Source organism: Pseudomonas sp. GW821-FHT07G10, assembly GCF_059418545.1.
This window is the reverse complement of the sequence record NZ_JBWKQB010000010.1, coordinates 111,686-167,734: the sequence shown is the minus strand read 5'-3', so window position 1 is coordinate 167,734 and position 56,049 is coordinate 111,686. Positions and strand designations below refer to the sequence as shown.

Annotated in this window: 59 protein-coding genes and 2 pseudogenes (2 of these 61 only partly in view); 49 read left to right on the top strand and 12 right to left on the bottom strand. The window is 56.5% G+C overall.

The window, feature by feature from the left end; genetic code table 11:
* The 41 genes from nusG to bfr form a co-directional block, all read left to right on the top strand.
* Positions 1-375: the 3' portion of a transcription termination/antitermination protein NusG gene (nusG, locus tag AC07O1_RS14185; protein WP_123573478.1), read on the top strand. 159 nt of this gene lie to the left of the window's left edge; the window shows 375 of its 534 coding nt (coding positions 160-534); its start codon lies beyond the left edge, outside the window; it ends in the stop codon at positions 373-375.
* Positions 376-494: 119 nt separating this feature from the next.
* On the top strand, positions 495-926 hold the full coding sequence (gene rplK / locus AC07O1_RS14180) for a 50S ribosomal protein L11 (RefSeq protein WP_007933726.1): 432 nt from the start codon (positions 495-497) through the stop codon (positions 924-926).
* A complete protein-coding gene (gene rplA, locus AC07O1_RS14175) occupies positions 926-1,621 on the top strand; it encodes a 50S ribosomal protein L1 (RefSeq protein WP_003232403.1) in 696 nt (231 codons plus the stop codon). Before rplK ends, rplA begins: the two co-directional genes overlap by 1 nt.
* A gap of 198 nt (positions 1,622-1,819) precedes the next feature.
* The gene (rplJ, locus tag AC07O1_RS14170) at positions 1,820-2,320 is read left to right on the top strand and encodes a 50S ribosomal protein L10 (RefSeq protein ID WP_095147408.1); all 501 of its coding nucleotides are present in this window, start codon (positions 1,820-1,822) and stop codon (positions 2,318-2,320) included.
* Positions 2,321-2,397: 77 nt separating this feature from the next.
* On the top strand, positions 2,398-2,763 hold the full coding sequence (gene rplL / locus AC07O1_RS14165; RefSeq protein WP_494994965.1) for a 50S ribosomal protein L7/L12: 366 nt from the start codon (positions 2,398-2,400) through the stop codon (positions 2,761-2,763).
* 220 nt (positions 2,764-2,983) lie between these two features.
* On the top strand, positions 2,984-7,057 hold the full coding sequence (rpoB, locus tag AC07O1_RS14160; protein ID WP_495089116.1) for a DNA-directed RNA polymerase subunit beta: 4,074 nt from the start codon (positions 2,984-2,986) through the stop codon (positions 7,055-7,057).
* A 63-nt stretch (positions 7,058-7,120) separates the two neighbouring features.
* Positions 7,121-11,320 carry a DNA-directed RNA polymerase subunit beta' gene (gene rpoC, locus AC07O1_RS14155; protein WP_494994967.1) on the top strand — a complete coding sequence of 1,400 codons (4,200 nt, stop codon included), beginning with the start codon at positions 7,121-7,123 and terminating at the stop codon, positions 11,318-11,320.
* 216 nt (positions 11,321-11,536) lie between these two features.
* Positions 11,537-11,908: a 30S ribosomal protein S12 gene (rpsL, locus tag AC07O1_RS14150; RefSeq protein WP_002555494.1), complete on the top strand. Its 372-nt coding sequence runs from the start codon at positions 11,537-11,539 to the stop codon at positions 11,906-11,908.
* Between the two features lie 119 nt (positions 11,909-12,027).
* Positions 12,028-12,498: a 30S ribosomal protein S7 gene (rpsG, locus tag AC07O1_RS14145; RefSeq protein ID WP_002555493.1), complete on the top strand. Its 471-nt coding sequence runs from the start codon at positions 12,028-12,030 to the stop codon at positions 12,496-12,498.
* Between the two features lie 30 nt (positions 12,499-12,528).
* Positions 12,529-14,631 (top strand): elongation factor G, encoded by a 2,103-nt coding sequence (gene fusA / locus AC07O1_RS14140; RefSeq protein ID WP_494994968.1) that lies wholly within the window; start codon positions 12,529-12,531, stop codon positions 14,629-14,631.
* 30 nt (positions 14,632-14,661) lie between these two features.
* A complete protein-coding gene (tuf, locus tag AC07O1_RS14135) occupies positions 14,662-15,855 on the top strand; it encodes an elongation factor Tu (protein WP_495089115.1) in 1,194 nt (397 codons plus the stop codon).
* A 142-nt stretch (positions 15,856-15,997) separates the two neighbouring features.
* Positions 15,998-16,309 carry a 30S ribosomal protein S10 gene (gene rpsJ / locus AC07O1_RS14130; RefSeq protein WP_003186070.1) on the top strand — a complete coding sequence of 104 codons (312 nt, stop codon included), beginning with the start codon at positions 15,998-16,000 and terminating at the stop codon, positions 16,307-16,309.
* A gap of 80 nt (positions 16,310-16,389) precedes the next feature.
* A complete protein-coding gene (gene rplC, locus AC07O1_RS14125; RefSeq protein WP_003186059.1) occupies positions 16,390-17,025 on the top strand; it encodes a 50S ribosomal protein L3 in 636 nt (211 codons plus the stop codon).
* Between the two features lie 12 nt (positions 17,026-17,037).
* Positions 17,038-17,640, top strand: a complete 603-nt coding sequence (gene rplD / locus AC07O1_RS14120) for a 50S ribosomal protein L4 (protein WP_495089114.1) — start codon at positions 17,038-17,040, stop codon at positions 17,638-17,640.
* The gene (gene rplW / locus AC07O1_RS14115) at positions 17,637-17,936 is read left to right on the top strand and encodes a 50S ribosomal protein L23 (RefSeq protein WP_002555488.1); all 300 of its coding nucleotides are present in this window, start codon (positions 17,637-17,639) and stop codon (positions 17,934-17,936) included. The genes rplD and rplW overlap by 4 nt, the downstream gene beginning before the upstream one ends.
* 14 nt (positions 17,937-17,950) lie before the next feature.
* A complete protein-coding gene (gene rplB, locus AC07O1_RS14110) occupies positions 17,951-18,775 on the top strand; it encodes a 50S ribosomal protein L2 (RefSeq protein WP_003186055.1) in 825 nt (274 codons plus the stop codon).
* A 16-nt stretch (positions 18,776-18,791) separates the two neighbouring features.
* Positions 18,792-19,067 (top strand): 30S ribosomal protein S19, encoded by a 276-nt coding sequence (rpsS, locus tag AC07O1_RS14105; protein ID WP_002555486.1) that lies wholly within the window; start codon positions 18,792-18,794, stop codon positions 19,065-19,067.
* A 13-nt stretch (positions 19,068-19,080) separates the two neighbouring features.
* On the top strand, positions 19,081-19,413 hold the full coding sequence (gene rplV / locus AC07O1_RS14100) for a 50S ribosomal protein L22 (protein ID WP_419116571.1): 333 nt from the start codon (positions 19,081-19,083) through the stop codon (positions 19,411-19,413).
* A gap of 13 nt (positions 19,414-19,426) precedes the next feature.
* Positions 19,427-20,113 (top strand): 30S ribosomal protein S3, encoded by a 687-nt coding sequence (gene rpsC, locus AC07O1_RS14095; RefSeq protein ID WP_003176422.1) that lies wholly within the window; start codon positions 19,427-19,429, stop codon positions 20,111-20,113.
* Positions 20,114-20,125: 12 nt separating this feature from the next.
* The gene (gene rplP, locus AC07O1_RS14090; RefSeq protein WP_095080428.1) at positions 20,126-20,539 is read left to right on the top strand and encodes a 50S ribosomal protein L16; all 414 of its coding nucleotides are present in this window, start codon (positions 20,126-20,128) and stop codon (positions 20,537-20,539) included.
* The gene (gene rpmC, locus AC07O1_RS14085) at positions 20,539-20,730 is read left to right on the top strand and encodes a 50S ribosomal protein L29 (RefSeq protein WP_002555481.1); all 192 of its coding nucleotides are present in this window, start codon (positions 20,539-20,541) and stop codon (positions 20,728-20,730) included. Before rplP ends, rpmC begins: the two co-directional genes overlap by 1 nt.
* 2 nt (positions 20,731-20,732) lie before the next feature.
* The gene (rpsQ, locus tag AC07O1_RS14080) at positions 20,733-20,999 is read left to right on the top strand and encodes a 30S ribosomal protein S17 (protein ID WP_096514759.1); all 267 of its coding nucleotides are present in this window, start codon (positions 20,733-20,735) and stop codon (positions 20,997-20,999) included.
* A 23-nt stretch (positions 21,000-21,022) separates the two neighbouring features.
* Positions 21,023-21,391 carry a 50S ribosomal protein L14 gene (gene rplN, locus AC07O1_RS14075; RefSeq protein WP_002555479.1) on the top strand — a complete coding sequence of 123 codons (369 nt, stop codon included), beginning with the start codon at positions 21,023-21,025 and terminating at the stop codon, positions 21,389-21,391.
* Between the two features lie 11 nt (positions 21,392-21,402).
* Positions 21,403-21,717, top strand: coding sequence for a 50S ribosomal protein L24 (rplX, locus tag AC07O1_RS14070; RefSeq protein WP_007896770.1), 315 nt, complete (start codon positions 21,403-21,405; stop codon positions 21,715-21,717).
* 20 nt (positions 21,718-21,737) lie between these two features.
* Positions 21,738-22,277: a 50S ribosomal protein L5 gene (rplE, locus tag AC07O1_RS14065; protein WP_003210069.1), complete on the top strand. Its 540-nt coding sequence runs from the start codon at positions 21,738-21,740 to the stop codon at positions 22,275-22,277.
* A 13-nt stretch (positions 22,278-22,290) separates the two neighbouring features.
* On the top strand, positions 22,291-22,596 hold the full coding sequence (gene rpsN / locus AC07O1_RS14060; RefSeq protein ID WP_003176414.1) for a 30S ribosomal protein S14: 306 nt from the start codon (positions 22,291-22,293) through the stop codon (positions 22,594-22,596).
* Positions 22,597-22,805: 209 nt separating this feature from the next.
* On the top strand, positions 22,806-23,198 hold the full coding sequence (gene rpsH, locus AC07O1_RS14055; protein WP_017848802.1) for a 30S ribosomal protein S8: 393 nt from the start codon (positions 22,806-22,808) through the stop codon (positions 23,196-23,198).
* A 12-nt stretch (positions 23,199-23,210) separates the two neighbouring features.
* Positions 23,211-23,744 (top strand): 50S ribosomal protein L6, encoded by a 534-nt coding sequence (gene rplF / locus AC07O1_RS14050; protein ID WP_007896774.1) that lies wholly within the window; start codon positions 23,211-23,213, stop codon positions 23,742-23,744.
* 10 nt (positions 23,745-23,754) lie between these two features.
* On the top strand, positions 23,755-24,105 hold the full coding sequence (gene rplR, locus AC07O1_RS14045) for a 50S ribosomal protein L18 (RefSeq protein WP_003186037.1): 351 nt from the start codon (positions 23,755-23,757) through the stop codon (positions 24,103-24,105).
* Between the two features lie 3 nt (positions 24,106-24,108).
* Positions 24,109-24,609, top strand: coding sequence for a 30S ribosomal protein S5 (gene rpsE / locus AC07O1_RS14040; RefSeq protein WP_003186035.1), 501 nt, complete (start codon positions 24,109-24,111; stop codon positions 24,607-24,609).
* 2 nt (positions 24,610-24,611) lie between these two features.
* The gene (gene rpmD, locus AC07O1_RS14035; protein ID WP_003186033.1) at positions 24,612-24,788 is read left to right on the top strand and encodes a 50S ribosomal protein L30; all 177 of its coding nucleotides are present in this window, start codon (positions 24,612-24,614) and stop codon (positions 24,786-24,788) included.
* A 3-nt stretch (positions 24,789-24,791) separates the two neighbouring features.
* The gene (rplO, locus tag AC07O1_RS14030) at positions 24,792-25,226 is read left to right on the top strand and encodes a 50S ribosomal protein L15 (RefSeq protein ID WP_002555470.1); all 435 of its coding nucleotides are present in this window, start codon (positions 24,792-24,794) and stop codon (positions 25,224-25,226) included.
* Complete coding sequence (gene secY / locus AC07O1_RS14025; protein ID WP_495089113.1) at positions 25,227-26,555, top strand: preprotein translocase subunit SecY; 1,329 nt, start codon at positions 25,227-25,229, stop codon at positions 26,553-26,555. It abuts the gene before it with no gap.
* Positions 26,556-26,582: 27 nt separating this feature from the next.
* Positions 26,583-26,699, top strand: coding sequence for a 50S ribosomal protein L36 (rpmJ, locus tag AC07O1_RS14020; RefSeq protein ID WP_002555468.1), 117 nt, complete (start codon positions 26,583-26,585; stop codon positions 26,697-26,699).
* A 129-nt stretch (positions 26,700-26,828) separates the two neighbouring features.
* Positions 26,829-27,185: a 30S ribosomal protein S13 gene (gene rpsM / locus AC07O1_RS14015; RefSeq protein ID WP_003186020.1), complete on the top strand. Its 357-nt coding sequence runs from the start codon at positions 26,829-26,831 to the stop codon at positions 27,183-27,185.
* A gap of 30 nt (positions 27,186-27,215) precedes the next feature.
* On the top strand, positions 27,216-27,605 hold the full coding sequence (gene rpsK / locus AC07O1_RS14010; protein ID WP_002555466.1) for a 30S ribosomal protein S11: 390 nt from the start codon (positions 27,216-27,218) through the stop codon (positions 27,603-27,605).
* Between the two features lie 18 nt (positions 27,606-27,623).
* On the top strand, positions 27,624-28,244 hold the full coding sequence (gene rpsD, locus AC07O1_RS14005) for a 30S ribosomal protein S4 (RefSeq protein WP_003210056.1): 621 nt from the start codon (positions 27,624-27,626) through the stop codon (positions 28,242-28,244).
* 22 nt (positions 28,245-28,266) lie between these two features.
* Complete coding sequence (locus tag AC07O1_RS14000) at positions 28,267-29,268, top strand: DNA-directed RNA polymerase subunit alpha (RefSeq protein WP_017129886.1); 1,002 nt, start codon at positions 28,267-28,269, stop codon at positions 29,266-29,268.
* A gap of 41 nt (positions 29,269-29,309) precedes the next feature.
* Positions 29,310-29,696: a 50S ribosomal protein L17 gene (rplQ, locus tag AC07O1_RS13995; protein WP_007924175.1), complete on the top strand. Its 387-nt coding sequence runs from the start codon at positions 29,310-29,312 to the stop codon at positions 29,694-29,696.
* A gap of 174 nt (positions 29,697-29,870) precedes the next feature.
* Positions 29,871-31,319, top strand: coding sequence for a catalase (locus AC07O1_RS13990; RefSeq protein WP_495089112.1), 1,449 nt, complete (start codon positions 29,871-29,873; stop codon positions 31,317-31,319).
* A gap of 155 nt (positions 31,320-31,474) precedes the next feature.
* Complete coding sequence (gene bfr, locus AC07O1_RS13985; RefSeq protein WP_494994973.1) at positions 31,475-31,939, top strand: bacterioferritin; 465 nt, start codon at positions 31,475-31,477, stop codon at positions 31,937-31,939.
* A gap of 90 nt (positions 31,940-32,029) precedes the next feature.
* Here the strand turns inward: bfr and uvrA are convergent, their stop codons facing one another.
* Positions 32,030-34,864, bottom strand: coding sequence for an excinuclease ABC subunit UvrA (uvrA, locus tag AC07O1_RS13980; protein WP_495089111.1), 2,835 nt, complete (start codon positions 34,862-34,864; stop codon positions 32,030-32,032).
* 203 nt (positions 34,865-35,067) lie between these two features.
* Here uvrA and AC07O1_RS13975 point away from each other — a divergent pair, with 203 nt between their 5' ends.
* Both AC07O1_RS13975 and AC07O1_RS13970 read left to right on the top strand, forming a co-directional pair.
* Complete coding sequence (locus AC07O1_RS13975) at positions 35,068-36,465, top strand: MFS transporter (protein WP_495089110.1); 1,398 nt, start codon at positions 35,068-35,070, stop codon at positions 36,463-36,465.
* Positions 36,466-36,474: 9 nt separating this feature from the next.
* The gene (locus AC07O1_RS13970; protein WP_419116578.1) at positions 36,475-36,999 is read left to right on the top strand and encodes a single-stranded DNA-binding protein; all 525 of its coding nucleotides are present in this window, start codon (positions 36,475-36,477) and stop codon (positions 36,997-36,999) included.
* A 147-nt stretch (positions 37,000-37,146) separates the two neighbouring features.
* Here the strand turns inward: AC07O1_RS13970 and AC07O1_RS13965 are convergent, their stop codons facing one another.
* Positions 37,147-38,070, bottom strand: coding sequence for a LysR family transcriptional regulator (locus AC07O1_RS13965; protein WP_495089109.1), 924 nt, complete (start codon positions 38,068-38,070; stop codon positions 37,147-37,149).
* A gap of 125 nt (positions 38,071-38,195) precedes the next feature.
* Here AC07O1_RS13965 and AC07O1_RS13960 point away from each other — a divergent pair, with 125 nt between their 5' ends.
* From AC07O1_RS13960 to AC07O1_RS13950, 3 genes are all read left to right on the top strand, one after another.
* Positions 38,196-39,320, top strand: a complete 1,125-nt coding sequence (locus AC07O1_RS13960; RefSeq protein WP_495089108.1) for a M20 family metallopeptidase — start codon at positions 38,196-38,198, stop codon at positions 39,318-39,320.
* Between the two features lie 30 nt (positions 39,321-39,350).
* Complete coding sequence (locus tag AC07O1_RS13955) at positions 39,351-40,757, top strand: YfcC family protein (RefSeq protein ID WP_495089107.1); 1,407 nt, start codon at positions 39,351-39,353, stop codon at positions 40,755-40,757.
* A 94-nt stretch (positions 40,758-40,851) separates the two neighbouring features.
* On the top strand, positions 40,852-42,159 hold the full coding sequence (locus AC07O1_RS13950) for an OprD family porin (RefSeq protein WP_495089106.1): 1,308 nt from the start codon (positions 40,852-40,854) through the stop codon (positions 42,157-42,159).
* Positions 42,160-42,180: 21 nt separating this feature from the next.
* Here AC07O1_RS13950 and AC07O1_RS13945 read toward each other — a convergent pair.
* From AC07O1_RS13945 to AC07O1_RS13935, 3 genes and pseudogenes are all read right to left on the bottom strand, one after another.
* Positions 42,181-42,375 (bottom strand): annotated as a pseudogene (locus AC07O1_RS13945) (hypothetical protein); the annotation flags it as partial.
* Positions 42,376-42,383: 8 nt separating this feature from the next.
* Positions 42,384-42,572 (bottom strand): annotated as a pseudogene (locus AC07O1_RS13940) (alpha/beta fold hydrolase); the annotation flags it as partial.
* A 36-nt stretch (positions 42,573-42,608) separates the two neighbouring features.
* A complete protein-coding gene (locus AC07O1_RS13935) occupies positions 42,609-43,163 on the bottom strand; it encodes a cysteine hydrolase family protein (protein WP_495089105.1) in 555 nt (184 codons plus the stop codon).
* 98 nt (positions 43,164-43,261) lie between these two features.
* Here AC07O1_RS13935 and AC07O1_RS13930 point away from each other — a divergent pair, with 98 nt between their 5' ends.
* Positions 43,262-44,251 carry a GlxA family transcriptional regulator gene (locus AC07O1_RS13930; RefSeq protein ID WP_495089104.1) on the top strand — a complete coding sequence of 330 codons (990 nt, stop codon included), beginning with the start codon at positions 43,262-43,264 and terminating at the stop codon, positions 44,249-44,251.
* Between the two features lie 41 nt (positions 44,252-44,292).
* On the opposite strand, the gene AC07O1_RS13925 is transcribed toward AC07O1_RS13930, so the two are convergent.
* Both AC07O1_RS13925 and AC07O1_RS13920 read right to left on the bottom strand, forming a co-directional pair.
* Positions 44,293-45,504: an MFS transporter gene (locus AC07O1_RS13925; RefSeq protein ID WP_495089103.1), complete on the bottom strand. Its 1,212-nt coding sequence runs from the start codon at positions 45,502-45,504 to the stop codon at positions 44,293-44,295.
* A gap of 236 nt (positions 45,505-45,740) precedes the next feature.
* The gene (locus AC07O1_RS13920; protein ID WP_495089102.1) at positions 45,741-50,063 is read right to left on the bottom strand and encodes a DEAD/DEAH box helicase; all 4,323 of its coding nucleotides are present in this window, start codon (positions 50,061-50,063) and stop codon (positions 45,741-45,743) included.
* A 211-nt stretch (positions 50,064-50,274) separates the two neighbouring features.
* Here AC07O1_RS13920 and AC07O1_RS13915 point away from each other — a divergent pair, with 211 nt between their 5' ends.
* Both AC07O1_RS13915 and AC07O1_RS13910 read left to right on the top strand, forming a co-directional pair.
* Positions 50,275-51,159, top strand: coding sequence for a sugar nucleotide-binding protein (locus AC07O1_RS13915; protein WP_494994980.1), 885 nt, complete (start codon positions 50,275-50,277; stop codon positions 51,157-51,159).
* Positions 51,152-52,081 carry an NAD-dependent epimerase/dehydratase family protein gene (locus AC07O1_RS13910; RefSeq protein WP_495089101.1) on the top strand — a complete coding sequence of 310 codons (930 nt, stop codon included), beginning with the start codon at positions 51,152-51,154 and terminating at the stop codon, positions 52,079-52,081. The genes AC07O1_RS13915 and AC07O1_RS13910 overlap by 8 nt, the downstream gene beginning before the upstream one ends.
* Positions 52,082-52,239: 158 nt before the next feature.
* Here AC07O1_RS13910 and AC07O1_RS13905 read toward each other — a convergent pair whose 3' ends face one another.
* From AC07O1_RS13905 to AC07O1_RS13885, 5 genes are all read right to left on the bottom strand, one after another.
* Complete coding sequence (locus AC07O1_RS13905) at positions 52,240-52,923, bottom strand: OmpW/AlkL family protein (RefSeq protein ID WP_495089100.1); 684 nt, start codon at positions 52,921-52,923, stop codon at positions 52,240-52,242.
* Between the two features lie 169 nt (positions 52,924-53,092).
* Positions 53,093-53,611 (bottom strand): DUF3299 domain-containing protein, encoded by a 519-nt coding sequence (locus AC07O1_RS13900; RefSeq protein ID WP_495089099.1) that lies wholly within the window; start codon positions 53,609-53,611, stop codon positions 53,093-53,095.
* Between the two features lie 41 nt (positions 53,612-53,652).
* Positions 53,653-54,918, bottom strand: coding sequence for an ABC transporter permease (locus AC07O1_RS13895; protein ID WP_495089098.1), 1,266 nt, complete (start codon positions 54,916-54,918; stop codon positions 53,653-53,655).
* Position 54,919: 1 nt separating this feature from the next.
* A complete protein-coding gene (locus AC07O1_RS13890; RefSeq protein ID WP_494994985.1) occupies positions 54,920-55,630 on the bottom strand; it encodes an ABC transporter ATP-binding protein in 711 nt (236 codons plus the stop codon).
* A gap of 131 nt (positions 55,631-55,761) precedes the next feature.
* On the bottom strand, positions 55,762-56,049 hold the final stretch of the coding sequence (locus tag AC07O1_RS13885; RefSeq protein WP_495089097.1) for a DUF2796 domain-containing protein. It continues 318 nt past the right edge of the window; 288 of the gene's 606 nt are visible here — the last part of the coding sequence; its start codon lies off the right edge, out of view; it ends in the stop codon at positions 55,762-55,764.

The window sequence follows — 56,049 nt, the reverse complement described above, 5'->3', positions numbered from 1 at the left end:
CGCAAAAGCGAGCGCAAGTTCTTTCCAGGCTATGTGCTGGTTCAGATGGATATGAATGAGGGTACTTGGCACTTGGTCAAGGATACTCCTCGTGTGATGGGTTTCATCGGCGGAACCGCCGACAAGCCCGCGCCGATCACCGACAAAGAGGCTGAAGCCATTCTGCGTCGTGTCGCTGATGGTAGCGACAAGCCGAAGCCGAAGACGTTGTTCGAGCCGGGTGAAGTGGTGCGCGTCACAGATGGTCCGTTTGCTGATTTCAACGGTACTGTCGAAGAAGTTAACTACGAAAAGAGCCGGATCCAAGTCGCAGTGCTCATTTTCGGTCGCTCTACTCCGGTAGAGTTAGAGTTCAGTCAGGTCGAAAAGGCATAACTGAACAAGCATCCCATACCCCCGCAGCCCTAGGCTGTGGGGTTTTGTCGTCACTGGGATAAACGCGCAAGTAACCGGGGAGCCTTTTCAGGCGTTTGAACCCGTAATTGGAGTGCCTCATGGCTAAGAAGATTACTGCTTACATCAAGCTGCAAGTGAAGGCCGCACAGGCCAACCCAAGTCCACCCGTCGGCCCGGCTCTGGGTCAGCACGGCGTGAACATCATGGAATTCTGCAAGGCATTCAACGCCCGTACTCAGGGTCTTGAGCCAGGTCTGCCGACTCCTGTGATCATCACTGTTTACAGTGACCGCAGCTTCACTTTCGAAACTAAAAGCACCCCAGCTTCGGTTCTGCTGAAGAAGGCTGCTGGTCTGACTAGCGGTTCCGCTCGTCCGAACACCGTTAAGGTTGGCACCGTGACTCGTGCTCAGCTGGAAGAAATCGCGAAAACCAAAAACGCGGATCTGACTGCAGCTGATATGGAAGCAGCCGTGCGTACTATCGCCGGTTCTGCTCGTAGCATGGGCCTTAACGTGGAGGGTGTGTAATGGCTAAGTTGACCAAGCGTCAAAAGGCTATCGCCGGCAAAATCGAAGCAGGCAAGGCCTACAACTTTGTAGATGCCGCTGCTCTGTTGACCGAGCTGTCGACTGTCAAGTTCAGCGAGTCGGTTGACGTCGCTGTAAACCTGGGTGTTGACCCGCGTAAATCCGACCAGGTTGTTCGTAGCGCTACTGTGCTGCCGCACGGCACTGGCAAGACCGTTCGCGTTGCTGTTTTCACCCAGGGCCCAGCCGCTGAAGCTGCTCTGGCTGCCGGCGCTGATCGTGTAGGTATGGACGATCTGGCTGCTGAAATGAAGGGTGGCGACCTGAACTATGACGTCGTTATTGCTTCCCCGGATGCAATGCGCGTTGTTGGTCAGCTGGGTCAGATCCTCGGTCCACGTGGCCTGATGCCTAACCCTAAAGTCGGTACTGTTACTCCAGACGTCGCTACCGCGGTTAAAAACGCCAAGGCTGGTCAGGTTCGTTATCGCACCGACAAAAACGGCATCATTCACACTTCCGTTGGCAAGGTCGGTTTCGACGCCGTCAAGCTGAAGGAAAACGTTGAAGCCCTGATCGCTGATCTGAAGCGTATCAAGCCGGCCTCCTCGAAAGGCATCTACGTCAAGCGCGTTACCCTGAGCACCACTATGGGCCCAGGTCTGGTCATCGACCAAGGTTCGCTGGACGTATAAGACACAAATTGGCGTGAGAGATCGCGCCAATTGAAAGATTGGGGTCCCTGCCTGGCGGGGGCTATCCAAGACCGTAGGCGACGCAAGTCTTAAACCTCAAGCCTACGCAGATGGTGCTCCCGGTTCCTTACCGAATCAGACACCAAAACGACATCCGGTCTCGACTGGATGAAACGGTAACAAGCAGGAGTTAAACCCGTGGCAATTAAACTCGAAGACAAGAAGGCCATCGTCGCTGAAGTCAACGAGGCTGCCAAAGTCGCTCTGTCCGCTGTCGTGGCTGATGCCCGTGGCGTAACAGTAGGCGCGATGACCGGACTCCGTAAAGAGGCTCGTGAAGCTGGCGTTTACGTACGTGTTGTACGTAACACCCTGCTCAAGCGCGCTGTTGCTGACACTGAATACAGTGTTCTCAACGACGTGTTCACTGGCCCGACCTTGATCGCGTTCTCCAACCAACATCCTGGCGCTGCTGCCCGTTTGTTCAAGGAATTCGCCAAAGGTCAGGACAAGTTCGAGATCAAGGCAGCTGCGTTCGAGGGCAAGTTCCTCGCAGCTAATCAGATCGACGTACTGGCAACTCTGCCGACCCGTGACGAAGCAATTTCCCAGCTGATGAGCGTGATTCAAGGCGCTACCAGCAAGTTGGCTCGTACTCTGGCGGCTATTCGCGACCAAAAAGAAGCTGTTGCAGCCTAAGGCTGAGCACTTCCTTTCGCGCTTTTTTGTTTATTTCGATGGTCGCGTAGGCCGTCCCCAAATCAGGAATTAGAGTCATGTCTATCTCTCAAGACGATATCCTCAACGCCGTAGCTGAAATGTCCGTTATTCAGGTTGTTGAGCTGATCAAAGCTTTCGAAGAAAAATTCGGCGTTACCGCTGCTGCTGCTTCCGCTGGCCCAGCTGTTGCTGCTGCCGTTGCTGAAGAGCAAACCGAATTCAACGTCATGCTGCTTGAAGCTGGCGAGAAGAAAGTTAACGTGATCAAGGCTGTACGTGAGCTGACCGGTCTGGGCTTGAAAGAAGCCAAGGCTGTAGTTGACGGCGCTCCAGGCATGGTTCTGGAAGCTGTAGCTAAAGACGCTGCTGACAAAGCCAAGGCTACCTTGGAAGAAGCAGGCGCTAAAGTCGAGCTGAAGTAAGCATCGACTTTGCGTCTCCAGCCCAAGCGTTAAGCGGAAGGCTGATGGCTGGTGGCTCTTGCCACCGGCCTTTTTCCGTTATTGGCAATCGACTCGGTCGTCGCCACTAACGTGCTGTAACCACCCGATGCGGTGGCGCAAACCATGGGGTTTGCAAGATTTTCTGGCTGCTCCCGTCGGGAGGGGCCAAACAAGCAGGTGACCAAGCTGGGGAACGCTGATGGCTTACTCATATACTGAGAAAAAACGTATCCGCAAGGACTTTAGCAAGTTGCCGGACGTCATGGATGTGCCGTACCTCCTGGCCATCCAGCTGGATTCGTATCGTGAATTCTTGCAAGCGGGAGCGACTAAAGATCAGTTCCGCGACGTGGGCCTGCATGCGGCCTTCAAATCCGTTTTCCCGATCATCAGCTACTCCGGCAATGCTGCGCTGGAGTACGTCGGTTATCGCTTGGGCGAACCGGCATTTGATGTCAAAGAATGCGTGCTGCGCGGTGTCACGTACGCCGTACCTTTGCGGGTAAAAGTTCGTCTGATCATTTTCGACAAAGAATCGTCGAACAAAGCGATCAAGGACATCAAAGAGCAAGAAGTCTACATGGGTGAAATCCCCCTGATGACTGAGAACGGTACCTTCGTAATCAACGGTACCGAGCGCGTAATCGTTTCCCAGTTGCACCGTTCCCCGGGCGTGTTCTTCGACCACGACCGCGGCAAGACGCACAGCTCCGGTAAACTGCTGTACTCCGCGCGGATCATTCCTTACCGCGGTTCGTGGCTGGACTTCGAGTTCGACCCGAAAGACTGCGTGTTCGTGCGTATCGACCGTCGTCGCAAGCTGCCTGCATCGGTACTGCTGCGTGCGCTTGGCTATACCACTGAACAAGTGCTCGACGCGTTCTACACCACCAACGTATTCCATGTGCAGGGTGAAAGCCTCAACCTGGAGCTGGTGCCTCAGCGCCTGCGTGGTGAAATTGCTGTTCTCGATATTCAGGATGACAAAGGCAAGGTTATTGTCGAGCAGGGTCGTCGTATCACCGCTCGTCACATCAATCAGCTGGAAAAAGCCGGGATCAAAGAGCTGCAAGTGCCTCTGGACTATGTCCTGGGTCGCACTACCGCCAAGGTCATCGTGCATCCGGCAACCGGCGAAATCCTGGCTGAGTGCAACACCGAGCTGAACACCGAGATCCTGGCGAAAATTGCCAAGGCCCAGGTCGTTCGCATCGAGACGCTGTACACCAACGATATCGACTGTGGTCCGTTCGTCTCCGACACTCTGAAGATCGACTCCACCAGCAACCAATTGGAAGCGCTGGTCGAGATCTATCGCATGATGCGTCCTGGCGAGCCGCCAACCAAAGATGCTGCCGAGACCCTGTTCAACAACCTGTTCTTCAGCCCTGAGCGCTATGACCTGTCTGCGGTCGGCCGGATGAAGTTCAACCGTCGTATCGGTCGTACCGAGATCGAAGGTTCGGGCGTGTTGTGCAAAGAAGATATCGTCGCAGTCCTCAAGACTCTGGTTGATATCCGTAACGGCAAAGGCATCGTCGATGACATCGACCACCTGGGTAACCGCCGTGTTCGCTGCGTAGGCGAAATGGCTGAAAACCAGTTCCGCGTTGGCCTGGTGCGTGTTGAGCGTGCGGTCAAAGAGCGTCTGTCGATGGCTGAAAGCGAAGGCCTGATGCCGCAAGACCTGATCAACGCCAAGCCAGTGGCTGCGGCGGTGAAAGAGTTCTTCGGTTCCAGCCAGCTGTCCCAGTTCATGGACCAGAACAACCCGCTGTCCGAGATTACCCACAAGCGTCGTGTCTCTGCACTCGGCCCTGGCGGTTTGACTCGTGAGCGTGCCGGCTTTGAAGTTCGTGACGTACACCCGACTCACTATGGTCGTGTATGCCCGATTGAAACGCCGGAAGGTCCGAACATCGGCCTGATCAACTCCCTGGCCGCTTATGCGCGCACCAACCAGTACGGCTTCCTCGAGAGTCCGTACCGTGTGGTGAAGGACGCTCTGGTCACTGACGAGATCGTGTTCCTGTCCGCCATCGAAGAAGCTGATCACGTGATCGCTCAGGCTTCGGCCACGATGAACGATAAGAAAGTCCTGATCGACGAGCTGGTAGCTGTTCGTCACTTGAACGAGTTCACCGTCAAGGCGCCGGAAGACGTCACCTTGATGGACGTTTCGCCGAAGCAGGTAGTTTCGGTTGCTGCGTCGCTGATCCCGTTTCTCGAGCACGATGACGCCAACCGTGCGTTGATGGGTTCGAACATGCAGCGTCAGGCTGTACCGACCCTGCGTGCCGACAAGCCGTTGGTCGGTACCGGCATGGAGCGCAACGTTGCTCGTGACTCCGGCGTTTGCGTCGTGGCTCGTCGTGGCGGCGTGATTGACTCGGTCGATGCTAGCCGTATCGTGGTTCGTGTTGCTGATGACGAAGTTGAAACCGGCGAAGCTGGTGTCGACATCTACAACCTGACCAAGTACACCCGCTCCAACCAGAACACCTGCATCAACCAGCGTCCACTGGTGAGCAAGGGTGATCGGGTTCAGCGCAGCGACATCATGGCCGACGGCCCGTCCACCGATATGGGTGAGCTGGCTCTGGGTCAGAACATGCGCATCGCGTTCATGGCATGGAACGGCTTCAACTTCGAAGACTCCATCTGCCTGTCCGAGCGTGTGGTTCAGGAAGACCGTTTCACCACGATCCACATCCAGGAACTGACCTGTGTGGCGCGTGACACCAAGCTTGGGCCAGAGGAAATCACTGCAGACATCCCGAACGTGGGTGAAGCTGCACTGAACAAACTGGACGAAGCCGGTATCGTTTACGTAGGTGCTGAAGTTGGCGCAGGCGACATTCTGGTAGGTAAGGTCACTCCGAAAGGCGAGACTCAGCTGACCCCGGAAGAAAAACTGCTGCGTGCCATCTTCGGTGAAAAAGCCAGCGACGTTAAAGACACCTCCCTGCGTGTGCCTACCGGCACCAAAGGTACTGTTATCGACGTACAGGTCTTCACTCGTGACGGTGTCGAGCGTGATGCTCGTGCTCTGTCGATCGAGAAGACCCAGCTCGACGAGATCCGCAAGGACCTGAACGAAGAGTTCCGTATCGTTGAAGGCGCTACTTTCGAACGTCTGCGTTCCGCTCTGGTCGGCCACAAAGCCGAAGGCGGCGCCGGTCTGAAGAAAGGTCAGGAAATCACCGACGAAGTTCTCGACGGTCTTGAGCATGGTCAGTGGTTCAAACTGCGCATGGCTGAAGATGCTCTGAACGAGCAGCTCGAGAAGGCTCAGGCCTACATCGTTGATCGCCGCCGTCTGCTGGACGACAAGTTCGAAGACAAGAAGCGCAAACTGCAGCAGGGCGATGACCTGGCTCCAGGCGTGCTGAAAATCGTCAAGGTTTACCTGGCAATCCGTCGCCGCATCCAGCCGGGCGACAAGATGGCCGGTCGTCACGGTAACAAGGGTGTGGTCTCCGTGATCATGCCGGTTGAAGACATGCCACACGATGCCAATGGCACCCCGGTCGACGTCGTCCTCAACCCGTTGGGCGTACCTTCGCGTATGAACGTTGGTCAGATCCTTGAAACCCACCTGGGCCTCGCGGCCAAAGGTCTGGGCGAGAAGATCAACCGTATGATCGAAGAGCAGCGCAAGGTTGCTGACCTTCGCAAGTTCCTGCACGAGATCTACAACGAGATCGGCGGCCGCAACGAAGAGCTGGACACCTTCTCCGACCAGGAAATCCTGGATCTGGCGAAGAACCTGCGCGGCGGCGTACCGATGGCCACTCCGGTGTTCGACGGTGCCAAGGAAAGCGAAATCAAGGCCATGCTGAAACTGGCAGACCTGCCAGAAAGCGGCCAGATGCAGCTAACTGACGGCCGTACCGGCAACAAGTTCGAGCGCCCGGTTACCGTTGGCTACATGTACATGCTGAAGCTGAACCACTTGGTAGACGACAAGATGCACGCTCGTTCTACCGGTTCGTACAGCCTGGTTACCCAGCAGCCGCTGGGTGGTAAGGCGCAGTTCGGTGGTCAGCGTTTCGGGGAGATGGAGGTCTGGGCACTGGAAGCATACGGTGCTGCTTACACTCTGCAAGAAATGCTCACAGTGAAGTCGGACGATGTGAACGGCCGGACCAAGATGTACAAAAACATCGTGGACGGCGATCACCGTATGGAGCCGGGCATGCCCGAGTCCTTCAACGTGTTGATCAAGGAAATTCGTTCCCTCGGCATCGATATCGATCTGGAAACCGAATAACACGTGACGCGAATGAGAGCGGGGCAGGATTGCCCGCTCTCTGCTCCGCCAGGAGGAAAGGCCTTGAAAGACCTACTGAATTTGCTGAAAAACCAGGGTCAAGTCGAAGAGTTCGACGCCATCCGTATCGGATTGGCATCGCCTGAGATGATCCGTTCGTGGTCGTTCGGTGAAGTTAAAAAGCCGGAAACCATCAACTACCGTACGTTCAAACCTGAGCGTGACGGCCTGTTCTGCGCCAAGATCTTTGGCCCGGTAAAGGATTACGAGTGCCTGTGCGGTAAGTACAAGCGCTTGAAGCACCGCGGTGTGATCTGCGAGAAGTGCGGCGTTGAAGTCGCGCTGGCAAAAGTTCGTCGTGAGCGCATGGCGCACATTGAACTGGCCTCGCCAGTTGCCCACATCTGGTTCCTGAAATCGCTGCCGTCCCGTATCGGCTTGCTGATGGACATGACCCTGCGTGATATCGAACGCGTTCTCTACTTCGAGAGCTATGTCGTTATCGATCCAGGCATGACCACCCTTGAAAAAGGTCAGCTGCTGAACGACGAGCAGTACTTCGAAGCGCTGGAAGAGTTCGGTGATGATTTCGACGCCCGCATGGGTGCCGAGGCTGTCCGTGAGCTGCTGCACGCTATCGATCTGGAGCACGAGATTGGTCGTCTGCGCGAAGAGATTCCGCAAACCAACTCCGAAACCAAAATCAAGAAGCTGTCCAAGCGTCTGAAGTTGATGGAAGCCTTCCAGGGTTCCGGCAACCTGCCAGAGTGGATGGTGCTGACCGTTCTGCCGGTTCTGCCGCCAGATCTGCGTCCACTGGTCCCGCTGGATGGCGGTCGTTTCGCGACTTCCGACCTCAACGATCTGTATCGTCGAGTGATCAACCGTAACAACCGCTTGAAGCGCCTGCTTGATCTGTCCGCTCCGGACATCATCGTGCGCAACGAAAAGCGTATGTTGCAGGAAGCTGTCGACGCCCTGCTTGACAACGGTCGTCGTGGCCGCGCTATCACCGGTTCCAACAAGCGTCCTCTGAAATCCCTGGCTGACATGATCAAGGGTAAGCAAGGTCGTTTCCGTCAGAACCTGCTCGGTAAGCGTGTTGACTACTCCGGTCGTTCGGTAATTACCGTAGGTCCGACCCTGCGTCTGCACCAGTGCGGTCTGCCGAAGAAAATGGCTCTCGAGCTGTTCAAACCGTTCATTTTCGGCAAGTTGGAAATGCGTGGCCTGGCCACCACCATCAAAGCCGCGAAGAAAATGGTTGAGCGCGAGCTGCCAGAGGTTTGGGACGTTCTTGCTGAAGTAATTCGCGAACACCCAGTACTCCTCAACCGTGCACCGACCCTTCACCGTCTGGGTATCCAGGCGTTTGAGCCAGTACTGATCGAAGGTAAGGCTATCCAGCTGCACCCACTGGTCTGTGCTGCGTACAACGCCGACTTCGACGGCGACCAAATGGCCGTGCACGTACCGCTGACACTGGAAGCCCAGTTGGAAGCGCGTGCGTTGATGATGTCGACCAACAACATTCTGTCGCCAGCCAACGGTGAGCCAATCATCGTGCCGTCGCAGGACGTTGTATTGGGTCTGTACTACATGACTCGTGAAGCGATCAACGCAAAAGGCGAAGGTCGTGTGTTCGCGGATCTGCAAGAAGTTGACCGTGTATTCCGCGCCGGCGAAGCCGCGCTGCATGCCAAAGTCAAAGTTCGGATCAACGAAACCGTAAACGATCGTGACGGTGGCAGCGTGACCAACACCCGTATCGTCGACACCACTGTCGGCCGTGCGCTGTTGTTCCAGGTTGTGCCAAAAGGCCTGTCTTTCGACGTCGTCAACCTGCCGATGAAGAAAAAGGCGATCTCCAAACTGATCAACCAGTGCTATCGCGTGGTTGGTTTGAAAGAGACCGTGATCTTCGCTGACCAGTTGATGTACACCGGCTTTGCCTATTCGACCATTTCCGGCGTTTCCATTGGTGTTAACGACTTCGTTATCCCTGATGAAAAAGCGGCCATCATCGGTGCTGCTACCGACGAAGTGAAAGAGATCGAAAGTCAGTACGCCTCCGGCCTGGTAACCCAGGGCGAGAAGTACAACAAAGTGATCGACCTTTGGTCCAAGGCGAACGACGAAGTTTCCAAGGCGATGATGTCGAACCTCTCGAAAGAGAAGGTTATCGACCGTCACGGCGTCGAAGTCGACCAAGAGTCCTTCAACTCGATGTACATGATGGCCGACTCGGGCGCACGGGGTTCTGCTGCGCAGATCCGTCAGCTCGCCGGTATGCGTGGTCTGATGGCCAAGCCGGACGGTTCCATCATTGAAACGCCGATTACTGCGAACTTCCGTGAAGGTTTGAGCGTACTTCAGTACTTCATCTCTACTCACGGTGCTCGTAAAGGTCTGGCGGATACCGCGTTGAAAACTGCGAACTCCGGTTACCTGACTCGTCGTCTGGTAGACGTGGCGCAGGATCTGGTTGTTACAGAGATCGACTGCGGCACCGAACACGGTCTGGTGATGACTCCGCACATCGAAGGCGGCGACGTTGTAGAGCCGTTGGGTGAGCGCGTGTTGGGTCGTGTAATTGCTCGCGACGTATTCAAGCCAGGTACTGAGGACGTTATCGTTCCTGCCGGCACTCTGGTCGACGAGAAGTGGGTCGAGTTCATCGAGCTGAACAGCATCGACGAAGTGATCGTTCGTTCGCCGATCAGCTGCGAAACCCGCTACGGCATCTGTGCCAAGTGCTACGGCCGTGACTTGGCTCGTGGTCACCAGGTGAACATTGGTGAAGCTGTCGGTGTTATCGCTGCTCAGTCGATCGGTGAGCCAGGTACACAGCTGACGATGCGTACGTTCCACATTGGTGGTGCGGCGAGCCGGACCTCTGCTGCTGACAGCGTTCAGGTGAAGAATGGCGGTACTGTCCGTCTGCACAACCTGAAGCACGTTGAGCGGGTGGATGGTCACCTGGTGGCTGTGTCCCGTTCCGGTGAGCTGGCAATCGCGGATGACTTCGGTCGTGAGCGTGAGCGTTACAAGCTGCCGTACGGTGCTGTGATTTCGGTGAAAGAGGGTGACAAGGTCGACGCTGGCGCAATCGTGGCCAAGTGGGATCCGCACACTCACCCAATCGTTACCGAAATGAAAGGTACCGTGACCTACGTGGGCATGGAAGAAGGCATCACGATCAAGCGTCAGACTGACGAATTGACCGGTATGACCAACATTGAAGTACTCGACGCCAAAGACCGTCCAGCTGCCGGCAAAGACATCCGTCCTGCCGTGAAGATGGTAGGCATGGATGGCAAGGATCTGCTGTTGCCAGGTACCGACGTACCGGCTCAGTACTTCCTGCCAGCCAACGCCCTGGTCGGCGTTGCGGATGGTGCGCAGATCGCGATCGGTGATGTTATCGCTCGTATCCCGCAAGAAACTTCGAAAACCCGTGACATCACCGGTGGTCTGCCGCGTGTTGCCGACTTGTTCGAAGCTCGTCGTCCGAAAGAAGCCTCGATTCTGGCTGAAGTCAGCGGCACTATCGCGTTCGGTAAAGAGACCAAAGGCAAGCGCCGTCTGGTCATTACCCCGAACGACGGTAGCGATCCGTACGAAGAGCTGATTCCGAAGTGGCGTCACCTGAACGTCTTCGAAGGCGAACAGGTAAACCGCGGCGAAGTTATCTCCGACGGTCCGAGCGATCCACACGACATCCTGCGTCTGCTGGGTGTGAGTGCGCTGGCCAAGTACATCGTCAACGAGATCCAGGACGTTTATCGTCTGCAAGGCGTGAAGATCAACGATAAGCACATCGAGACCATCCTGCGTCAGATGCTGCGTAAAGTTGAAATCGCTGAATCTGGCGATTCCACTTTCATCAAGGGCGACCAGATGGAGCTGACTCACGTTTTGGTCGAGAACGAGCGTTTGAGCGCGGACGAGAAATTCGTTTCCAAGTTCACTCGAGTGTTGCTGGGTATCACCAAGGCGTCGTTGTCCACCGAATCGTTCATCTCGGCAGCCTCTTTCCAAGAGACTACCCGCGTACTGACCGAAGCGGCGGTAACCGGCAAGCGCGATTACCTGCGCGGCCTGAAAGAAAACGTGGTTGTGGGTCGTTTGATCCCGGCCGGTACCGGTTTGGCTTATCACAGCGAGCGTAAGCGTCGCCGTGAAGCTGACAAACCGTTGCGCGTTAGCGCCAGTGAAGTGGAAGCTGCACTGACCGAAGCGCTGAACTCGAGCGGTAACTGAGTTCTGCGATAAATAGGCGCCGGGCCCTGACAGCCCCATTCAGCGGATCGATGCATTTGTCGAGGTTCGTTGAGCGGGGAGGTCGGGGCCTTGCCTTGACTGGGGGCAAGATCCTCTTTAGACTCTTGTACCCCTAAATTTGGCGGGAATTCGTTCCTGCCATTTTTGCTTTTCTTGCAAGACAATAGCGTCGCAAGACAACAGTGGAGCTAGTAGATGGCAACTATCAACCAGCTGGTACGTCAGCCGCGTAAGCGTATCGTCGAGAAATCCGACGTGCCTGCGCTGCAGAACTGCCCGCAACGTCGTGGCGTGTGCACTCGCGTGTATACCACTACGCCGAAAAAACCTAACTCGGCACTGCGTAAAGTATGCCGTGTGCGTCTGACCAACGGTTTCGAGGTTTCCTCGTACATCGGCGGTGAAGGCCACAACCTGCAAGAGCACAGCGTGGTACTGATCCGCGGCGGTCGTGTAAAAGACTTGCCAGGTGTTCGTTATCACACCGTTCGCGGCTCTTTGGATACTTCCGGCGTTAAAGGTCGTAACCAAGGTCGTTCGAAGTACGGTACCAAGAAGCCTAAGTAGTAGCGGCTTTTTGTAAAAACTGAATTATCTATTTTTCTGAGTCGATAAGAGTAAGGTCGGAGGCGTCCCGAAAGGGCACCGATTCCGAGCGAACCTGAAGACCGTTTGAGGGCTTATCCATGCCAAGAAGACGCGTAGCAGCCAAGCGCGAAGTGCTTGACGATCCAAAATACGGAAGCCAAATCCTGGCCAAGTTCATGAACCACGTAATGGAAAGCGGCAAGAAAGCCGTTGCCGAGCGTATCGTTTATGGCGCGCTGGAGAAGGTTAAAGAACGCAAGAACAGCGACCCCCTGGAAATCTTCGAGAAAGCTCTCGACGCCATCGCTCCGCTGGTCGAAGTGAAGTCGCGCCGTGTAGGCGGTGCTACTTACCAGGTTCCGGTCGAAGTTCGTCCGTCCCGTCGTAACGCTCTGGCAATGCGCTGGTTGGTAGACTTCGCCCGTAAGCGTGGCGAGAAGTCTATGGCTCTGCGTTTGGCTGGCGAACTGTTGGACGCTGCTGAAGGTAAAGGTGCTGCAGTTAAGAAGCGTGAAGACGTGCACCGTATGGCTGAAGCTAACAAGGCTTTCTCGCACTACCGCTTCTAATTTTAGCGTCACTAATTTTGCGAGGGCTTTATGGCTCGTACTACTCCGATTAACCGCTACCGTAACATCGGTATCGTTGCTCACGTGGATGCTGGTAAAACCACCACCACCGAGCGCGTCCTTTTTTACACTGGCGTAAACCACAAGATGGGCGAGGTGCACGACGGCGCCGCGACCATGGACTGGATGGTGCAGGAGCAGGAGCGTGGTATTACTATCACCTCCGCTGCAACCACGGCCTTCTGGTCGGGTTCTGTCAAGCAGTTCGACAAGTATCGCTTCAACATCATCGATACCCCGGGCCACGTTGACTTCACCATTGAAGTGGAGCGCTCGTTGCGCGTGCTCGATGGCGCGGTCGTTGTGTTCTGCGGTACTTCGGGTGTTGAGCCTCAGTCGGAAACCGTATGGCGTCAAGCCAACAAATACGGCGTCCCACGTCTTGTTTATGTAAACAAGATGGACCGTGCTGGTGCGAACTTCCTGCGCGTGATCGATCAGATCAAAAAGCGTCTGGGTCACACTCCGGTGCCAATCCAGTTGGCCATTGGTTCGGAAGACAACTTCCAGGGTCAGGTTGATCTGATCAATATGGAAGCGGTCTACTGGGATGATGCCGACAAGGGCATGGCTCCTCGTCGCGAGGCTATTCCGGCAGATATGCAGGAACTGGCTGAAGAGTGGCGCAGCAACATGGTTGAGGCTGCTGCCGAAGCCAGCGAAGAGCTGATGAACAAGTATCTCGAAGGTGAAGAGCTCACCATCGAGGAAATCAAGGCGGCTCTGCGTCAGCGTACTATCGCTGGTGAGATCGTCTTGGCTGTTTGCGGTTCTTCCTTCAAGAACAAGGGTGTTCCCCTGGTTCTCGACGCCGTTATCGACTTCCTGCCGGCACCAGTCGACATTCCTGCCATCAAGGGTACCGACCCGGATGACGAGACTGTTGAAATGGAGCGTCATGCGGACGACAGCGAGCCGTTCTCGGCTCTGGCGTTCAAGATCGCTACTGACCCATTCGTGGGTACTTTGACCTTTGCTCGCGTTTACTCGGGCGTGTTGAGCTCCGGCGACGGCGTGATCAACTCGGTTAAAGGCAAGAAAGAGCGCGTGGGTCGTATGGTGCAAATGCACGCAAACACCCGTGAAGAGATCAAGGAAGTACGCGCTGGCGACATCGCGGCCCTGATCGGCATGAAGGACGTTACCACTGGTGACACCCTCTGCTCCGCTGACAAGCCAATCATCCTGGTTCGTATGGACTTCCCGGAGCCGGTTATTTCGGTTGCCGTTGAGCCAAAGACCAAGGATGACCAGGAAAAAATGGGCATCGCTCTGGGCAAACTTGCTCAGGAAGACCCGTCTTTCCGCGTCAAGACTGATGAAGAGACTGGTCAAACGATCATCTCCGGTATGGGCGAGTTGCACCTGGACATCCTGGTTGACCGGATGCGCCGTGAGTTCAACGTCGAAGCCAACATCGGTAAGCCGCAGGTTTCCTATCGTGAGCGCATCACGAAGAACTGCGAAATCGAAGGCAAGTTCGTTCGCCAGTCCGGTGGTCGTGGTCAGTTCGGCCATTGCTGGATTCGTTTTGCTCCTGCTGATGAAGGTCAGGAAGGTCTGCAATTCGTGAACGAAGTGGTGGGTGGTGTGGTTCCTAAGGAATACATCCCGGCTATCCAGAAGGGTATCGAAGAGCAGATGAAGAACGGCGTTGTTGCCGGTTATCCGCTGATCGGCCTGAAGGCTACCGTTTTTGATGGTTCTTACCACGACGTCGACTCCAACGAGATGGCGTTCAAGGTGGCTGCTTCCATGGCAACCAAGCAACTGGCTACCAAAGGTGGTGGTGAGCTGCTTGAACCGATCATGGCTGTAGAGGTTGTTACACCTGAGGACTATATGGGTGACGTGATGGGTGACCTGAACCGTCGTCGCGGCATGATCTTGGGTATGGAAGACACGGTTTCCGGCAAAGTGATTCGTGCCGAGGTTCCGCTGGGTGAGATGTTCGGTTATGCGACCGACGTCCGTTCCATGTCTCAGGGTCGCGCAAGCTACTCTATGGAATTCAAAAAATATGATACGGCTCCGGCGCATGTCGCAGAAGCTGTCACTAAAAAACAAGGCTGATTCAGCCCTTTAGGCAAGGAGTTAATTGTCGTGGCTAAAGAAAAATTTGATCGTTCCCTACCGCACGTCAACGTTGGCACCATCGGTCACGTTGACCATGGTAAAACCACTCTGACTGCTGCTCTGACTCGCGTCTGCTCCGAAGTTTTCGGTTCGGCTCGTGTTGACTTCGACAAGATCGACAGCGCACCAGAAGAGAAAGCTCGCGGTATCACCATCAACACCGCTCACGTTGAGTACAACTCGAAGATTCGTCACTACGCTCACGTTGACTGCCCAGGTCACGCTGACTATGTGAAGAACATGATCACCGGTGCTGCCCAGATGGACGGCGCGATCCTGGTTTGCTCGGCTGCTGATGGTCCGATGCCGCAAACTCGTGAGCACATCCTGTTGTCCCGTCAGGTAGGTGTTCCGTACATCGTGGTCTTCCTGAACAAGGCTGACCTGGTAGACGACGCTGAGCTGCTGGAACTGGTTGAGATGGAAGTGCGCGATCTGTTGAGCACTTACGACTTCCCAGGCGACGACACTCCAATCATCATCGGCTCTGCCCGTATGGCTCTGGAAGGTCTGGACGATAACGAAATGGGCACCACTGCCGTTCGTAAGCTGGTTGAGACTCTGGACTCCTACATTCCTGAGCCTGAGCGTGCTATCGACAAGCCATTCCTGATGCCAATCGAAGACGTATTCTCGATCTCGGGTCGTGGTACTGTTGTGACTGGTCGTATCGAGCGCGGTATCGTTCGCGTTCAAGACTCTCTGGAAATCGTTGGTCTGCGTGACACCACCACCACCACCTGCACTGGTGTTGAAATGTTCCGCAAGCTGCTCGACGAAGGTCGTGCTGGCGAGAACTGCGGTGTTCTGCTGCGTGGCACCAAGCGTGACGACGTTGAGCGTGGTCAGGTTCTGGTCAAGCCAGGTTCGGTTAAGCCGCACACCAAGTTCACCGCAGAAGTTTATGTTCTGAGCAAAGAAGAAGGCGGTCGTCACACTCCGTTCTTCAAAGGCTACCGTCCACAGTTCTACTTCCGGACCACTGACGTGACCGGTAACTGCGAGCTGCCGGAAGGCGTTGAAATGGTAATGCCAGGCGATAACATTCAAATGACTGTTACCCTGATCAAGACCATTGCAATGGAAGATGGCCTGCGTTTCGCTATCCGTGAAGGCGGTCGTACCGTCGGCGCTGGCGTCGTAGCTAAAATCATCGAGTAATATCGATGAGTTGAAAAAAGCCCCCGCCTAGCGGGGGCTTTTTTATTGGGTTGACACTATGTTGGCCCGTCTATAGAATTGCGCCTCCTTTTAACGGGCGTATTGCGCTCGGTGGGAATAGCAGCCTGGAGTCTGAAATCCAATGCAAAATCAGCAAATCCGTATCAGGTTGAAGGCTTTTGACCATCGCCTGATCGACCAATCCACCCAGGAAATCGTGGAAACCGCGAAACGTACTGGTGCTCAAGTGCGTGGTCCAATTCCACTGCCTACCCGTAAAGAGCGGTTCACCGTTCTGGTCTCCCCGCACGTCAACAAAGACGCGCGCGACCAGTACGAGATCCGTACTCATAAGCGCGTACTGGATATTGTCCAGCCAACGGATAAAACCGTTGATGCACTTATGAAGCTTGATCTTGCGGCCGGTGTGGAAGTGCAGATCAGCCTCGGCTAAGACTCGGTCTTAGTCGTGTAACGCTCTGAAATGGGCGGCCATAGCGGGTGAAAGCCCCGTACACTCATGAGGTTTACAACATGACTATTGGTGTAGTCGGTCGTAAATGCGGTATGACCCGTATTTTCACCGAAGAAGGTGTCTCCATTCCGGTCACGGTCATTGAGATCGAGCCGAATCGCGTCACCCAGTTCAAAACTGAAGAAACCGATGGCTATCGTGCAGTGCAAGTCACTGTCGGCGAGCGTCGTGCTTCGCGTGTGACTGCTGCTCAAGCAGGTCACTTCGCTAAAGCAAACGTTGCAGCTGGTCGTACCGTAATGGAATTCCGTCTTGAAGAAGGCGAGTACCAGGCCGGCGATCTGATCAACGCTGAAATCTTCGCTGCTGGTCAACTGGTTGATGTAACCGGTCAGTCCAAAGGTAAAGGCTTCCAGGGTACGATCAAGCGTTGGAATTTCCGTGGCCAAGACAACACTCACGGTAACTCCGTTTCCCACCGCGTCCCGGGCTCTATTGGCCAGTGCCAGACTCCTGGTCGTGTATTCAAGGGCAAGAAAATGTCCGGTCATATGGGCGCTGAGCGCGTGACCGTGCAGTCCCTCGAAGTAGTGCGCGTCGACGCTGAACGCAATCTGTTGTTGGTCAAGGGTGCTGTTCCTGGCGCCACTGGCGGCAACCTGGTTGTACGTCCAGCGGCCAAGGCTCGCGGTTAAGGGGAAGCTGACATGCAATTAAATGTAAATGACGCTCAAGCGATCGAAGTTTCCGAACTGACATTCGGCGGCGATTTCAACGAGACGCTGGTTCACCAAGCAGTCGTGGCCTATATGGCCGGCGGCCGTCAAGGTAGCAAGCAGCAAAAGACCCGTTCCGACGTTTCTGGTGGCGGCAAGCGCCCTTGGCGTCAGAAAGGTACTGGCCGTGCTCGTGCCGGTACTATCCGTAGCCCAATCTGGCGTGGCGGCGGTACCACTTTCGCAGCTCGTCCACAGGATCACTCCCAGAAGCTCAACAAGAAGATGTATCGCGCAGCTCTGCGCTCCATCCTTGCTGAACTGGTGCGTACTGATCGTCTGGTCGTGGTTCAGGACTTCGCTGTTGAAGCGCCGAAAACCAAAGATCTGCTGAACAAGCTGAATGGCATGGGTCTGACTGATGTCCTGATCGTGTCTGAAGTTGTTGATCAGAACCTGTACCTGGCTGCTCGTAACCTGCCACACGTTGATGTACGTGACGTGCAAGGTTCCGATCCAGTTAGTCTGATCGCATACGACAAGGTGTTGATCACCGTGTCGGCCGTGAAGAAATTCGAGGAGCTGCTGGGATGAACCAGGAACGCGTATTTAAAGTTCTGCTTGGCCCGCACGTTTCCGAGAAGGCTACGGTTCTGGCAGACAAGAAAGGCCAGTTCGTTTTCAAGGTTGCTACTGATGCAACCAAGCTGGAAATCAAGAAGGCCGTCGAAAGCCTGTTCAGCGTGAAAGTAGAGCGTGTTACTACCCTGAACGTTCTGGGTAAGAGCAAGCGCACTGCTCGCGGTCTGGGCAAGCGTAATGACTGGAAGAAGGCAGTTATCTCCCTTCAGCCAGGCCAAGATCTCGATTTCAGCAGCAGTGCTGAGTAAGGAAGGGGTGCATCATGGCAATCGTTAAATGCAAACCGACTTCCCCTGGCCGCCGTTTTGTGGTCAAGGTGGTCAACCAGGAGCTGCATAAAGGCGCTCCTCACGCACCGCTGCTCGAGAAGAAATCGAAGTCTGGTGGTCGTAACAATAATGGCCGTATTACCACTCGTCACATCGGTGGTGGTCATAAGCAGCATTATCGTCTGGTCGACTTCCGTCGCAACGACAAAGATGGCATCGCTGCCACTGTCGAGCGTATCGAATACGATCCAAACCGTACTGCTCACATCGCTCTGCTGCTGTACGCAGATGGCGAGCGTCGCTACATCATCGCCCCTAAAGGCGTGAGCGCTGGCGACCAGCTGATCGCAGGTGCTTTGGCGCCGATCAAGCCGGGCAACGCTCTGCAACTGCGTAACATTCCAGTTGGTAGCACCGTACACGGCATCGAATTGAAGCCGGGTAAAGGCGCGCAAATCGCTCGTTCCGCTGGTGCTTCGGCTCAGCTGATCGCTCGTGAAGGTGTCTACGTGACCCTGCGTCTGCGCTCTGGTGAAATGCGTAAAGTATTGGCTGAATGCCGTGCAACGCTTGGCGAAGTCTCGAACTCCGAGCACAGCCTGCGTTCGCTGGGTAAAGCTGGTGCCAAACGCTGGCGTGGCGTTCGCCCAACCGTTCGTGGTGTTGCCATGAACCCGGTTGACCACCCACATGGTGGTGGTGAAGGTCGTACCTCTGGTGGTCGTCATCCGGTATCGCCATGGGGCTTCCCGACTAAGGGCGCGAAGACTCGTGGTAATAAGCGTACCGACAAAATGATCGTCCGTCGTCGCAAGTAAATAGAGGGATACGACAGTGCCACGTTCTCTGAAAAAAGGTCCTTTTATTGATCTTCACCTACTGAAGAAGATCGAAGTGGCGGCGGAAAAGAACGATCGCAAACCAGTTAAGACCTGGTCGCGCCGTTCCATGATCCTGCCACAAATGGTCGGTTTGACCATTGCTGTGCATAACGGTCGTCAGCATGTTCCAGTTCTCGTGAACGAAGACATGGTCGGCCACAAACTAGGCGAGTTTGCCGGTACCCGCACATATCGTGGGCACGTGGCAGACAAGAAAGCCAAGCGTTAAGGGGTAAGGAACGATGGAAGTAGCCGCTAAGTTGTCGGGCGCTCGAATCTCCGCCCAGAAAGCCCGCTTGGTCGCCGACCAGATCCGCGGGAAGAAGGTGGGCGAAGCGCTCAACCTGTTGGCTTTCAGCAGTAAGAAAGCCGCCGAGATCATCAAGAAAGTGCTGGAGTCGGCCGTAGCCAACGCCGAGCATAACGAAGGCGCAGACGTTGACGACCTTAAAGTCGCCACCGTTTTCGTCAACGAAGGGCGTTCGCTGAAGCGCATCATGCCGCGTGCCAAAGGCCGTGCTGATCGCATCGTCAAGCGGTCTTGCCATATCACTGTCAAGGTTGCTGACAAGTAACGGAGTCGAAGAGATGGGTCAGAAAGTACATCCCATTGGCATTCGCCTGGGAATCGTCAAGGAGCACACCTCTGTCTGGTACGCAGACGGTCGGACTTATGCGGACTATTTGTTCGCTGATCTGAAGGTGCGTGAGTATCTCCAAGACAAACTAAAAAGCGCGTCCGTAAGCCGTATCGATATCCATCGTCCGGCTCAAACTGCACGTATCACCATCCACACCGCTCGTCCAGGTATCGTTATCGGGAAGAAAGGTGAAGATGTTGAGAAACTGCGTCAGGACCTGACCAAGCAAATGGGTGTGCCTGTGCACATCAATATCGAAGAGATCCGCAAGCCGGAACTCGACGGTATGCTGGTTGCGCAGAGCGTAGCTCAGCAGCTGGAGCGTCGCGTAATGTTCCGTCGCGCTATGAAGCGCGCAGTACAGAACGCCATGCGCATTGGTGCCAAAGGCATCAAAATCCAAGTGAGCGGTCGTCTCGGCGGTGCTGAAATCGCACGTACTGAATGGTATCGCGAAGGTCGTGTGCCACTGCACACCCTGCGTGCCGACATCGACTATGCCAACTACGAAGCTCACACCACTTATGGTGTGATCGGTGTAAAGGTTTGGATCTTCAAAGGCGAAGTAATTGGTGGTCGCCAAGAAGAGCTGAAACCACAAGCACCAGCGCCTCGTAAAAAAGCTGCTAAGTAAGGGGTACGCCAAATGTTGCAACCAAAGCGTACGAAGTTCCGCAAGCAGATGACAGGCCACAACCGTGGCTTGGCTCAGCGCGGTAGCAAAGTCAGCTTCGGCGAATATGCGCTGAAGTCTGTTGCTCGTGGTCGTCTCACCGCTCGTCAGATCGAGTCAGCGCGTCGTGCTCTGACCCGTCACGTAAAACGTGGCGGCAAGATCTGGATCCGTGTATTCCCGGACAAGCCTGTCACCAAAAAGCCACTCGAAGTTCGGATGGGTAAAGGTAAGGGTAACGTGGAATATTGGGTTGCCCAGATTCAGCCAGGCAAAGTCCTGTATGAAATCGAGGGTGTTACTGAAGAGCTGGCGCGTGAGGCTTTCGCCCTGGCTGCTGCAAAGCTGCCGCTCGCCACCTCCTTTGTTAAACGGACGGTGATGTGATGAAAGCGAATGAACTTCGTGAAAAATCAGCACAGCAGCTGAACGAGCAACTGCTCGGCCTGCTGCGCGACCAGTTCAATCTGCGTATGCAGAAAGCAACTGGCCAGTTGGGGCAGTCTCACCTGCTCTCGCAAGTTAAGCGTGACATCGCTCGCGTGAAGACTGTGCTCAACCAGCAGGCAGGTAAGTAATCATGGCTGAAGCCGAAAAAACCGTCCGTACGCTGACTGGCCGTGTTGTCAGCGACAAGATGGACAAGACCATCACCGTTCTGATCGAGCGTCGCGTCAAGCACCCGATCTACGGTAAATACGTTAAGCGTTCGACTAAGCTGCACGCGCACGACGAAACCAATCAGTGCCACATCGGCGACAAAGTCACTATTCGTGAAACTCGTCCGCTGGCCAAGACCAAGTCTTGGGCATTGGTTGAAGTTCTCGAACGCGCTGTGGAAGTCTAAGGACTAGGGGTCGGAGAAATTATATGATTCAGACTCAATCCATGCTCGATGTGGCCGATAACAGCGGCGCTCGCCGTGTTATGTGCATCAAGGTGCTGGGTGGCTCCCATCGTCGTTACGCTGGTATCGGTGACATCATCAAAGTTACCGTGAAGGAAGCAATTCCTCGCGGTAAGGTGAAAAAAGGCCAAGTGATGACTGCTGTTGTAGTCCGCACTCGCCATGGTGTCCGTCGTGCTGACGGCTCCATCATCCGCTTTGATGGCAACGCTGCTGTTCTGTTGAACAACAAGCAAGAGCCGATCGGCACCCGTATCTTTGGGCCAGTGACCCGTGAACTTCGTACCGAGAAGTTCATGAAGATCGTCTCGCTCGCCCCAGAAGTGCTGTAAGGAGATCCGACATGCAAAAGATTCGTCGTGACGACGAGATCATCGTGATCGCCGGCAAAGACAAAGGTAAGCGCGGTAAGGTGCTTAAGGTTCTCGCTGACGACCGTCTGGTTGTTGGTGGTCTGAACCTGGTTAAGCGTCATACCAAGCCTAACCCGATGTCGGGCGTACAAGGCGGTATCGTCGAGAAAGAAGCGCCACTGCACGCTTCCAACGTCGCCATTTTCAACGGCGAAACCAACAAGGCTGACCGCGTTGGTTTCAAAGTAGAAGACGGCAAGAAAATTCGTGTCTTCAAGTCGACCCAAAAAGCGGTTGATGCTTGAACACTGCTAGGTAGAAGACCATGGCACGACTAAAAGAGATTTACCGGAAGGAAATCGCACCGAAACTTAAGGAAGAACTTAAGCTTTCGAACGTGATGGAAGTTCCGCGCGTTACCAAAATCACCCTGAACATGGGTCTGGGCGAAGCGATCGGCGACAAAAAAGTCATCGAGCACGCTGTTGCTGACCTGGAAAAGATCACCGGTCAAAAAGTCGTTGTGACTTACGCTCGGAAATCCATCGCTGGCTTTAAAGTCCGTGAAGGTTGGCCGATCGGCGTCAAAGTGACTCTGCGCCGTGAGCGTATGTACGAGTTCCTGGATCGTCTGCTGTCGATCTCCCTGCCTCGGGTTCGCGACTTCCGCGGCCTGAATGCCAAGTCCTTCGATGGTCGTGGTAACTACAGCATGGGCGTTAAAGAGCAGATCATCTTCCCGGAAATCGACTACGACAAGATCGATGCTCTCCGCGGTCTGGACATTACCCTGACCACCACTGCCAAGAACGATGATGAAGGTCGCGCTCTGCTGCGCGCTTTCAAATTCCCGTTCCGCAACTGATTGGAGTAGGAAAATGGCCAAGATGAGCATGAAAAACCGCGAGCTGAAGCGTCAGCTCACGGTTGCCAAGTACGCCAAAAAGCGTGCAGCGCTTAAAGCTATCATCGTTGATCTGAACGCAAGTCCAGAAGCGCGTTGGGAAGCTACCGTAGCTCTGCAGAAGCAGCCACGTGACGCAAGCGCTTCGCGCATGCGTAACCGCTGCCGCCTGACCGGTCGTCCGCACGGCGTTTACCGCAAGTTCGGCCTCGGCCGTAACAAGTTGCGTGAAGCAGCAATGCGTGGCGACGTACCGGGTCTGGTTAAAGCCAGCTGGTAAGTACTGTCAAAGTCTCGATGTTCGGGATCGCAAGATCCTGACCGTCGGTGGCCTTGAATCTGAATCAAGCCCCTTTTGGGGCTTGATTCATTTCTGGGGTGTGTCTAGAATGACCGGCTCGCCTGAGCCCGTGCCTTTTGTGTGCGGAGTTTTTCGGCGAAGGTTGTAGCCGCAAGGCTTATTTTTTTTGTATCAGGAGCGTCTAGCCCATGAGTATGCAGGACCCGTTAGCGGACATGCTAACTCGAATCCGTAATGCCCAGATGGCTGAAAAGTCCGTCGTAAGCATGCCATCTTCCACGTTGAAGGTAGCTGTAGCAAAAGTCCTGAAGGACGAAGGTTACATCGCGGGTTATCAGATCAGCAGCGAAATCAAACCACTGCTGTCCATCGAGCTGAAGTACTTCGAAGGCCGTCCGGTCATCGAGGAAGTGAAGCGCGTTAGCCGTCCAGGCCTGCGTCAGTACAAGTCCGTCGAGGATCTGCCAAAAGTTCGTGGCGGTCTCGGTGTGTCTATCGTCTCCACCAACAAAGGTGTGATGACGGATCGTGCTGCGCGCGCTGCCGGTGTCGGCGGCGAAGTTCTTTGCACTGTGTTCTAAGGGGGGATAAGCATGTCTCGCGTCGCTAAGAACCCCGTTAAGCTGCCAGCTGGTGTCGAAGTAAAATTCGCAGGCCAACAGCTTTCGGTGAAGGGTGCCAAGGGTACTCTCGAACTGAACATCCATTCGTCCGTTGAGATCGTTGAAGAAGCCGGTGAGCTGCGTTTTGCTGCTCGCAATGGCGATCAACAGACTCGCGCAATGGCCGGTACCACTCGTGCGTTGGTAAACAACATGGTCCAGGGCGTAAGCCAAGGCTTCGAGCGCAAGCTCCAGCTGGTCGGTGTTGGTTACAAAGCGCAAGCAAAAGGCACAGTGCTGAACCTGGCTCTCGGCTTCTCGCACCCAGTGGATTACGAACTGCCGGAAGGCATCACCGCTGAGACTCCTAGCCAGACCGATATCCTGATCCGGGGTATCGATAAGCAGCTGGTAGGTCAAGTGGCCGCCGAGATCCGCGACTTCCGTCCACCAGAGCCTTACAAAGGTAAAGGTGTGCGCTACGCGGACGAAGTCGTCCGTCGTAAAGAAGCCAAGAAGAAGTAGGGCATAGCAAATGACCGACAAAAAAGTTACTCGACTGCGTCGCGCTCGCAAAGCACGCCTGAAAATGCACGAACTCGAAGTCGTGCGTCTCTGCGTGTTCCGCTCTTCGCAGCACATCTACGCCCAGGTCATTTCGGCCGACGGCAACAAAGTCCTGGCAAGCGCCTCGACTTTGGACAAAGAACTGCGTGATGGTGCCACTGGCAACATCGACGCGGCCACTAAGGTTGGCCAGCTGGTCGCTACGCGTGCTAAAGCCGCCGGCGTCTCGCAGGTGGCTTTCGACCGCTCTGGCTTCAAGTACCACGGCCGCGTCAAGGCGCTGGCTGATGCTGCTCGTGAAGCTGGGCTGGAGTTCTAAGTTATGTCAAATAACGACCAAAAGCGCGACGAAGGCTACATCGAGAAGCTGGTTCAAGTTAACCGCGTAGCCAAAACCGTTAAAGGCGGCCGTATCTTCACTTTCACCGCGTTGACCGTGGTTGGTGATGGTAAAGGTCGCGTTGGCTTCGGCCGTGGCAAGTCACGTGAAGTGCCTGCTGCGATCCAGAAAGCAATGGAAGCTGCTCGTCGCAACATGATTCAAGTGGACCTTAACGGCACCACTTTGCAGTACGCAATGAAATCCGCCCATGGCGCTTCCAAGGTGTATATGCAGCCTGCTTCTGAAGGTACCGGTATCATCGCTGGCGGCGCTATGCGTGCTGTCCTCGAGGTTGCTGGCGTTCAGAACGTTCTGGCCAAGTGCTACGGCTCGACTAACCCGGTAAACGTGGTTCACGCCACTTTCAAAGGTTTGAAAGCAATGCAGTCTCCTGAGTCCATTGCCGCCAAGCGTGGCAAAAGCGTCAAGGAGATCTTCTGATCATGGCTACCGTTAAAGTAACGCTGATCAAAAGCATGACCGGCCGTATCCCTAACCACAAATTGTGCGTTAAGGGTCTGGGTCTGCGTCGCATCGGTCACACTGTAGAAGTACTTGATACTCCCGAGAATCGCGGGATGATCAACAAGGCTTACTACATGCTGCGAGTCGAGGGTTAATCGATGAAACTCAATGATCTGAGTCCTGCGCCGGGTTCCCGTCGCGAGAAGCATCGTCCGGGCCGTGGTATCGGTAGTGGTTTGGGTAAGACTGGTGGCCGTGGTCACAAAGGTCAGTCCTCCCGCTCCGGTGGCACCATTGCTCCAGGCTTTGAAGGCGGTCAACAGCCGCTGCATCGTCGTCTGCCGAAGTTCGGTTTCGTTTCCCTGAAGGCCATGGACCGCGCAGAAGTGCGTCTGTCCGAACTGGCTAAAGTGGAAGGCGATATCGTCACCGTGCAGTCCCTGAAGGATGCCAACGTGATTAACCAAAACGTACAGCGTGTGAAAATCATGCTGTCCGGTGAAGTTACTCGCGCAGTCACCATCAAGGGTATCGCCGCCACCAAAGGTGCGCGTGCGGCTATCGAAGCAGCTGGCGGCAAGTTCGAGGAATAAATGGCTAAGCAAGGTGCTCTCTCAGCGCTCAGCAAAGGCGGGTTATCCGAGCTCTGGGCTCGACTGCGTTTTCTATTCCTGGCGATTATCGTCTACCGGATAGGCGCACACATCCCAGTTCCAGGTATCAACCCGGACCGGCTGGCGGACCTGTTTCGACAGAATGAGGGGACCATTCTTAGCTTGTTCAACATGTTTTCCGGCGGCGCGCTGGAACGGATGAGCATCTTTGCGCTGGGGATCATGCCGTACATTTCGGCATCGATCATCATGCAATTGATGACCGCCGTCAGCCCGCAGCTGGAGCAGTTGAAGAAGGAAGGTGAGGCTGGTCGTCGTAAGATCAGTCAATACACCCGCTATGGCACCGTCGCCCTTGCTCTTGTTCAGGCTATCGGCATGTCCGTTGGGCTGGCGGGGCAGGGCGTTGCGTTCACTGGTGACTTTGGCTTCCATTTCGTCGCGGTATCCACGTTTGTGGCTGGTGCGATGTTCATGATGTGGCTGGGTGAGCAGATTACTGAGCGTGGTGTTGGTAACGGTATCTCGATGTTGATTTTTTCGGGTATCGTCGCCGGTCTTCCGAGAGCGATCGGGCAGTCTTTCGAGTCTGCGCGTCAGGGTGATATCAATATCTTCGCCCTGGTTGCCATCGGTTTGCTGGCAGTAGCGATTATCGGTTTCGTGGTGTTCATTGAGCGTGGTCAGCGGCGTATCGCCGTTCATTACGCCAAGCGTCAGCAGGGCCGTAAGGTGTTTGCTGCGCAGACTAGCCACTTGCCGCTGAAAGTGAATATGGCCGGTGTTATTCCTGCTATTTTCGCGAGCAGCATTTTGCTGTTCCCGGCTTCGTTGGGTGCCTGGTTCGGTCAGTCTGAAGGTTTGGGCTGGTTGCAGGACATCTCGCAGTCGATCGCTCCTGGTCAGCCGTTGAATATTCTGCTGTTTAGTGCAGGGATTATTTTCTTCTGCTTCTTCTATACGGCGTTGATGTTCAATCCGAAAGACGTAGCGGAAAACCTGAAGAAGTCCGGTGCCTTTATTCCGGGTATCCGTCCAGGTGAGCAGTCTGCACGCTATATTGATGGCGTTCTGACCCGCTTGACCATGTTCGGTGCTCTATATATGACGGCCGTGTGCCTGTTGCCCCAGTTCCTGGTGGTTGCAGCAAACGTTCCGTTCTACCTTGGCGGGACCTCGTTGCTGATCGTGGTCGTGGTTGTTATGGACTTTATGTCCCAAGTACAATCGCACCTCGTTTCGCACCAGTACGAATCCCTGATGAAGAAAGCCAACCTGAAGGGTTACGGCAGCGGCATGTTGCGCTGAGTACCCATAAGGTTCGAGGAGTTGGTGATGAAAGTTCGTGCATCGGTGAAAAAGCTGTGCCGTAACTGCAAAATTATTCGCCGCGAAGGTGTTGTTCGAGTAATTTGCAGCGCGGAACCGCGTCACAAACAGCGCCAAGGCTGAGTGTGATCCGCTTGAAGCCCAGCAGCTAGTGCGCTGCTGGGTTGATTATTTGTTATTACAGCGATATTATCTCGCGCCCTATTTCTTGGCTTCCGGGGCGTAGGTAGCTGTCAATTGGAGTCCCACTGAATGGCCCGTATTGCAGGCGTTAACATTCCAGATAACAAGCACACTGTTATCTCGCTGACCTACATCTATGGTGTTGGTCGCACTACTGCGCAGAAAATTTGTGCAGTGACTGGGGTCAACCCAGCCGCAAAGATCAAGGATCTGAGCGACGAGCAGATTGAACAGCTGCGTGGCGAAGTGGCGAAGTTCACCACTGAAGGTGACCTGCGTCGCGAAATCAACATGAAAATCAAGCGTTTGATGGACCTCGGTTGCTATCGCGGTCTGCGTCATCGTCGTGGTCTTCCAGTACGCGGTCAGCGTACCAAGACTAACGCGCGTACCCGTAAAGGTCCGCGTAAGCCGATCCGCAAGTAATCGCCCCAGCGAATCGACAGGAATTTAATCATGGCAAAACCTGCTGCTCGTCCTCGTAAAAAAGTCAAAAAGACAGTGGTTGATGGCATCGCCCACATCCACGCGTCTTTTAACAACACCATCGTGACCATCACCGACCGTCAAGGTAATGCGCTTTCTTGGGCTACCTCCGGTGGTTCGGGTTTCCGCGGTTCTCGCAAGTCCACTCCGTTCGCTGCTCAAGTAGCTGCTGAACGTGCTGGTCAAGCTGCGCTGGAATATGGCCTGAAAAACCTCGACGTCAACGTCAAAGGTCCAGGTCCAGGTCGTGAGTCCGCTGTCCGTGCATTGAACGGCTGTGGCTATAAGATCGCCAGCATCACCGACGTGACGCCAATCCCGCACAACGGGTGCCGTCCGCCGAAGAAGCGCCGCGTGTAATCCAGGAGATTGTAAAGAATGGCTCGTTACATTGGTCCAAAATGCAAACTCGCTCGTCGCGAAGGCACCGATCTCTTCCTGAAGAGCGGCGTGCGCGCGATCGAATCGAAGTGCAACATTGAAGCAGCACCTGGTATCCACGGCCAACGCCGCGGTCGCCAGTCCGATTACGGCACCCAACTGCGTGAAAAGCAGAAGGTCCGTCGTATTTATGGCGTTCTCGAGCGTCAGTTCAGCGGTTACTACAAAGAAGCTGCCGGCAAGAAAGGCGCTACTGGTGAGAACCTGTTGCAACTGCTCGAATGCCGTCTGGACAACGTTGTATACCGTATGGGTTTTGGCTCTACTCGTGCCGAATCCCGTCAGCTGGTATCGCACAAATCCGTCAGCGTTAACGGTCAGACCGTAAACGTGCCGTCTTACCAGGTTCGTGCTGGTGACGTGGTCGCGATTCGCGAGAAAGCAAAGAACCAACTTCGCATTGTCCAAGCTCTCGATCTGTGTGCCCAACGTGGCCGCGTAGAATGGGTAGAAGTAGACACTGAGAAGAAGTCGGGCGTTTTCAAGAACGTTCCTGCTCGCAGTGATCTGTCCGCCGACATCAACGAAAGCCTGATTGTCGAGCTCTACTCCAAGTAAGGGCTAGAAAATAGGTGCATCCATGCAGATTTCGGTAAATGAGTTCCTGACACCCCGCCATATTGATGTGCAGGTTGTCAGTCCAACCCGCGCCAAGATCACTCTCGAGCCTCTCGAGCGTGGTTTCGGCCACACCCTGGGCAACGCGCTGCGCCGCATCCTGTTGTCCTCAATGCCCGGCTGTGCAGTAGTCGAGGCCGAGATTGACGGTGTGCTCCACGAGTACAGCGCCATCGAAGGTGTACAGGAAGACGTAATTGAAATCCTGTTGAACCTTAAAGGTCTGGCTATCAAGCTGCATGGCCGTGACGAAGTTACGCTGACCTTGTCGAAGAAGGGTTCGGGGGTGGTTACCGCTGCCGATATTCAGCTGGATCATGATGTCGAGATCGTTAATCCCGATCACGTAATCGCTAACCTGGCGTCTAACGGCGCCCTGAACATGAGGCTCACTGTAGCTCGTGGTCGTGGTTATGAACCGGCCGACTCGCGTCAGAGCGATGAAGACGAAAGCCGCAGCATCGGTCGCTTGCAGCTTGACTCTTCGTTCAGCCCGGTTCGCCGTATCGCATACGTGGTGGAAAACGCCCGTGTCGAGCAGCGTACTAACCTGGACAAGCTGGTTATTGATCTGGAAACCAACGGTACTCTGGATCCTGAAGAGGCTATCCGTCGTGCTGCAACCATTCTGCAACAGCAGTTGGCTGCGTTCGTCGACCTCAAAGGTGACAGTGAGCCAGTGGTAATCGAGCAGGAAGACGAGATCGATCCGATCCTGCTTCGCCCGGTTGACGATCTGGAACTGACTGTACGTTCGGCTAACTGCCTTAAGGCGGAAAACATTTACTACATCGGCGACCTGATTCAGCGTACCGAAGTAGAACTGTTGAAGACTCCGAACCTGGGCAAGAAATCCTTGACTGAAATCAAGGACGTTCTGGCCTCCCGCGGTCTGTCCCTCGGCATGCGCCTCGACAACTGGCCGCCTGCAAGTCTTAAGAAGGACGACAAGGCGACTGCCTGATCGTCGTAATCACCGAACGTGAGTTTGGTAAGGAATGAACCATGCGTCATCGTAAAAGTGGTCGTCACCTGAGCCGTACCAGCTCGCACCGCAAGGCCATGTTTCAAAACATGGCGGTGTCGCTGTTCGAGCACGAGCTGATCAAAACTACACTGCCGAAAGCCAAAGAACTGCGTCGCGTTGCTGAGCCGCTGATCACTTTGGCCAAGACAGACAGCCTGGCTAACCGCCGTCTGGCCTTCGACCGTACTCGTTCGAAAGCCATCGTTGGTAAGCTCTTCAACGACCTGGGCAAGCGTTACGCTACCCGTGAGGGTGGCTACCTGCGCATCCTCAAGTGCGGTTTCCGCGCTGGCGACAACGCGCCTATGGCGTACGTCGAGTTGGTTGATCGTGCTGTCGGCGGTGAAGCTGTATCCGCTGAGTAAGACGTCAGACTGAACAAAGAACCGGGCCTAGTGCCCGGTTTTTTGTGTTCGCCATATTAGTAAATTTCTATCGATAGCAATGACTTAATGAATTTGATGGTGTCATCTCGACGGTCAATACTTCCGCTCAGCCGATTAGCCGGCAGTTCAAAGACTGACAGAGGAAGTTTGAGCATGAGCCAGAAAAAAACGCTTACTACCGCCAGTGGTGCCCCTGTAGCTGATAACCAGAATTCTCGTTCCGCCGGCCCACGTGGCCCGCTGCTGCTCGACGACTTTCACCTGATCGAGAAGCTTGCCCACTTCAACCGTGAAAACATCCCCGAGCGCCGTGTCCACGCCAAAGGTTCGGGTGCTTACGGTACATTCACCGTTTCCCGTGATATCACCCAATACACGAGTGCAAAGCTGTTCGAGTTCGTCGGCAAGCAAACCCCAACCTTCTTACGCTTCTCTACTGTAGGTGGTGAGCGCGGTTCGGCTGATACCGAGCGTGATCCACGTGGCTTCGCTTTGAAGTTCTATACCGAAGAAGGCAACTGGGACATTGTTGGCAACAACACTCCAGTGTTCTTTATCCGTGATCCACTGAAATTCCCGGACTTTATCCACACCCAAAAACGCCTGCCGCAAAGCAACCTGAAGAGCGCGCAGATGATGTGGGACTTCTGGTCGCATTCGCCTGAAGCGTTGCATCAGATCACCATCCTGTTCTCGGATCGCGGGATCCCTGACGGCTATCGCCACATGCACGGCTTTGGTAGTCACACCTACAGCCTGATCAACGCCAAGGGCGAGCGGCACTGGGTGAAATGGCATTACAAAACCAGGCAGGGAATCAAGAATCTGGTTCCGGCGGAAGCCGCACGGCTGGCCGGTACTGATCCAGACTATGCCCAGCGTGACCTGTTTGGGGCAATCGAGCGTGGTGACTTCCCGAAATGGCGCGTGTGCATTCAGATCATGACCGAGGCCCAAGCCGCGGCGCACTACGAGAACCCGTTTGATGTGACCAAAACCTGGTCGCAGAAGGAGTTCCCGCTGATCGAAGTGGGTGAACTTGAGCTCAACCGTAATCCGCAGAATTACTTCGCTGAAGTCGAGCAGGCGGCTTTTGCTCCAAGCAACATGGTGCCAGGTGTTGGTCTGTCGCCGGATCGCATGCTGCAAGGCCGCGTGTTCGCCTATGCCGATGCACACCGCTATCGTATTGGCACCAATCACCAGCATTTGCCGGTGAATGCGCCGAAGAGTCCGGTCAACAGCTACCAGCGTGATGGCTCCATGGCGTTTGGCAGCAACGCAGGTGCTACTCCGAACTACGAGCCGAACAGCTACGCTGACGCACCGAAACAAGCGCCGCAGTACGCAGAGCCAGCGCTGGCTTTGAGTGGTGCCGCAGATCGGTACGATCATCGCGAAGATACCGACTATTACAGTCACGCCGGTGCGCTGTTCCGTTTGATGAACGATGAGCAGAAGGCGCTGCTGATCAACAACATCGCGGGGACCATGGGCGGAGTTTCGGCCGATGTCGTTCAGCGTCAACTGCAGCACTTCTCCAAGGTCGATGCCGCTTACGGGGAAGGTATCGCCAAGGCGTTGGGTGTACAGCTTAACTAAGTCTAAGTGATAAACGAAACCGCCCTCATTTGGGCGGTTTTCGTTTCAGTTCGCCGGTTTTTCTCGACAATTTCGTACCTTCCAGGCTTTTTTGAAGTGACCTGTAAGTCAGCTTGGTTCAAACTACAAACTTTCAAGCAGGGAGATGCAGAGCGATGCAAGGCCACCCGGATGTAATCGATTACCTCAACACGTTGCTGACGGGCGAACTGGCGGCACGTGATCAATATTTCATCCATTCGCGGATGTATGAGGACTGGGGCTTCAGCGAGCTCTACGAGCGCATCAATCACGAGATGGAAGAAGAAGCGCAACACGCTGACGCCTTGATGCGTCGGATCCTGATGCTTGAGGGTACGCCGCGTATGCGTCCGGATGACCTGGACACCGGTACCACGGTGCCTGAGATGCTCGCCAGTGACCTGCGCCTGGAATACAAGGTCCGTGCCGCACTCTGCAAGGGCATTGAGCTTTGTGAGTTGCACAAGGACTATGTCAGCCGCGAGATCCTGCGTGTCCAGTTGGCCGACACCGAAGAAGATCACACCTATTGGCTTGAGAAGCAGCTGGGTCTGATCAAATTGGTCGGCCTGGAGAACTATCTGCAATCGCAGTTCTGAATCCCGCCGGTGCTTTGCTCGCGACAGCGGTCTAACAGATACAAAAAAGCCCCTGTCACTGACGAAGTGACAGGGGCTTTTTCATTGGCCTCAGGCCCTGTCGCGTTCCAGCAGCGGCTTCAAGTAGTAGCCGGTGTAGGACTGTGGCATCTCTGCCACTTCTTCAGGTGTGCCGACAGCAATGATCTGTCCGCCCTTTGAGCCGCCTTCAGGCCCCAGGTCCACCAGCCAGTCGGCGGTCTTGATCACGTCCAGGTTGTGTTCAATCACGACCACGGTGTTGCCGTGATCGCGCAGGCGATGGAGTACATCGAGCAGTTGCTGGATATCGGCGAAGTGCAGGCCGGTAGTCGGCTCGTCGAGGATGTACAGGGTCTTGCCGGTATCGCGCTTGGACAGTTCGCGGGATAGCTTGACCCGCTGCGCCTCACCACCGGACAGGGTGGTTGCCGACTGCCCCAGCTTGATGTACGACAGACCAACGTCCATCAGCGTTTGCAGTTTGCGCGCCAGGGCCGGAACCGCGTCGAAGAACACTCGCGCTTCTTCGATGGTCATTTCCAGCGTCTCGTGGATGCTCTTGCCCTTGTACTTGATCTCCAGAGTTTCGCGGTTGTAGCGCTTGCTCTTGCAGACGTCGCACGGCACGTAAATGTCCGGCAGAAAGTGCATCTCCACCTTGATCAGACCGTCGCCCTGACACGCCTCGCAGCGCCCGCCCTTCACGTTGAACGAGAAACGTCCCGGACCGTAGCCACGGGAGCGCGATTCCGGTACGCCAGCGAACAGCTCACGAATCGGCGTGAAGAGCCCGGTGTAAGTCGCCGGGTTGGAACGCGGCGTACGACCGATCGGGCTCTGGTCGATATCCACCACTTTGTCCAGATGCTGCAAGCCGTTGATGCTGTCGTGACCCGACGCCTCAAGGGTGGTCGCCCCGTTCAGTGCCGTAGCGCTGAGTGGGAACAGGGTGTTGTTGATCAACGTCGACTTGCCCGAGCCGGACACGCCGGTGACACACGTCAGAAGGCCGATCGGGATATCCAGGTCGACTTCGCGCAGGTTGTTGCCACGGGCGCCCTTGAGCGACAGCGAGAGCTTTTTGTTACGGGGCGTACGTTTGGCCGGCACTTCAATCTTCACCCGGCCGGACAGGTACTTGCCGGTCAGTGAGTCAGGGTGAGCCATGACTTCAGCCGGTGTTCCTTCGGCGACGATATGGCCGCCATGCACGCCAGCGCCTGGACCGATATCCACTACATAGTCGGCCAGACGAATCGCGTCTTCGTCGTGTTCGACCACGATCACGGTATTACCGATATCCCGCAGATGCTTCAGCGTACCGAGCAGTCGATCGTTATCGCGCTGATGCAAACCAATCGACGGTTCATCGAGGATGTACAGAACTCCGACCAGGCCTGCACCGATCTGGCTGGCCAGACGGATACGCTGAGCCTCGCCACCGGACAAGGTATCGGCACTTCGATCAAGGGACAGGTAGTCGAGGCCGACGTTGACCAGAAACTGCAAGCGCTCGCGGATTTCCTTGAGAATCTTGTCGGCAATTTCGCCACGTCGGCCGGTCAGTTTCAGGACGCCGAAATACTCACACGCTTCGCCAATGGGCAGGTTGGTGACCGCCGGCAGCGTCTTCTCACCAACCCACACATGACGTGCCTCCCGACGCAGACGGGTGCCGCGGCAATCCGGGCAGGGTTGGGTGCTGAGGAACTTGGCCAACTCTTCACGTACGGAGGCCGACTCGGTTTCGCGGTAGCGACGCTCCAGGTTCGGCACGATGCCTTCGAACGGGTGCGAGCGTTTGACGATATCACCACGATCGTTCAGGTACTTGAAGTCGACGTTCTGCGAACCGCTGCCATGCAGGATGACTTTTTGTTGATCCGCCGGTAGTTCATTGAACGGCACCTCCAGGCTGAAACCGTAATGGGAGGCCAGGGAGCCGAGCATCTGGAAGTAATAAACGTTGCGCCGGTCCCAGCCGCGAATCGCTCCCTCGGCCAGTGTCAGCTCGCCATTGACCAAACGCTTGATGTCGAAGAACTGTTTGACCCCCAGACCATCACAGGTCGGGCAAGCGCCCGCCGGATTGTTGAAGGAGAACAGCTTGGGTTCCAGCTCGCTGATGGCGTGGCCACAGATCGGGCAGGCGAAGCGCGCAGAAAAGATGATTTCTTCGCCGGGCTCTTCGTCCATCGGTGCGACCAGCGCAATACCGTCGGCGAGCTTCAAGGCGGTTTCGAATGACTCGGCCAGTCGTTGCTGCAGATCAGCGCGAACCTTGAAGCGGTCGACCACTACGTCGATCGAGTGCTTCTTCTGTTTGTCGAGCTTGGGCAGCTCATCCAGTTCATAGAGCTTGCCATTGACCCGGGCGCGTACGAAGCCTTGGGCACGCAACTCTTCGAATACCGAGAGGTGTTCGCCTTTGCGTTCGCGAATCACCGGAGCCAGCAGCATCAGCTTGCTGCCTTCGGGCTGTGCCAGGACCAGATCGACCATCTGGCTGACGGTCTGCGCCTCCAGCGGGATGTCGTGGTCCGGGCAGCGTGGAATACCGACGCGAGCGTAAAGCAGACGCAGGTAGTCGTAGATTTCGGTGATGGTACCGACGGTCGAACGCGGGTTGTGCGAGGTCGACTTTTGTTCGATGGAGATTGCCGGCGACAGGCCTTCGATGGTGTCGACGTCAGGCTTTTCCATCATCGACAGAAACTGCCGGGCATAAGCCGACAGCGACTCGACATAGCGACGTTGTCCTTCGGCGTACAGCGTGTCGAAAGCCAGGGATGATTTGCCCGATCCGGACAGTCCGGTGATGACGATCAGTTTGTCCCGTGGAAGGGTCAGGTCGATGTTCTTCAGGTTGTGGGTTCGGGCCCCACGAATCAGGATCTTGTCCAAAAGTGGCCTCGCTCGGCGGGCGTAAACGTAGGAGTATAAGGCCAAATACTGGATGGATGCACACTATCAAATTAGAGTATTTGAGCTACCCATGACAGGGCGCGGCACAAGTGCGCAGAGCAAGCTCGCGACAAAGCGTCGCCCTATACCCCCTCAATCGATGGGACTGGTAGAATCTCCGCCGGTTCACATGAGGTTTATCCATGCACGATCCCCACAGCGAACGCATGAGTGGCAGCGAGACCCGCGCAGCAAGCGGTCTGGCCCTGGTGTTCGCATTCCGTATGCTTGGCATGTTTATGGTATTGCCGGTCCTGGCGACCTATGGAATGGATCTCGCAGGAGCGACCCCGGCCCTTATCGGGCTGGCGATAGGCGCTTACGGCTTGACCCAGGCAATCTTCCAGATCCCGTTCGGGTTCATTTCCGACCGCATTGGTCGGCGTCCGGTGATTTACCTGGGGCTGGTCGTGTTTGCGCTTGGCAGTGTGCTGGCGGCCAATGCCGATTCGATCTGGGGTGTGATCGCCGGACGAATCCTGCAAGGCGCCGGGGCGATTTCCGCTGCGGTCATGGCCTTGCTGTCAGACCTGACCCGCGAACAGCACCGCACCAAGGCCATGGCCATGATCGGCATGACCATTGGCCTGTCCTTCGCGGTCGCCATGGTTGTCGGCCCGTTGCTGACCCGTGCATTCGGGCTGTCCGGGCTGTTCCTCGCCACTGGCGGCATGGCGCTGTTTGGCATCGTGATCGTGATGTTCATGGTGCCGCGTTCCACCGGACCGTTGCAGCATCGTGAATCGGGCGTGGCGCGTCAGGCCTTGGGGCCGACCTTGCGGCATCCCGATTTGCTGCGCCTGGATCTCGGGATTTTTGTGTTACATGCGATGCTGATGTCCAGCTTCGTTGCCTTGCCTCTGGCACTGGTGGAAAAAGCCGGATTGCCTAAAGAGCAGCATTGGTGGGTCTATCTGACAGCCTTGTTGATTTCATTCTTCGCCATGATCCCGTTCATTATCTACGGCGAGAAGAAACGCAAAATGAAACGAGTTTTACTCGGTGCGGTCAGTACGCTGATGCTCACTGAGCTATTCTTCTGGCAGTTTGGCGACAGCTTGCGGGCCCTGGTGATTGGTACGGTGGTGTTTTTCACTGCGTTCAATCTGCTGGAAGCCTCGCTGCCGTCGTTGATCAGCAAGGTTTCACCGGCGGGCGGCAAAGGCACGGCGATGGGGGTTTATTCCACCAGCCAGTTTCTTGGGTCGGCGGCGGGCGGGATTCTCGGCGGCTGGCTGTTCCAGCATGGCGGTCTGTCGGTTGTGTTCCTTGGATGCGCGGGCCTGGCTGCACTTTGGTTGGCCTTTGCTGTTACCATGCGTGAACCCCCATATGTGACGAGCCTGCGCTTGCCGTTATCGCCTGAAGCGATCCGCGAAGCTGGTCTGGTCGAGCGCCTGCTGGCCGTCGTTGGGGTAACAGATGCAGTGGTGGTTGCTGATGAGGCGGCCATTTACATCAAATTGGACACCGAACTATTGGATCGCACGACCCTCGAGCGCCTGGTCAACAACCCGACGCCGACGATGTGCGAAGCCTAGGAGAACGTTATGGCCCGTGGGGTTAACAAAGTCATATTGGTCGGCACTTGCGGCCAGGATCCCGAAGTTCGCTACTTGCCTAACGGTAACGCCGTGACCAACCTGAGTCTGGCGACCAGCGAACAGTGGACCGACAAGCAAACCGGTCAGAAGGTCGAGAAGACCGAATGGCACCGTGTGTCGATGTTCGGCAAGGTTGCGGAAATCGCTGGCGAGTACCTGCGTAAAGGTTCGCAGGTCTACATCGAAGGCAAACTGCAAACCCGCGAGTGGGAAAAAGACGGTATCAAGCGTTACACCACTGAAATCGTGGTCGACATGCAAGGCACCATGCAACTGCTGGGCGGCCGTCCACAGGGCGACCAGCAAGGCCAGGGCGGCATGTCCAACTCGGCGCCGCGTCCTCAGCAGTCGCGTCCGCAGCAATCTCAGCCATCGCAGCAGCCACAACGTGAGTCGCGTCCAGCGCCACAACAGGCCGCACCGCAACCGGCTCCGGATTTCGACAGCTTTGATGACGATATTCCGTTCTGAACCTCATAAGGTCAGAATGTAAAGCTTTTTACCAAAAAAGGGCCCCTGATTCTTGTAAAGGAAATCAGGGGCTCTTTTTTTGTGTATAAAGCTTGCTCCAGTAAAACCCGGCAAACGGTTTTGACAATCTACACCGCCGGGATCGACTTACATAGCTTCTTCGTTTTGAGTCCTTTCCAAGTGGTTTACAAGTAGCCACCATAGATGTTCAGACGCAGGGTGTAGCCGTCGATCAGAGCTACGAAGAATATGGCACTGTGATTCCCTTGCGATTGAGTGATCAAGTGGTATAGCTAAAAGTTTTGAATCCCCGCCTTGTTGCCCAAGCGATTGGGCTGTCATGAAAGCTACCCCAAGGCCAGCTTGGCATAAAGTTATCGCAACTGACTGCTGGTTACAGCGATAGGCTGGTGTGAAAATCAAGCTTTCGGACTCGAACATTTTATTTACATAGCGTTGTATGCCATACGCATTTGAAAGTCCTATGAGTCTATGGTTTACAAGCTCTTTTATGGGGATGGTTGTGAAGTTTTTTAATGGATGATCATCGGGAACAATTGCGCAAATAGGGCCTCTTGTAAAACTGCGTCGCTGAAGAGAGACGTTATCGATAGGGCCGAAGGATAAAGCCATATCTACTTCTCCGCGTACGAGCATCATTAGCGTAGCGCTCATATCGCCTGAGCTAATGTCTACAAACACGTCAGGGTAGACTTTGGAGAATTCACGTAGCTCGTTTGCCACAAAGTTGGTAACCATTCCCGGCCCGATACGAAGGGTTACCGTTCCGCCTCGCATATATCGAAGGTCATTCAAGTGTTTGGTTAGAGCTTCTCGGCGATCTTGAGTTTCTGAGAAATGATCCGAAAGGAGTTTTCCGGCCTCAGTCAGCACCACGTTTCGTCCACGACGTTCAAGTAGCGGTAAATGCAAGCTTCGCTCAAGAAGGGCAATCTGTCGGCTGATGACGGAGGGATTGATGTTAAGCACGTCAGCTGCCTTGCGAATGCCGCCTTGAAGCCCAACCTCGTGGAGGTAGCCCAGACGCTTTTCTTGAAATTCGTGCTCCATATCTAACCCTTCTAGTAGTCAACTGTTGCCCTCAGGGCAACAATTTAGTGCCGCTCCTCGTATTTTTCAAGCAATGGAGGCGCTCCATACTCAGGTTCCATTCTTCCATGACAGGCTCGAAAAATATGAGTGCCGTACAAGAATACCTCCGCCTGCATTCCGACAGTCTTCTCGCCGATCTAAAGCTATTGGTCAGTGCTGAGTCACCCTCCACAGATAAACGGGCGGTTGATGCATGCGGCGAAGTGCTCCAGGAAATCATGGCGCGGCGTATCGGCGCTACCGCAGAGATCGTGCCGCGTGATGGGTACGGAAATCATCTCGTTTTCACGGTCGGTAAAGGTTCAAGGCGCACGGCTATCCTTGGGCACTTTGACACTGTCTGGGATATTGGGCGTCTCCCAATAAAGGTAGAGGACGGCAAGTTATACGGGCCAGGCGTTTTGGATATGAAAGCCGGGCTTATTCAAGCAATTTGGGCGACAAAGGCCCTCATTGATCTTGGTTTGCTCACAGACCGAGAGATCCGTTTTTTATGCTCAAGCGATGAAGAACTCGGCAGCCCGAGCTCTCGGGAGTGGATTGAAAGTGAAGCCCGATTGTGTGAGCAGGTTCTTGTTGTTGAGCCGGCTACGTCATATACCCATGCGCTTAAGACCGAGCGCAAAGGAACGGGGCGTTTCGACATCAATATTAAAGGTCGTGCTGCCCACGCCGGCAACAACCCTGAGGACGGGGTCAGCGCAGTGCATGAGATGGCCGAGCAGATCCTTTTTCTCCATGGCTTAAATGCCCCTGAGTTGGGAACAACACTTAATGTTGGGATCGCGAAAGGAGGTCAACGGACGAATGTTATTGCAGACAGCGCCGAGTTGAATGTTGATTTGCGTGTCAGCAGTTTGTCAGAGGCCAAGCGTATCGAATCGATAGTTAAAGAAATGAAGCCATGTCTGGCCGGTGCGGAAGTTTCTGTAACAGGCGGCTTGGTTCGTCCGCCACTTGAGTATACGCCCGCAAACCAAGCGCTTTTTGCTCTTGCCCAAGATGCGGCGAACGCACTGGGCATTCAAATTCAAGGTGCCTCAGTGGGCGGAGGAAGTGATGGGAACTTTACCTCCGCAGTAGGTATTCCCACACTGGATGGGCTTGGGGCCACAGGTGTTGGGCCGCATGCTATTCATGAACACATCATTATCTCGGACTTGCCAGTACGGGCTGCTCTTCTTGCTGAGCTCATCCAGAGACTTTGAATCTACCCGGAAAATTCGAGGAAAAAGGCTATGATAAATACAACATCGGCCCTTGAGGAAAAAAGCGCTTTCTCAAAGCGCTCAAAGCAAGAAAGCAAGAGTCCCTATGTTTTTCTGTTCATTATTTTAGTGGTTGCCGCTATTGCCACCTGGATTGTTCCGGCGGGTGTTTTTGATCGTGAAGTGCGCGATGGTATTTCATTTGTCATCTCAGGAAGTCTTCATCCAGTTGCCCAAAATGGAGTTCATCCGCTGGGGCTTTTTACGGCGATAGCTTTAGGTTTGCAAAGCTCGGCGCCGATCATATTTTTGATCCTGTTTACAGGCGGTGCTTTGGCTGTACTTGAGAGCACCGGTGCTATTCATCAAGCGCTAAACGGAATAGCACGCAGTACAAAACTTAATGATTTTTTGATCATTATTATATTTGGCTTGATTTTTGGGGCGCTTGGAACAACGGGGGTTGTGGTCAATGCTGTTGTTGCTTTCGTCCCGATTGGTCTGCTGGTTGCTAAATCGCTAGGTTTGAATCCCCTCTTTGGGGTGTCACTGGTGTACCTGACGTGTGCGTCTGGTTTCAATGTTGCGCTTACAAACCCAGTGACAACAGGGCTTACTCAGAGACTTGCGCAACTGCCACTGTTTTCTGGCTTTGGGTTGCGCGGGATTACTTCAGCTCTTTTCATCCTGGCCTGCATTGTTTTTTTGACAGTTTATATGCGGGCTTGTCAAAAAAATGGAGAAAAGCGTCCTGAAGTTATCGAGGTATCTGGGCAAGACTCGATGGCGACAACACGGCACTGGGTTATTCTGGCTTTCGCATCTATTTCCCTGGTTACCTTCATTTATGGTGCTATGACCCTAAGATGGGGTGAAGTTGAAATGACAGCCATGTTTGTGTTCATGGCTATTGTCGCGGGAATGATAGGCGAGCTGTCGGCGTCTGAAATTGCCAATAGCTTTCTTGGCGGGTGTTCTCGGATTGTGTCTGGAGCACTCATTGTCGGCATGGCGCGTGCGATATCGATAGTCTTGGATAACGGTAAAATTCTTGACCCCATTGTCGGATGCCTTGCTGATTTATTAGCCCCGCTACATCCTGCGATGGCAGCAGTAGGCATGTATTTGAGTGCTGCTCTTATGCATTTTGCGATTTCTTCTGGCTCGGGTGAATCGGCTTTACTTATACCTATTTATGTCCCTATCGGAGACATGATAGGGCTGACGCGGCAAGTTGTTGTCCATGCGGTCTTGTTCGGTGAGGGTATCGTTAATTGTATAAATCCGACATCCGGTGTTCTGATGGGGGTTCTTGCTGTGGCAGGAATACCTTTCGGCAAGTGGGTGAAGTTTGTCGCGCCACTGATTGCTGTTTGGATGGTGATCTGCGTGGTCGTACTGATTATCGCAGTGGAAATAAAGTGGGGGCCGTTTTGAGTATTCCCAGTTGCCATCTGTTTGCACCGTAGTGGATGGGTGGGATTTTGTGTTGATTGAGCTGCTTAAAATAAAAAAAGCCGGAGCGCTATAAGTGACCGTAAAGAAAATCGCTACAACTTTCGTACTGAGCAGTATCGCTCTGAGCACCCAGGCTTATGCGGACTTCCTAAGTGACGGGAAAGCGACCCTGGGAATGAGAAATTTCTACTTCAATAATGACAATCGCAATGGAACCGCCACACCTTCGAAAACCGAAGAGTGGGCGCAGGGTTTCATGCTGGACTACAAGTCGGGCTACACCGACGGCACCATCGGTTTTGGCGTCGACGCACTGGGGCTGGTGGGGGTTACGCTGGACAGCGGCAAGGGACGCCACGTCGGCAGCACCATGATTCCTTCGGACAGTGACAACAGAGCCGTCGATGAGTGGAGCCGGCTGGGGCTGACCGGTAAAATCAAAATGTCGAAGACCGAACTGCGCGTGGGCACGCTGATGCCGAAACTTCCGATCCTGGTGGCCAACGATGGACGGCTGCTGCCACAGACCTTCGAAGGTGGCCAGATTACCTCGAGCGAGTTCAAGGATCTGACCCTCACGGGTGGACGAATCGAACATGCAACAGGTCGCGGTTCAACTGATCGGACGGGGCTGGCCGCTGCGGGCGGTACGCGTGAAAGCAACCAGTTCGACTTCGCCGGGGGCGACTGGAAAGTCACCAAGGACCTGACGGCTCAGTACTACTACGCCAATCTCGACAACTACTACACCCAGCAGTTTTTCGGACTGATTCACACGCTTGCGCTCTCGGACAATCAATCCCTGAAAACCGACCTGCGCTACTTCAAGACAGACTCGTCCGGTTCCAACAGCTCGGGGACCACAGGCTACCGAATCAGTGGCTATACCAAAGACGGCGATGGCGAGATCGACAACCGGACCTGGAGTGCCGCGCTGGTATACACCTTGGGTGGCCATGCGATCACCGCGGGCTACCAAAGCGTGTCGGACGGCAGCAACTTCACTCAACTCAATCAGGGCAGCCTGGTAGACAAGGGCGCCGGTGGGGCCAGTCTTTACCTGTATACCGATCGTCTGATCCAAAGCTTCACCCGTGCAGGTGAGCGCACAGCCTTCGGTCAGTACGCTTACGACTTCGCCGCCTTGGGTGTCCCTGGCCTCAAAGCCTCGGTTATCTACCTCTCCGGGGACAACATCAAGACGACGTCCGGCGACAACCAGAAGGAATGGGAGAGGGATATCAGCCTGGACTACGTCCTTCAGTCGGGAACACTAAAAGGCGTCGGATTCGGCTGGCGTAACGGCAAATCCAATAGCGAAGCCGCTCGTGATCAAGATCAGAACCGGGTGTTTGTAAGCTACAGCATTCCGCTTCTCTAAGAGCGCTGCATAACCCTGAAGCTACCAGTGGTGCGTCGATCGAGGCCCTCGGTAGCCATTCTCTGCATTACGGGCGCACCTCATCAGTAAATGTCGGCGGGCCATCCGCAGGTTAGACAGCACGAACAGCCTCACCAACTGAGCGGTGTTCTTTACCGGATCACGGAAGCGCACGTTAACGTAGCCGAACTGCTGCTCGATCACCCGGAATGGATGGGCACGATCTGGTCATCGTCGCCGTGGCCACGCCGGTCATGGGCGGTGGCCCGGTAGCCGTTGGCGGCGAAGTGCAGCATTTGCGATTCCCAGCTGTCGGCGCTCAATGGTCAGCAGTGGCTGAAAACCACGGGTTGTCCGCTGCCCCAATCCTTGTAGTAGAGGGTGGTGCCGTCGCGAGTCGTAAGAGTGGCCATGTCGATAGTCTCCAATGAGTTTGCGGTGGGTGAGGCTTAGCGGCTGGCAGCCAGGAAATCGTCGGTGGACACCACAGTTGCGTAGGCAAAGCCCAATGCCGACATGAAGGCGGCATGCACGTGGGCGGCCGGAACAGTCAGGCCGTTGAACTCAAGATCGCGGGTGGCGCAGGCGTCATGGATTACCGTGACGGTGTAGCCAAGGTCGGCTGCGGCTCGAGTGACGCCGTCGATGCACATGTGGCTCATGCTGCCGACGATCACCAGGCTCTCGATGTCCTGCTGGTCGAGGATTGACTGTAGTTCGGTTTCGCGGAACGAGTTGACGAAGTGCTTGAGCACCACTGGCTCGTTGGCGCGGTTGATGACTTTAGGGTGCAGGCGTGCGCCATCAGAGCCAGGGGTGAAGAACGGTGCCGTGTCGGAGGTGAATTCGTGGCGGATGTGCACCACCGTGTCACCGGTATCGCGAAATGCCTGAATCAGCCGTGCGGCGTTGTCGGCGGCGGCTTCGACGCCCACCAACGGCCATTTGCCGTGGGGGAAGTAGTCGTTCTGGATATCGACTACGATGAGTGCTTGCTTGGCCATGGGTGTTTCCTCGGATGTGTTTGTGTGGCGTGAAGTATTGGGGTTAGCCGGCCGTTCGAGGATTGGCCGCACCGACAATAGAAGGGGGAAAACTGACAATGGGCGTAGAAAGCGCAGCCGCCGAATTGGGCGTGCTGATCTATCCCGGCGCGCAGATGGCGGCGGTACATGGCTTGACCGATCTGTTTGGTGTAGCAAACCGCATTGCGGCCGAATATCAGGCTACGCAACTGCCGCTGCTGCGGGTCAGCCACTGGCGTACCGATGCCTTTGAGGCGCCGGTGCGGGTCTTCGACAGTCATCCGGGGCCCGACCAGGCGTTGATGGCGGTGTTGATCCCGCCTTCGATCGCCGGGTTTTCTGAGGCTCAGGCTCCGTCAGCGTTGACCCATTGGCTTCGCCAGCAACACGCCAGCGGTGCGACTCTCGGCGGGGTGTGCGTGGGTTCTATTCTGATGGCGCAAAGCGGTTTGCTGGATGGCCGCAGCGCGACCACTCACTGGACCTCGGCGAAACAGTTCGCCGAGCGTTACCCGAGGGTCAAACTCAATGCAGACAAACCTATTGTCGACGACGGCGACCTGATCACCACCGCCGGGCTGATGGCCTGGTCCGAGTTGGGATTGCGTCTGGTGGACCGTCTGCTCGGGCCGAGCATTGCGACCGGCACTGCGCGGTTTCTGGTGATCGAGCACAGCGACAGTGCGAGCCGGTGCGGCAGTAACTTTGCGCCACTACTCGGCCATGGCGACCCGGCGATCCTCAAGGTCCAGCATTGGCTGCAAGGTAACGGTGCGGTGGAGGTCTCGCTGACGGCGATGGCCCTGCAGGCCGGTCTGGAGGAACGCACCTTCCTGCGGCGCTTTCGCTCGGCAACCGGTCTGAAACCCACCGAATACTGTCAGCATCTGCGGGTCGGCAAGGCCCGGGAGATGCTCGAGTTCACCAACGGGACCATCGACCACATTGCCTGGACTGTCGGCTATCAGGACCCAAGTGCTTTTCGCGCCACGTTCAAAAAAATTACCGGCCTTGCCCCAAGTGATTACCGCGCACGGTTTGGAGTGACGGCGCCCGCGCGGGTATAAGTGGGGGCGTACAAAAAACGCAGCCCGAAGGCTGCGATCTTTTAATGCCCGGCGACAATCTGCGCCGAACCCTGCGCCGGCTCTGGATACACCGGGCCGAGACGATCGAGACGACCACTCCAGGCGGTCAATGCGAGGGCGACCAGCACCACCAGACCGCCGATCCATGCGGTATGAATCAGGCCCATGTGGGCGACGATCAGACCGCCACCCCAAGCGCCGCCGGCGATGCCAAGGTTGAAAGCTGCGATGTTCATACCGGAAGCCACGTCCACCGCATTCGGGGTGTGATGTTCGGCCTGGCGCACTACATACACTTGCAGGCCCGGTACGTTGCCGAAAGCGACCGCGCCCCAGACCAGTACGGTGGCCAATGCCAGCCAGGGATTACCGGCGGTCAAGGTCAGCACAAAGAGCACAGCGGCGAGCAGGGCGAAGATGAGCTTCAAGGCGCTGATCGGGCCGCGTTTATCGGCCAGTTTGCCGCCCCAGATGTTACCGATGGCCACCGAGATGCCGTAGACCAGCAGCACCAGGCTAACGGTGCTGGCGCTGAAGCCGGAGATGTCCTGAAGAATTGGCGCCAGGAAGGTGAACGCAATGAACGATCCGCCGTAGCCGACCGCAGTCATGGCGAACACCAGCAACAACCGTGGCTGTTTCAGAACTTGCAGTTGCTGTAGCAGCGAAGCAGGTTTGCTGTGGGCAATGTTTTTCGGCACGTAAATCAGGCTGCCGATAAAGGCGATCACACCCAGGGCCGAGACGGCGAGGAAGGTTTCGCGCCAACCGAAGTGCTGGCCGATGAAGGTTCCCAGTGGCACACCAGTGACCAAGGCTACGGTCAGACCGGTAAACATGATCGCAATCGCGCTGGCGGCCTTTTCCTTGGGCACCAGGCTGGTGGCAATGGTCGAGCCGATGGAGAAGAACACCCCGTGGGCGAGCCCGGTAACGATTCGTGCAATGACCAGCGATTCGTAGCTGGGTGCTTTCCAGGCCAACAGGTTGCCGAGGGTGAACAGCACCATCAACGACAACAGCAAGAGTTTGCGCGGCACTTTGCCAGTCAATGCGGTGAGTACCGGTGCGCCAATGGCCACGCCGAGCGCGTAAAGGCTGACCAAAAGACCGGCGGATGGCAGGCTGACGCCAAGGTCGGCACCGAGAGTGGGTAACAGGCCAACGATGACGAACTCGGTCGTCCCGATGGCAAATGCGCTTAGGGTTAGCGCGAGCAAGGCAATGGGCATGGCTGCAACTCCGGTGGGTTTAAATCAGGAGCGCAGTGTCGGTGTTTGACTCGTGTGGAAAAATAGCGGTATCGGCACAAGATATTTGATCGCAAGTCAAATATACGGTCTTGTGTGTTGATGGTTCCCACGCTCGCGCGTGGGAATGCAGCCGGTGACGCTCCGCGTCACAGTAAGAGCGGACGCGGAGCGTCCAGTGAGGCGTTACCACGCAGAGCGAGGGAACGATCACTTACTCAAGAGCGGTGTTGCACCAGTTTGTTGCGCACCTCGGCACTGGCCTGCTGATCCAGTTCCAGCCAGAAATGCTGCTTGCCGGCGATTTCGGCGGCGGCAGGCAAGCCGTCGCGGTACACCAACCGATTGCTGGCCAGCGCAGGGACTTTGCTGCCCGGCAGCAGCGTACCGGCCAGGTTCAACGGGTCGACGCCGCAGACACCAATCAGGCTGCCGTCATGGGGGCGTCGACGTACTTCCCGCAGCAGAGGAATCGCCTCCGGCAACGCGAACTGCTCGCCCGCCAGGCCGCTGACAAATCGCCCACCGCGAATTTCGCCTCGGGCCTCGAGGCGATGGAACGTGCGCAGCAGTTCGCGCCAGACTGGCAGCCAATCAGCCTCGCGCTCAAGCAAACGCCAGAAGACCACGCCATAACGCCGAAGCAGAGTCATCGCGACATGCTCCAGTGTCGCCGTCGGGGTTTGCCCGGGACGAGTGATTTCGCTTGCCACTGCTGCAGCGGGGCGTCGCAACAAGGCCCAACGTCCGGCATCGTCCATCCCGCCGATAAACGCCCCGCGGCCACGGCGACTGCTGCGGGCCTGGCGTTTGCTGGCGGGGGTGATCAGCGCCCGCAGCCCGGCAAAACTGTCGGCATTCACCAGTCCCGCACCAACCAGCTCCTGCAATGCGCTTTCCAGTTCGCTGCGCAGCAGATGCGCTTCATGCAGCAGTTCGTCGAAGAACAAGGCGCCATGTTGGCTCAGGGCCTGGTGAACTTTCCGGGTTTTTGGCGATAGCTCGCTGCTGTCGGTCTGCTCGGTCAAGCCGCTCCAGAGCGCAACCTGGTTGCGTGGCAACAACACGATTGGGGTGCTGCGAAGCGCGGCACTCGCGGGCTTGTTGCGCGCGGTCAACCGGGTCCAGACCAGTTTGCCGCTGCGGCACAGGTCATCCAGCCAACTGGTTGAATAACCCTTGAGCCGCGCCGGCAAAATATCGCTGTCCCAGGCCGCGGCGGCGGCTGGGTAGCCTTCGAACTGGTTGACGATCTCTGGCAAAACGGCGCTGCCCTGGCCCTGAGTTGTCGTAGACAGATGCTGCCAGTCGAACAGGAATCGCATGAAATCCTGCAACGCTACCGGCTCGATTTCCCGGCGCAGTCGTCTGACCGTGTAGCGATGAATACGCGCCAGCAAATGCCGTTCGCACCATTGATCGTCGCTGGCGCCCGGGCTGAAGCGTCCGCGCAGCACGTAACCTTCACGTTCCAGTTGCGCCAAGGCCTGAGTGACGCTGGCCATCGGCAGCGCCAGTGGTTCGGCGATCTGGTTCAAAGGCAGAGGCCCGAAACCACTGAGACGGGCGCGGATCACTTCCACCAGCGCCTCATCGACATCCCAGGGTTCATCGAATCCGGGCAAGGCCAGCAGCCCGGGCTGCAACGCAGCGTCGGGATACAGCGCCCGCAAACATGTCAGTCGCTCCAGTGCCAACCATAACGACTGCTCGGCATTGAGCTGCAGACGGCTGGCCCGACCACTGTCGGCCAAGGCGTGCAGCCAGGTCAGCCAGTGCTCATTGGTCTGCGCCTCAGCATCGCTGATGCACGCCAGACTCATCAGCGCTTCGTGCATTTCGTCGACGCCCGTGGGCGCGGGCCAGGCTTCGTCGCGCACGGCCTGAATCGCCTCGCTATCCAGCGCGCCCAGATCATCGGTCGATTGCGGGTCGCTCCAGCGGCGGTTGAGCACGGCTTGGGTGCGACGTTCTTCCAGTGGTGCGTCATCGAGAAAGGTGTAGGGCCGGGCGCTCAGAATTTCGGCGGCCAAGGGCGACGGCGCCGGCAGATCGCGGCTGATCAACCGCACTTCGCCGTTCTCCATACGCCGCAGCAGTGCCAGCCAGCCTTCGCTGTCCATGGCGTCATGCAGGCAGTCATCAAGGGTTTGCTCCACCAGCGGATGCTCGGGAATTTCCCGCTCGCCGGCGAGGTTTTCCAGGCAAGCGATCTGATCGGGAAACACACTGGCGATCAGGTCTTCGCTTTTCATCCGCTGGATCTGCGGCGGGACTTTGCGCCCGCCGGAATAACGCGGCAGGGCCAGGGCGACGCCAGCATTCCAGCGCCAGCGCACGCCGAACAACGGGGCCTCCAATACAGCCTGGATCAGGATGTGCTCAGCGCTGTTGCTGTGCAGGTAACGCCAGACGTCGTCCAGCTCAAAGCTGTGACTGGTGGACAGCGAGAGCACGATGGCGTCTTCGCTGGCAGCGGCCTGCAATTCGAAATTGAAAGTACGGCAAAAACGCTTGCGCAGCGCCAGGCCCCAAGCGCGATTGATGCGGCTGCCAAACGGCGTATGGATGATCAGTTGGGTGCCGCCGGACTCATCGAAAAAACGCTCCATGATCAGCGTGTCCCGGGACGGTAATGCACCCAGCGTCAAACGTGCGCGCGCCAGATACTCCACCAGCTGCTCGGCGCTGGAGATGCTCAGGCCCAGGGTGTCGGTCAACCAGTCGAGGCTCGGTTGCAAGTCGCCGGGGCTGGCGCTGAGCAGTTCATCGAGTTGCGCGTGCAGGCGCGCCACGGCGAACGACAGTTCTGCGCTGCGACCGGGCGCTTCACCGAGCCAGAACGGAATGGTCGGCGGTTGACCCTGAGCATCTTCGACCCGTACTTTGCCGGTTTCGATGCGCAGTATCCGGTACGAGGTATTGCCCAACTGGAAGATGTCGCCGGCGATGCTTTCGACGGCAAAGTCCTCGTTGACGCTGCCGATGTTCAGGCTCTGTGGCTCCAGCAATACGCTGTAGTCGGCGTTGTCCGGGATCGTCCCGCCGCTGGTTACAGCGGTGAGCTTGCTGCCGCGACGGCCTCGCAGGGTTCGTGTCACGGCATCGCGATGCAGATAAGCGCTGCGGATTCCCTGACGGCCGTTGTAGCCCTCGGCGAGCATCTGCAATAGCGCCTGAAAATGTGCTTCATCGAGATCGCTATAGGGCGACGCACGGCGGAGCATTTCCAGTAGCGCTTGCTCCTGCCATTGCTGGCAACTGACCTCGGCGACGATCTGCTGGGCCAGCACGTCAAGCGGCGCCACGGGAATCAGCAAGGTGTCAAGTTCACCGCGACGCACGCAGTCGAGCAGGGCCGCGCATTCGATCAGGTCGTCCCGTGTGGTGGCGAACAGACGCCCCTTGGGTGTGCCGCCGACCTGGTGTCCGGAGCGGCCAACCCGTTGTAGAAATGCCGCAATTGAACGCGGCGAGCCTATCTGGCAGACCAGATCGACATCGCCGATATCGATGCCCAGCTCCAGCGACGCGGTGGCGATCAGTACTTGCAGGTCGCCACGCTTGAGCCGTTGCTCGGCGTCCAGTCGGAACTCTTTGGCCAGGCTGCCGTGGTGGGCGGCCACCGCCTCTTTGCCAAGACGTTCGCTCAAATGCCGGCTCAATCGCTCTGCCAGGCGCCGGGTATTGACGAAAACCAGCGTGGTTTTGTGCTCGCGGGCGAGCACGGCGAGCCGGTCGTAGACCAGTTCCCAGACGTCATTGGCCATCACCGCTGACAACGGTACCGGCGGCACTTCGATGCTTAAGTCCCGTGGACGGGCGTGGCCAATGTCGACAATCTCGCAGGCGTGGTCGCGGCCCACCAGAAAGCGTGACACCGCTTCGATGGGTTTTTGCGTGGCCGATAAGCCGATGCGCATCAACGGATCCGGGCACAGCGCCTGTAGGCGCTCCAGGCTCAGGGTTAAATGACTGCCGCGCTTGCTGGAGGCAATGGCGTGGATCTCGTCGACGATCACTGTGCGGGTGCTGGCGAGCATGCGTCGGCCGGAGTCCGAACCGAGTAATACGTAAAGCGACTCCGGGGTGGTCACCAGAATATGCGGCGCGCTTTTACGCATCGCCGTGCGGTCTTTTTGGGTGGTGTCGCCGGTTCGCACAGAGGTGTTGATCTTCAGTTGAGGCAAGCCCATGCAGCGCAATTGTTCGGTAATCCCGGCAAGCGGGTTTTGCAGGTTGATCTGAATGTCGTTGGACAGCGCCTTGAGCGGCGAGACGTAGACCACCAGCGTCTCGTTCGGCAGTTCGCCGTTTTGCTCCAGTCCTTGATGGACCAGGTCATCGATCACCGCGAGAAACGCGGTGAGGGTTTTTCCGGAGCCTGTGGGCGCGGCAATCAACGTCGAGCGGCGCTGGCGGATCAACGGCCACGCCTGAGCCTGGGCGGCGGTGACCGAGGGGAACGTCGCGTTGAACCAGGCTCTGACGGCAGGGTGGAAGCCGGTCAGGGCGTTGTCCGCTGATTCGGGAAGATTCATGAGCAGATTTATGCGACTGACAGGCAGAACTTGCAACCCCTCGCCACAAAGGCCGTATTGTCGGGCCCTGATCAGGCCGTTCTACACTTTGCGGGTGACGGTTGCGCTGGAAACCCGCAAAATGCAACGATTCTGGCAAATGCCAACGGCAAGGCAATATGGCTTGTCCGATATAAACCATCGTTCTAAACAGACTGGGCCTGCTGACTCTATGCGAATGCGCCTTATGTTACTGGGCGGCGGAAATGCCCTTGGGCAAGCGCTGATTCGCCTCGGTGCGGAGGAAGATATTGGTTTCCTCGCCCCCCGTCCGCCGCAAGACGGCTGGGATGCCGCGAGCCTGACGCAACTGCTCGATGACACCCGTCCGGATGCCTTGATCAACCTTGCCTATTACTTCGACTGGTTTCAGGCGGAGACGGTCGGCGAGACGCGTCTGGCCGGGCAGGAGCGGGCGATCGAGCGGCTTGCTGAGCTGTGCCAGCATCACAATATCATCCTGGTGCAGCCCTCCAGCTATCGGGTCTTCGATGGCTCACGAGCGACCGCCTACAGCGAAAAAGACGAACCGGTGCCGCTGGGTCTGCGTGGCCAGGCCTTGTGGCGGATCGAGCAGAGTGTGCGCGCAACCTGTCCGCAGCATGTTTTGTTGCGCTTTGGCTGGCTGCTCGATGACAGTGCCGACGGCACGCTCGGGCGCTTCCTGGCCCGGGCCGAGCGACCCGAAGAGTTGCTGATGGCCGACGACCGTCGCGGTAATCCGACCCCGGTGGATGACGCGGCGCGAGTGATTATTTCGGTACTCAAACAGCTCGATTGCTCGGCGCCGCTGTGGGGCACTTACCACTACGCCGGGCATGAAGCGACTACGCCGCTGGCATTGGGTCAGGCGATTCTCGCCGAGGCCCGGCAGTTGCATCCGCTGGCCATCGAGGCGCCGACTGCGCAAGCCCATGCTGCGCGCCCTGATGCTGCTGAAGAGCCGCAACATGCGGTCCTGGCCTGCAAGAAAATTCTGCACACCTTCGGGATCAAACCCCGCGCCTGGCGTGCGGCACTCCCGGGCTTACTGGATAGGTTTTATCGCCATGGCTGACGGCCCTGTTTTAATCACCGGCGGCGCCGGGTTTATTGGTTCGCACCTGGTCGATGCCTTGCTCGCCAAGGGTTACGAGGTGCGGATTCTCGATGACTTGTCCACCGGCAAACGCAGCAACTTGCCATTGGATAATGCTCGGGTCGAACTGATTGAAGGCGACGTCGCCGATGCTGCGCTAGTGGCGCGGGCGATGGTGGGTTGCCAGGCTGTCGCCCATCTCGCTGCGGTGGCTTCGGTGCAGGCCTCGGTGGATGATCCGGTGCGCACCCACCAGAGCAACTTCATCGGCACGCTGAACGTTTGTGAAGCCATGCGTCAGGCTGGCGTCAAGCGCGTGCTGTTCGCCTCAAGCGCGGCGGTCTATGGCAACAATGGCGAAGGTGAGTCGATCAGCGAAGACACGCCCAAGGCGCCGTTGACGCCTTACGCGTCGGACAAACTGGCGAGCGAGTACTACTTCGACTTCTACCGTCGCCAGCACGCTCTGGAGCCGGTGGTGTTCCGCTTCTTCAACATCTTCGGTCCACGCCAGGATCCGTCGTCGCCGTACTCCGGGGTGATCAGCATTTTCAGTGAGCGGGCACAGAAAGGCCTGCCGATCACCGTGTTCGGTGACGGTGAGCAAACCCGTGACTTCGTTTACGTTGAAGACCTGGTGGACGTGCTGATTCAGGCCATCGAAGCGCCGCAGGTCGAAGAGGGCGCAGTCAACGTCGGGCTGAATCAGGCGACCACACTCAAGCAGATGCTCGAGGCATTGGCTGAGGTAGTGGGGCAGTTGCCGCCGGTGAGCTACGGCCCGGCACGCTCGGGCGATATCCGTCATTCCCGGGCGAATAATCAACGGCTGTTGCAGCGCTTCAAATTTCCTGAGCAGACGCCGATGAGCGTTGGTCTGGCGCGGTTGCTGGGGCGATAGTGTTTTATTGAATGAAAATGGCGCCTTTCGAGGCGCCTTTTTATTGTCGTCGGACTTCAGGTCCCGGGGGGCGGGCCGACGACTTCGCGGGCAAGCCTGTTCCTACAGATGGCGCGGTGCTCTTGTAGGAGCGAGGCTTGCCCGCGATAGAGGTTGAATCAGAACTTGTAACCAACACCCACCATGTACACCCACGGGGAGACATCCACGTCGACTTTGGTCTGGCCGACACCCAGTGCCGTCGGGCCATCGACGGTGGCTTGGGTGTCGATGTCGACGTACCAGACCGAGGCGTTGAACAGCATGTGGTCGGTGATCATGTAGTCAAAGCCCAGTTGCCCGGCGATACCCACCGAGTCCTTGAGTTTCAGGTTGCTGAAACCTTCGTTTTTACGCTGACTGGTCAGGTCTTCGCCAAAGAACATGGTGTAGTTGATACCGACACCGGCATATGGCTGGAACCTGGATGAAGCGTCCAGCGGGTAGTACTGCAGCGACAGGGTCGGTGGCAGTTGCTTGATGTCGGCGAGCTTGCCGTCCAGCGCCGGACCAAGACCTTTTACACCGACTTGGTGCTTGAACGGTGTGGCAGCCAGCAGTTCGAGGCCGATGTGGTCGGTGAACATGTAGGCGAACGCCAGACCCAGTTGCGTGTCGCTGTCCAGAGTCGCTTTGGTACCTGAGATTTTCCTACCGTCGAGTTTCAGCTCGCCGCTGTCTTCGTTGGGCGCGGTGCTGGCAGCACCGGCACGGACGATGAAATCACCGGCCTGGTGGGCGTGAGCGAGTGGGGCTGCAAGCGCGAGGGCGAACAGCGAAGCGCGAAGCAAAGACTTGTGCATGGAGGCTCCAAAGGACGATTCAAGTTGGCTATGTCCAATGTTAAGGAGCGTCAAGAACGAGCCTTTGACTCAGCTCAATGGAATGGTGACGGAGGATAAAAGCGCAGAACCTTCAGGGGCGGCGCCAACCCCCTGTAGCAGGCTTCGCCAGTTACAGGGAGAGTCGTTCCTACTCCGGCAATTCGTAAACGTAGATCTTCTCGGCATCCATTTGGTAACCCGCATCGGCCAGCTCGCTGGTGGACGCTTTGACCTGCATCGCGCCCTCGATCCAGTACGGCTGATACAGCTCATCGAGCTTCACCCCCGCCTCGCTTTTGACATGGACGATCTGATTCGACGGCGGTGGTGGTACGTGGATGCAGGCGCCGAAATACGGCACCAGCAAAAACTCTGTGGTGCGGCCTTCTTCGCTGACTTCCAGCGGCACGATATAACCCGGCAAGCGAATCCGCTGCCCGTCGAGACTCTTGACTACCGGCGCGTTGGGCAGGTCTTGCGTGGCCGCCGGTGCCGCTTCGGCGGACAGAGCGTCGCTCATCTTCGACAGGTCGTGCAGCGGCGTCATGTTCGGGACTTGCGGCGCGGCGTCCGGCGGGATCATTTCCAACCAGGTCAGGTCTTTCGGTTGGGCGGCCCACAACGGCATGGCGACCAGCAACAACAGCGCAAGCAGGGCGCGGGGCATGACGTGGCTCCTCATAAACGGGATGGTCATAAACAGATACTTCATAAACGAATGGACAGGCCATCGGCCAACGATTGTCGGTAGGCGCGCCAGGCCGGCACGCTGCCCATCAGCAATGCGGCAAGCAGGATACCGCCGAGCAGCGTCCACTCATACTCGCTTGGCCAGGCCAGCGGCAGGTACAAACCATAAGTCGACTGCACATAGCCTTGCGCCAGGGCGATGCTCAGGTACAACAGCCCCAATCCGGCAATCACTCCGGACAACGCCAGGGCGAAGGCTTCGAGCACCAGTAAGGTCGCGATATGCCAGGGCCGCGCGCCGACCGACCGCAGGATCGCCATCTCCCGACGGCGTTCGTTGAGGCTGGTGAGAATGGCGGTGAGCATGCCGATCAATCCGGTCAGCACCACGAATAACGAAATCACAAACAAGGCTTTCTCCGCCGTGCCCATCATGCTCCAGAGCTCCTGCAAGGCCACGCCCGGCAGAATCGCCAGCATCGGCTCGCCACGAAACTCGTTGATCTCGCGTTGCATGGCGAAGGTCGCGATCTTGCTGTTGAGGCCCAGCATGAAGGCGGTGATGGCTTGCGGAGTGAGGTCCATGTTGCGTGCCTGATCGGCGCTGATGCGGCCATTGCCCTGGGCCGGAGCACCATTGTGCCAATCGATGTGGATCGCTTCCATGCCGCCGAGGCTGATGTGCAGCGTGCGGTCCACCGGGGTGCCGGTGCGCTGCAAAATGCCAACCACGGTGAACGGTTTGTCGTCGTGTTTGACCAGGCTAATCACCGCCACACCGTGGGCCAGCACCAGTTTGTCGCCGAGTTTGTAATGCAGCGCATCGGCGACTTCGGCACCGAGTACCACTTCAAATGGGTCGGTATTGAAGGCGCGGCCGCTGGCCAGTTGCAGGCTTTGTTGGCGACCGTATTGGTAGTGCTGGAAGTAGGCGTCAGTGGTACCCATTACTCGATAACCGCGATGGGAATCACCGAGGGAAATCGGAATCGCCCACTTCACTTTCGGGCTGTTTGCGAAATGCTCGAAGCTGTCCCAGCGAATGTTGTTGGTGGCGTTACCGATGCGAAATACCGAGTACAGCAGCAGATTGACCGAGCCGGAACGGGCGCCGACGATCAGGTCGGTGCCGCTGATGGTGCTGGCGAAACTGGCGCGGGCTTCGGTGCGCACGCGCTCAACCGCCAGCAACAGGCAAACCGACAGCGCGATGGCGAAGGCGGTGAGGATCGCGGTAAAGCGGCGGTTAGCCAGGCTGGCCATGGCTAGACGAAACAAATACATCTCAAACCTCTGCGGGCACGGCGGCGCGATTGAGTTCGGCCAGCGACAGGTTGCGATCAAACAGCGGCGCCAGGCTTTGGTCATGGCTGACAAACAGCAGGCTGGCCCCGGCTTCACGGCACTCGGCGAACAACAACCGGATAAACGCCTCGCGGGCGTCATAGTCCAGGGCCGAAGTCGGCTCGTCGGCGATCACCAGTTCAGGTTGGCCGATCAACGCCCGGGCGGCGGCGACCCGTTGTTGCTGGCCAATGGACAGTGAGTCGGCGCGACGGCTGAGCAGGCTCGGATCTTTCAAACCCAAGTGGGCCAGCAACGTTGCGGCCGCCTGATCGACACTGCCGTGACGCTGGATTGCCCGGTTGGCGCGCAATTTGGAAAAATGACAGGGCAGTTCGACGTTCTCCCGCACCGAGAGAAACGGTAGCAAGTTGAACTGCTGGAAAATGTAGCCGGTGTGGTCGACCCGGAAGCGGTCACGGGCGCCGGCCGAGAGCTCGGTCAGTTCCTGGCCGAGCAGGCGAATGCTGCCGCGATTGGGCTTCTGCACCCCTCCGAGCAAGCCCAGCAGGGTGGTCTTGCCACTGCCGCTGGGGCCTTTGAGGAACAGCGTTTCGCCAGGTTCGAGGCGGAACGCCGGGATGTCCAGCAACTGCGGATGACCGGGCCAACTGAAGCCCAGGTCGGACAGTTCGATAAGTGCTTGGGTCATTGAGCCGATTTCATGGGTAATAAGCCTTTGTAGGAGCGAGGCTTGCCCGCGATGAACGATAACGCGGTTTGCCTGACAGACCGAGACGCGCCTATCGCGGGCAAGCCTCGCTCCCACAGGTTCGGTGTAATTCAGAACTTCAGGGTGGCAGCCTTCGCCGTTGCTTCAACACCTTGCTGGCCACTCGGGCTGATGAGTTGTACCTGAATTTTCTGGGTGGCGGGGAAGGTCTTGAAGATTTGTGTCAGCTCCAGACTCTTCAGCGCGGTCGGCGTGGCGCAGGTGAGTTGGTAGTGGGCGTGGATCTCGCTGTGTTCATGGTGATGCTCATGACCGTCGGCGTCTTTGGCGTCTGCATCATGGTCTTCATCTTCGTCGTGATCATCGGCATCCGGCTTGTCGCCGAACAGCGGGCTTTC

Coding starts and splice junctions, on each gene's coding strand:
- rplK (WP_007933726.1), top strand. CDS start 495: ATGGCTAAGAAGATTACTGCTTACATCAAGCTGCAAGTGAAGGCCGCA.
- rplA (WP_003232403.1), top strand. CDS start 926: ATGGCTAAGTTGACCAAGCGTCAAAAGGCTATCGCCGGCAAAATCGAA.
- rplL (WP_494994965.1), top strand. CDS start 2,398: ATGTCTATCTCTCAAGACGATATCCTCAACGCCGTAGCTGAAATGTCC.
- rpoB (WP_495089116.1), top strand. CDS start 2,984: ATGGCTTACTCATATACTGAGAAAAAACGTATCCGCAAGGACTTTAGC.
- rpsL (WP_002555494.1), top strand. CDS start 11,537: ATGGCAACTATCAACCAGCTGGTACGTCAGCCGCGTAAGCGTATCGTC.
- rpsG (WP_002555493.1), top strand. CDS start 12,028: ATGCCAAGAAGACGCGTAGCAGCCAAGCGCGAAGTGCTTGACGATCCA.
- fusA (WP_494994968.1), top strand. CDS start 12,529: ATGGCTCGTACTACTCCGATTAACCGCTACCGTAACATCGGTATCGTT.
- rpsJ (WP_003186070.1), top strand. CDS start 15,998: ATGCAAAATCAGCAAATCCGTATCAGGTTGAAGGCTTTTGACCATCGC.
- rplC (WP_003186059.1), top strand. CDS start 16,390: ATGACTATTGGTGTAGTCGGTCGTAAATGCGGTATGACCCGTATTTTC.
- rplD (WP_495089114.1), top strand. CDS start 17,038: ATGCAATTAAATGTAAATGACGCTCAAGCGATCGAAGTTTCCGAACTG.
- rplW (WP_002555488.1), top strand. CDS start 17,637: ATGAACCAGGAACGCGTATTTAAAGTTCTGCTTGGCCCGCACGTTTCC.
- rplB (WP_003186055.1), top strand. CDS start 17,951: ATGGCAATCGTTAAATGCAAACCGACTTCCCCTGGCCGCCGTTTTGTG.
- rplV (WP_419116571.1), top strand. CDS start 19,081: ATGGAAGTAGCCGCTAAGTTGTCGGGCGCTCGAATCTCCGCCCAGAAA.
- rpsC (WP_003176422.1), top strand. CDS start 19,427: ATGGGTCAGAAAGTACATCCCATTGGCATTCGCCTGGGAATCGTCAAG.
- rplP (WP_095080428.1), top strand. CDS start 20,126: ATGTTGCAACCAAAGCGTACGAAGTTCCGCAAGCAGATGACAGGCCAC.
- rpmC (WP_002555481.1), top strand. CDS start 20,539: ATGAAAGCGAATGAACTTCGTGAAAAATCAGCACAGCAGCTGAACGAG.
- rpsQ (WP_096514759.1), top strand. CDS start 20,733: ATGGCTGAAGCCGAAAAAACCGTCCGTACGCTGACTGGCCGTGTTGTC.
- rplN (WP_002555479.1), top strand. CDS start 21,023: ATGATTCAGACTCAATCCATGCTCGATGTGGCCGATAACAGCGGCGCT.
- rplX (WP_007896770.1), top strand. CDS start 21,403: ATGCAAAAGATTCGTCGTGACGACGAGATCATCGTGATCGCCGGCAAA.
- rplE (WP_003210069.1), top strand. CDS start 21,738: ATGGCACGACTAAAAGAGATTTACCGGAAGGAAATCGCACCGAAACTT.
- rpsN (WP_003176414.1), top strand. CDS start 22,291: ATGGCCAAGATGAGCATGAAAAACCGCGAGCTGAAGCGTCAGCTCACG.
- rpsH (WP_017848802.1), top strand. CDS start 22,806: ATGAGTATGCAGGACCCGTTAGCGGACATGCTAACTCGAATCCGTAAT.
- rplF (WP_007896774.1), top strand. CDS start 23,211: ATGTCTCGCGTCGCTAAGAACCCCGTTAAGCTGCCAGCTGGTGTCGAA.
- rplR (WP_003186037.1), top strand. CDS start 23,755: ATGACCGACAAAAAAGTTACTCGACTGCGTCGCGCTCGCAAAGCACGC.
- rpsE (WP_003186035.1), top strand. CDS start 24,109: ATGTCAAATAACGACCAAAAGCGCGACGAAGGCTACATCGAGAAGCTG.
- rpmD (WP_003186033.1), top strand. CDS start 24,612: ATGGCTACCGTTAAAGTAACGCTGATCAAAAGCATGACCGGCCGTATC.
- rplO (WP_002555470.1), top strand. CDS start 24,792: ATGAAACTCAATGATCTGAGTCCTGCGCCGGGTTCCCGTCGCGAGAAG.
- secY (WP_495089113.1), top strand. CDS start 25,227: ATGGCTAAGCAAGGTGCTCTCTCAGCGCTCAGCAAAGGCGGGTTATCC.
- rpmJ (WP_002555468.1), top strand. CDS start 26,583: ATGAAAGTTCGTGCATCGGTGAAAAAGCTGTGCCGTAACTGCAAAATT.
- rpsM (WP_003186020.1), top strand. CDS start 26,829: ATGGCCCGTATTGCAGGCGTTAACATTCCAGATAACAAGCACACTGTT.
- rpsK (WP_002555466.1), top strand. CDS start 27,216: ATGGCAAAACCTGCTGCTCGTCCTCGTAAAAAAGTCAAAAAGACAGTG.
- rpsD (WP_003210056.1), top strand. CDS start 27,624: ATGGCTCGTTACATTGGTCCAAAATGCAAACTCGCTCGTCGCGAAGGC.
- AC07O1_RS14000 (WP_017129886.1), top strand. CDS start 28,267: ATGCAGATTTCGGTAAATGAGTTCCTGACACCCCGCCATATTGATGTG.
- rplQ (WP_007924175.1), top strand. CDS start 29,310: ATGCGTCATCGTAAAAGTGGTCGTCACCTGAGCCGTACCAGCTCGCAC.
- AC07O1_RS13990 (WP_495089112.1), top strand. CDS start 29,871: ATGAGCCAGAAAAAAACGCTTACTACCGCCAGTGGTGCCCCTGTAGCT.
- bfr (WP_494994973.1), top strand. CDS start 31,475: ATGCAAGGCCACCCGGATGTAATCGATTACCTCAACACGTTGCTGACG.
- AC07O1_RS13975 (WP_495089110.1), top strand. CDS start 35,068: ATGCACGATCCCCACAGCGAACGCATGAGTGGCAGCGAGACCCGCGCA.
- AC07O1_RS13970 (WP_419116578.1), top strand. CDS start 36,475: ATGGCCCGTGGGGTTAACAAAGTCATATTGGTCGGCACTTGCGGCCAG.
- AC07O1_RS13965 (WP_495089109.1), bottom strand. CDS start 38,070: ATGGAGCACGAATTTCAAGAAAAGCGTCTGGGCTACCTCCACGAGGTT.
- AC07O1_RS13960 (WP_495089108.1), top strand. CDS start 38,196: ATGAGTGCCGTACAAGAATACCTCCGCCTGCATTCCGACAGTCTTCTC.
- AC07O1_RS13955 (WP_495089107.1), top strand. CDS start 39,351: ATGATAAATACAACATCGGCCCTTGAGGAAAAAAGCGCTTTCTCAAAG.
- AC07O1_RS13935 (WP_495089105.1), bottom strand. CDS start 43,163: ATGGCCAAGCAAGCACTCATCGTAGTCGATATCCAGAACGACTACTTC.
- AC07O1_RS13930 (WP_495089104.1), top strand. CDS start 43,262: ATGGGCGTAGAAAGCGCAGCCGCCGAATTGGGCGTGCTGATCTATCCC.
- AC07O1_RS13925 (WP_495089103.1), bottom strand. CDS start 45,504: ATGCCCATTGCCTTGCTCGCGCTAACCCTAAGCGCATTTGCCATCGGG.
- AC07O1_RS13920 (WP_495089102.1), bottom strand. CDS start 50,063: ATGAATCTTCCCGAATCAGCGGACAACGCCCTGACCGGCTTCCACCCT.
- AC07O1_RS13915 (WP_494994980.1), top strand. CDS start 50,275: ATGCGAATGCGCCTTATGTTACTGGGCGGCGGAAATGCCCTTGGGCAA.
- AC07O1_RS13910 (WP_495089101.1), top strand. CDS start 51,152: ATGGCTGACGGCCCTGTTTTAATCACCGGCGGCGCCGGGTTTATTGGT.
- AC07O1_RS13905 (WP_495089100.1), bottom strand. CDS start 52,923: ATGCACAAGTCTTTGCTTCGCGCTTCGCTGTTCGCCCTCGCGCTTGCA.
- AC07O1_RS13900 (WP_495089099.1), bottom strand. CDS start 53,611: ATGCCCCGCGCCCTGCTTGCGCTGTTGTTGCTGGTCGCCATGCCGTTG.
- AC07O1_RS13895 (WP_495089098.1), bottom strand. CDS start 54,918: ATGTATTTGTTTCGTCTAGCCATGGCCAGCCTGGCTAACCGCCGCTTT.
- AC07O1_RS13890 (WP_494994985.1), bottom strand. CDS start 55,630: ATGACCCAAGCACTTATCGAACTGTCCGACCTGGGCTTCAGTTGGCCC.